Genomic DNA, 56458 nt, shown 5'->3' with positions numbered 1-56458 from the left:
AGATCGCAAGGACCAGAACGGCTTGCGCGAGGAAGCTGACAAAAAAGGCCAGTGTGCGGAAGACCGGCAGACCGGCGCCGTACACGATCGCATGGGCGAGCCGGGACCAGAAATAGACCGCACAGGCAAGCGCCGTGGTCCGGGTCGAGATGTCGAGGGTGTTCAGGATCAGCACCAGCGGGGCGAAGGTCACCAGGTTGTCGACCGCATTGGTGTGCGCGAAATACAGCCGGTGCGCCCAGGGCGATTGCGGCTTGTCCTTGGGCGAGGGATTGTCGAGCGTGCCCCAGAGGCCCCGGACCTTGATGCGGTCGAGCGTGTAGGGGATCCAGATGACCAGCGTCAGGATGCAGGTCATCGTCAGCCAGAACAATTCCTTCGAAAGCTGCCCCGTCATTTCGCCCAGCACGATCGCCTCCATTCGATTCCCGAAACGTCCCAGTTATATCGCGCGGCCGATGCGATGCGATAGCCCGCGCCCGCTTGCGGAAATCCGGGGGAGCAGGAGGGTAGGGTGACGGATGCTGGCCGGGATCTGCGACGTGGCAGACGGAGAGGTCGATCTCGGCGCTCGCGCGTGACGCCGACAGGACGACGTCAGGACTTCACTTTCACATAGCTTCCCGGCGCGTCCTCGATCGGGGCGAGCTTGCCGCCGCCCGGCTCGCGGGCAGGCACGGTCTCGTCCGAATGCGACTTGATCCAGGTCAGCCAGTCCGGCCACCACGATCCGGGATGCTCCTTGGCCTTTTTCATCCAGGCCTCGACGTCGGAGCCGGCCGGCTTCGGTCCGGTCCAGTACTGGTATTTGTTCTTGGAGACCGGATTGACCACGCCAGCGATATGGCCCGAACCCGACATGACGAACCGCACCGGCCCGCCGAAATATCTCGATCCGAGAAACACCGACTTGGCCGGCGCGATATGGTCCTCGCGCGTCGCAAGGTTATAGATCGGCGCTTTCACCTTCTTCAGGTCGAGCGCGACATTGGCCACGGTCATCTTGCCGGCCGTCAGCGCGTTGTTGAGATAGCAGTTGCGCAGATAGAAGGAATGATTGGCGGCCGGCATGCGGGTCGCGTCAGAATTCCAATACAGCAGGTCGAACGGGAAGGGCGTCTTGCCGCGCAGGTAATTGTTGACGATGTAGGGCCAGATCAGGTCGTTCGAACGCAGCATGTTGAAGGCGGTCGCCATTTTCGTGCCTTCGAGATAGCCCTGTTCGCGCATGCGCTGTTCGAGCGTTTCGAGTTGCTCCTCGTCGACGAACACCTTGAGATCGCCGGCATGGCGGAAATCGACCTGCGTCGCAAAGAAGGTCGCCGACTTGATGCGGGTATCCTGCTGAGCCGCCATATAGGCCAGTGTGACCGCCAGCAGCGTACCACCGACGCAATAGCCGGCCGCGTGCACTTCTTTTTCGCCGGTGACCTGCTCGATGACGTCCAGCGCCGTCAGCGGACCTTCGCGCATGTATTCGGCGAAGCCCTTCTGTGCGAGCCGTGCGTCAGGATTGACCCAGGAAATCACGAAGACGGTGAGGCCCTGATCGACGCACCATTTGATGTAGGACTTCTCCGGCGTGAGATCGAGAATGTAGAATTTGTTGATCCAGGGCGGCACGATGAGGAATGGCGTCTTCAAGACGCTTTCCGTTGACGGCGCGTACTGGATGAGCTGCATCAGCTCGTTCTGGAAAATCACCTTGCCAGGCGTCAGCGCGAGATTACGCCCGACTTCGAACATTCTCGGGTCGGACTGGCGGATCTTGAAATTGCCCCGCTCGTCGATGTCCTCGCTCAGCATGGTCATGCCGCGCACGAGATTCTCGGCATTGGACGACAACGTCTCGCGCAGCAATTCCGGATTGGTCAGAAGGAAATTGGACGGCGAGATCGCGTTCGCGATCTGACGGATATAGAACTCGGCTTTCTGCCGGGTGTGAGGGTCGAGCGATTGCGCCTCGGCGACCAGTTGCTCCGCCCAATGCGTCGACAGCAGATAGAGCTGCTTGAGGAAATCGAAGAACTGGTTGCTCGACCATTCCGGATCGGAGAACCGCTTGTCCTTGGGATCGGCGGCGGCCACCGGAGCGGCGTCCTGTCCGGCCATCCGTTTGACCGCGCTGCCCCAGAGTTCGAGATAGGCGCTGCCCAGCCGGCGTTGCAATTCGACGGCGCGCTGCGGGTCGGACAGCCAGTATTCCAGAACCTGCCCGAGGGTCTTGACCGCGTCCCTGACCTGATCGGGGAAGTCGATGGTGGCCGCGCCTTGTTCGCGCGGCTTCATGTAGGCTGCGAGCGCCTTGCCGCCCTGTTCGACCATGCGCGCAACGTTGAAAGCGAGGCGTTCGATATCGACGCTCCCCACTTCGGCGACCGCGACCGGCCGATCCGGCAGTTTGTTCATCGCCTCGCTCAAACGTTTCCCTCAGGGCCAGATGGCGCCCGCATTCTCCGCCTGCAAGGTGACCACCGTTGGACGGTGCCTGAGATGGCTTGGGCGTTAACCGCCGATTCTTTCATCCTTGCTTTCGTCATATTAGACCGATACTCGCGCAAATTCCCCTCGGAACAATGCCCGCAGATGCCAAATCGACGCACGCATGGCCGCAGGAATGGGCGGACGAATGCTTCTCCAATGCCCGCATATGCTGCGCTTGCACGACTTGTGCCGCGGCGCGGCGTCGGCCGACCCGGTTTGGGCCGGGCCGTGCTGTCGCTGGTGGCGTTGGCGGTGTTGGTATCGGGCTGCTCGACGGCCCAGATTGACAGCATCCCGCAGGCAATAGGGGGATTGCCGGCGGGCGCGCCCGCCCGTCCAGCCCAGGCACCCGACTTTCCGGCGGTCCATGACATGCCGCCGCCGCGGCCGGCGGTCCTTGATGCAGAGCAGCAAAAAAAACTCGAGGCCGACCTGATCGCCGTTCGCAACCGGCAGCCCAACCAGCAGAAGAACATCGCGCGGGAAAAGGCGAAGGCGGAAAAGGCTGCGAAAGCCAAGGCTGCGCAGGAAAACAAGGCCAAGTCCGGCCGGGGGAAGAAGAAGTCACCGAGCGGCGAGGTGGCCGGACAACCCGCATCCCAGGGCGTGGCGACCGGCCAGGCGCCTGCGGGTACGCCTCCCTGGCCATTGCCTTCCCAGACCACTGGCGGAAGCCCGCGCCCGTGATAAAAGCGTGGCATTCGCCGGCCAATTGAATCGACCGAAATCCCCTGACACCGGCTCGGGGAGGCCTGCGGGCCGCGAGAGAGCTTTGGCGCCAAGGACACGTTTCCATGGAAGAATTTTACCGAGTCCGCCGTCTGCCCCCGTATGTGTTCGAGCAGGTCAACCGCGCCAAGGCCGCCGCTCGTAACGCCGGGGCCGATATCGTCGATCTCGGGATGGGCAACCCGGACCTGCCGGCGCCCGCGCATGTCATCGACAAGCTGAAGGAAACGCTCGGCAAGCCGCGGACCGACCGCTATTCGGCCTCGAAGGGGATTGCGGGGCTGCGGCGCGCGCAGGCCGGCTATTACGCGCGCCGTTTCGGCGTGAAGCTCAATCCCGATACGCAGATCGTTGCCACGCTTGGCTCCAAGGAAGGCTTCGCCAACGTCGCGCAGGCGATCACGTCGCCCGGCGATGTGGTGCTGGTGCCCAATCCGAGCTACCCGATCCACGCCTTCGGCTTCCTGATGGCGGGTGGCGTCATCCGATCGGTGCCGGCGGAGCCCAATCCGGATTTCTTCGCGGCCCTGGAACGAGCGCTGCAGCATTCGATCCCAAAGCCGATTGCGGTGATCGCCTGTTATCCGGCCAATCCCACGGCTTGCGTGGCGAGCCTCGATTTCTATCGCGATCTCGTCGCCTTCGCGAAAAAGCACGAGATCATCATCCTGTCCGATCTGGCTTATGCCGAGGTCTATTTCGACAACAACCCGCCGCCGTCGGTGCTGCAGGTGCCGGGCGCGATGGACGTGACGGTCGAGTTCACTTCGATGTCGAAGACGTTTTCGATGCCAGGCTGGCGCATGGGCTTCGCGGTCGGCAACGAGCGCGTGATTGCGGCGCTCGGCCGCGTCAAGTCGTATCTGGATTATGGCGCCTTCACCCCGGTACAGGTGGCGGCGACAGCCGCACTCAACGGACCTGACGATTGCATTCGCGAGATGCGCGAGATCTATCGCAAGCGCCGTGACGTGCTGGTCGACAGTTTCGGACGCGCCGGCTGGTCGATTCCGTCGCCCACGGCGTCGATGTTCGCCTGGGCAAAGTTGCCGGAGCCGTTCCGGCAGATGGGTTCGATCGAATTCGCGAAACTCCTGGTCGAAAAGGCCGACGTCGCTGTCGCGCCCGGCATCGGCTTCGGCGAGCATGGCGATGATCATGTCCGCATCGCGCTGGTCGAGAACGAACAACGCATCCGTCAGGCGGCGCGCAACATCCGCCGCTTCCTCGAAACCGGAATCGACAAGCTGCACAACGTCGTTCCGCTGGCAACGCGGCGCTGACGCGCCGCTTCCTTCTCTCTCCCGGATCAGAAGAATGCTCGCGCCCCTGAAGGTGGGTCTTGCCGGCTTAGGCACCGTCGGCTCATCGGTCGTCCGGCTGATTGCCGAAGGTCAGCTTGCCGCGCGCTGCGGACGTTCTGTCGAGGTCGTCGCAGTGACCGCGCGCGACAAGGCGAAGGACCGCGGCGTCGACCTGTCGGGCGTTCGCTGGTTCGACGATCCGGTGGCACTTGCCTCCGATCCCGGGATCGACGTATTCATCGAACTGATCGGCGGCGAGGACGATCCGGCCAAGGCTGCGATCGAGACGGCGCTGGCGGCGGGCAAATCCGTCGTCACGGCGAACAAGGCCTTGCTCGCGAAACACGGACTTGCGCTGGCGCAGCTCGCGGAGGCGAACGGCGTCGCCCTGAATTTCGAGGCGGCGGTGGCCGGCGGCATCCCGATCATCAAGACCTTGCGGGAGGGCTTTGCCGGCAATTCCTTCGCCCGCATCTACGGCATCCTGAACGGCACCTGCAATTACATCCTGACCCGCATGGAGCAGGAGAAGCTCTCCTTTGCCGAATGCCTGAAGGATGCCCAGCGGCTGGGCTATGCGGAGGCTGATCCGACCTTCGACGTGGAAGGCTTCGATACCGCGCAGAAGCTCGCGATCCTTGCCTCGATCGCGTTCGGCACGAAGGTCGATTCCGAGTCCATCTATGTCGAGGGCATCTCCTCGATCGCGCCGGCCGATCTCCTGGCGGCGGACGAACTGGGTTATCGCATCAAGCTGCTTGGCGTTGCGGTGAAAACCGAGGCCGGAATTGAGCAGCGTGTCCATCCGACGATGGTGCCGAAGGATTCCGCGATCGCGCAGGTGATGGGTGTGCTGAATGCGGTCACCGTTGATGCCGAAGGCATCGCACCGATCACGCTGGTCGGGCCGGGGGCAGGCGGGCTTGCGACCGCGTCGGCGGTCGTTGCGGATATCGGCGACATTGCGCGTGGTGCGCGCGTTGCACCGTTCGGACGCACGACGGACAACCTGACCGTGGCTGGCAAGGCGCCGATGCAGAAACACGAGGGCGGCTATTACATCCGCCTGCTCGCCGTCGACAAACCGGGGACGGCGGCCACCATCGCGACCCGGCTGGCGGAACAGGACATTTCTCTCGAATCGATTGTGCAGCGCCACCTGGTCACGCCGAATTCCGGCCCCCAGGGCGGCAAGGACGCAAGGGCGGCCACGGGCCCGGTTCCCGTGATCCTGATCACCTACGCGACGACGGAAGATGCCGTCCGTCGCGCGCTTGCGGCCGTAAAGGCGGACAAGGTGATTTCCGAGGAGCCGCAATTGATCCGCATCGAGAAAAACCGATAGAACACGGCGGGCTATAGAAGTCGGCGGCTGTGCCGGCGGGAAAAGGGGCAGCGATATGGCGTCGACGATCACTGTGGCACCCAATCAGGTGCTGGAGCGCGTTCTCTCGCTTGAGATCGTGCGCGTGACCGAGCGCGCGGCGGTGTCGGCGGCGCGTCTGCGCGGGCATGGCCGGGACAAGGCCTCGGACCAGGCAGCGGTTGACGCCATGCGCCGGGAACTCAACAAGCTGCCGATCGACGGCACGGTGGTGATCGGCGAGGGCGAGATGGATGAAGCGCCGATGCTGTTCATCGGCGAGAAGGTCGGAAACAAGGGCGGGTTCAAGGTCGATATCGCCGTCGACCCGCTGGAAGGCACGGTCTTGTGCGCCAAGAACATGCCGGGCGCGATCGCGACGCTGGCGATGGCCGACGCCGGCACGCTGCTGCATGCGCCGGATTGCTACATGGACAAGATCGCGATCGGGCCAGGCTACCCGAAAGGCACCATCGACCTTGACGCGCCCCCGGAAGAAAACATCCTCAATCTCGCCAAGGCCAAGGGCGTAAAGCCGTCCGAGATCACAGCGATCCTGCTCGACCGGTCCCGGCATGCCGACATCATCGCCGCCGTGCGCAAGACCGGTGCGGCGGTCAGCCTGATAACCGATGGCGATGTCGCGGGCGTGATCCACTGCGCCGAGCCCAGGACCGGCATCGACATTTATCTCGGAACCGGCGGCGCGCCGGAGGGCGTGCTCGCGGCCGCGGCATTGCGCTGTATCGGCGGCCAGATGCAGACCCGGCTTGTGATCGATTCCGAGGCGTTGCGCGAGCGCACGCTGAAGATGGGCATCAAGGACCCGAAGAAGAAATACGAAATCGATGACATGGTGAAGGGCGACTGCCTGTTCGCCGCGACCGGTGTCACGTCGGGGGCGATGCTGTCGGGCGTGAAATTCGGCAAGGAGATCATCGAGACCGAAACGGTGGTGATGCGCTCCGTGACCGGCACTGTGCGTCGCATCTTCGGCGAGCACCGCCAGCTCGACAAGTTCCATCTGGACTGAGAACATCCGGCGCTGCGCATCGATCGGCAATATAGGCCGGGTTGGGGGGCCGGTCGCCGCAACCCGCTCCGCTGGCGGATCGTTGGCGTTTCCGCCACTATCGCCACGGCCCTCACTCTCGAATCGGTCCGATGTCCGCTGCCTTGCCAGCTCTTGCCGCAATGCCGGAAACGCCGCGTTTTTTTCTCGGCGTGGCGAAATCCGCACGTGGCCGCGCCTGGCGCGACCGGCTCGACGCGCGCGGGACGGCAGGGGCGCTGGCCATCACCCAACGCCATGGCGTGCCTGACATGCTGGCGCGCATTCTCGCCGGCCGTGGCGTTGGCGTCGCCGATGCGGAAAGCTATCTCGATCCGGCGGTGAAGCGGCTGATGCCCGATCCGGAGACGCTGACCGGGATGCGGGAGGCGGCGGCGCGCCTCGCCGATGCGATCCAGCGATTCGAGAACGTAGCGATCTTCGGCGACTACGACGTGGACGGCGCAACGTCATCGGCGTTGCTGGCGCGCTATCTGCGTCATTTCGGACTGAACCCCGCCATCCACATCCCGGACCGTTTGTTCGAAGGCTACGGTCCCAATGTCGATGCGATCCGGGCGCTGGCCGGGCGCGGCGCGACCTTGTTGGTCACGGTCGATTGCGGGACGACATCGATCGAGCCGCTGACCGAGGCGAAGAAGCTCGGTCTCGATACGGTCGTCATCGATCATCACCAATGCGACCCGGTGCTTCCGCCGGCTCTGGCGATCGTCAATCCGAACCGGCTCGACGATCTGTCGGGGCTCAACCATCTCGCCGCGGTTGGCCTCGTGTTCATGACGCTGGTTGCGGTGAACCGCGAATTGCGCCGCCGCGGCGTGTTCGACGGAACGCTGCGGGAGCCGGATCTGCTGTCGTCGCTCGATCTGGTCGCGCTCGGTACGGTGGCGGACGTGGTGCCGCTCAAGGGTCTCAACCGCGCCTTTGTCTCGAAGGGACTGATCTCGCTGCGGCGGCGGGAGAATGTGGGCCTGACCGCATTGATGGATGCGGCGCGCCTCGACGGACCGCCGGAGCCGTATCATCTCGGATTTCTGCTCGGGCCCCGCATCAACGCCGGGGGCCGCATCGGCCGCGCCGATCTCGGCGCCAATCTGCTGCTGGAGGAGGACGCCAGCGAAGCCGGGCGGATAGCGGCCGAATTGGACCGGCTGAACCAAGAACGGCGGGCGATGGAGCAGCACATGCTCGCGGAAGCTGAGGCGGAGGCTCTGGCCGCACTCGGACTGGAAGAGAAGGGAGCCGTGGTCGTGACGGCGTCGGAAGGCTGGCATCCCGGTATCGTCGGACTCGTTGCGGCGCGGCTAAAGGAGAAGTTCGGCCGCCCCGCTTTTGCGATTGCGCTTGGCGTGGGCGGCATCGGCACCGGGTCGGGCCGTTCGATTGCAGGTGTCGATCTCGGCCGCGCGGTGCGTCAGGCCGTGGCGGAAGGTCTGTTGGTCAAGGGTGGCGGACACGCCATGGCGGCGGGCGTCACCATCCGCCGCGAGCGGCTTGCCGAATTCCGCGCCTATCTGGAGGCGGCACTCACCGATGCGGTGGAGGCTGCGCGCCGTGACGACGCGCTGCTGATCGATGGCGCGCTTAGCGCGGCCGCTGCCAGTCTCGATTTCTGCGCGTCGATGATGCGCGCAGGGCCGTTCGGCGCCGGCAATCCCGATCCGGTATTTGCTTTGCCGGCGCACACCATCGCCTTCGCGGACATCGTCGGCGGCCAGCATATCCGCGCCCGGCTGCGCAGTCCGGATGGCGCGTTTGTTAACGCGGTGGCGTTTCGATCCGCCGACACCGATCTCGGCCGCGCGCTGATCGAGGGACGCGGGCAGGCAGTGCATGCCGCTGGGCAGTTGTCGATCGACCGCTGGCAGGGCGCTGAGCGCGTGCAGATGCGGTTGCTCGATGTGGCGCAGACGTCGTAGCAGTCGGGTTGCAACCCTCCGATGTCTTGCCCGCTCTTGTGCCGGGCATCCACGGCTTTATGAATAGCCGGGTGGCCGGGAGGGACCCGCCATGACAAGAACAGGCCACCAACCAAGGTGAGGAATGCCCAAACTCAATCTCTCCGTCGCCATCGGCGATTATGATCGAAACCGCCCGCTGATTGATGGGGCCGTGCAGATGGACGGCGTCGATCCGGTATTCATGACGTTGTCGCCGGAAGAGATCTTCTTTCGCGCTTTCAAGACCACCGATTTCGACATCTGCGAATTGTCGCTGTCGAGCTCGACGGTAAAGACGGCCGATGGCAATTTTCCTTATGTCGGCGTGCCCGCATTTCTGTCGCGCTGTTTCCGTCACACCTCAATTTATGTGCGCACCGATCGCATCAAGAAGCCGCAGGACCTGAAGGGCAAACGCATCGGCCTGCCGGAATATCAGCTCACCGCGGTGGTCTGGGCGCGGGCGCTGCTGGAGGATGAGTTCGGCGTGAAGCCGTCGGACGTCACCTGGGTGCGCGGCGGCATCGCGCATGCGGGCCGACCGGAAAAGATCAAGCTCAACCTGCCCGAGAATGTACGTTTGGAAAACGCACCGGAAGGCAAGACCATTTCCGGCATGCTCGCGTCCGGCGAGATCGACGCCTTCATGGCGCCGCGCGCACCGGCTCTGCCCGCGGATACGCCGAATGTCGGCTGGTTGTTTCCCGATCCGGAAGCGGCGGCGAAGGATTATTACGCGCGGACCAAGATCTTTCCGATCATGCATATCGTCGGGGTGCGAAAGACGCTGGCCGAGAAGCATCCGTGGCTGCCTGCGGCGGTGCTGAAGGCATTCGAACAGTCGAAGGCGATTGCGATGGAGAATCTCGCCGATGTATCGGCGGTCAAGGTGACGCTGCCCTTCATCGAGGAGCGCATCATGGAAGCGCGCGTGCTGATGGGCGACGATTACTGGTCCTATGGCGTGCCGGCCAATCGGCATGTGCTGGAGACGTTCTTCCGCCATCATCACGCGCAGGGCCTGTCGTCGCGGCTGGTCACGCCGGAGGATCTGTTCCATCCGGCGACGCTGGACAGCGTGAAGATCTGAGCCTGTGGTTGCGGGGCGCGCGCGGCGCGCTCCGCATTCTGCCCTAGAACCGCTTGATGCTGTTGAGCCCGCCGAGCCGTCCGACAATGGCGTTGGCGCCGATCGAGAGCACGAACAGCACGATCAGCATCGCGTACATCCGTGGCATGTCGAACAGGCTGTAAGCCTGGATGATCAGAAACCCAATGCCACGATTTGACAGCTTGGTCTCGGCGAGCAGCGTGCCGATCAGCGCCACGCCAAGTCCCAGCCGGACGCCGTTGATGATCGGGTGGCGCATCGCCGGCAGATAGACCTTGGTGGCCATCTGCCAGCTATTGGCGCGGAAGCTTTGTCCGACCCGGATCAGAACGGGTTCGATCTGCCGCATGCCGGCTGCGACCGACAACGCGATCGGGAAGAAGCACGACAAGGTGCCGAGCGCGATCTTGGAGGGCGGGCCGACCCCGAACCACATGATCATGATCGGGAAGAAGATGATCTTCGGCGTCGGGCCGAGATAGTAGAGATACGGCTCGTAGGCGCGGCTGAGGAACTTGTTTCCGCCAAGGACCAGGCCGACGATGATCGCGCTCAGGCCACCGATGAGGAGGGCGACGCCGACTTCATAAGCCGTCACGCCGAGATGCCAGTAATAATTGGGATCGACCAAAAGGCCGACGATCGCCTTGCCAATCGCAAACAGCGACGGCACCACGTCGCGATAAAGCAGGCCGGATTGCGCGAGCGCTTCCCAGCCGGCCAGGATCGCAACAATGATGACAATGCGAACCAGCGTCACCGGGCTGACCGCCGGCGAACGCATGTTGGTTGCCCGTGTCAGGTGGACCGCGTCAGCCATCGCTCAAACCACTCCACCACGACAAAGAAACAGACGCTCACCAGGATCACGAAGCAGATCGCGGCATAGGTCCCGGCGAGATCGTAGCGCTCGGCAAGATCGTTGATAAGCTGACCGAGCCCGCCGAAATTGATCAGGAATTCCACGCCGACGACATTGATCAGGGCGAAGATCAGACCGAGCTTGAAGCCGGTGAAAATCGTCGGCAGGGCCGAGGGAAACTGGATCTTCCAGAACATCTGCCACGGCGTGAGCTTGAATGTTCGCCCGACATTCATCAGCACGCGCTTGGTGCCGGACAGCCCCTCGATGGTCTTCAGAATGACCGCGGGCAGGCCGGCGACGAAGCCCATGATGATGATGGTGGTCGCGGAGCGGCCGAAGATGACCATGAACAGGGGGTACATCAGCACGGTCGGGGCCGATGCCGCGGCCGCAACCCAGGTTTCGGTCGCTTGCCGCAGGATGTTGACCTTGTAGAGCAGTGTTCCGATCGAAATCCCGAATACGGCCAGGAGGGCAGCCGCCGACACGCATTCCTGCATGGTGAGCAGGAATCGGTCGAGGATATGCTCCTCCACGATCACGCGCTCGAAGGCGAGAAACACATCGGACGGCGGGGGGACGATAAACCTGTTGAGGACGCCGAACTGTACCAGCGCCTGCATCAGGCCGATGGCTGCAACCAAAGTGCCGAAACCGACCAGAGCCGACGCGTAGCGCTGACGGGTGAAGTCCGTGAGCGTCATTTGCGGCGCGTCCCGGTGGCACGGGCTCGGGATTCGTCGTCGCTCATGCCGCGGCTTGCCTCCTCGCGCAGGTCAGCCCAGATTTGCGCCACATAATGGCCGAAGGCATCGCTGCCGACTACTTCGGAGGTGCGCGGGCGCGGCAGGTCGATATCGACCACGCGTTTGATCTTGCCGGGCCGGTAGGTCATCACCAGGATGCGGTCGGACAGCTGCACCGCTTCGGTGATGTTGTGGGTGATGAGCAGGGTGGTCTGTTTCAGTTCCTGCTGGATCTGCAGCACCTTGTCACCCAGCAGGAGCCGCGTCTGCTCGTCGAGCGCAGCGAAGGGCTCGTCCATCAATAGAATCTTCGGCTCGGACGCGAGTGTCCGCGCCAGGGAGACGCGCTGGCGCATGCCGCCCGACAATTCGTTCGGATAACGGTTCTCGAAGCCGTCGAGGCCAACCATCTTGATGAAGTGGCGCGCCTTGTCGTGCCGCTTTGCTTTCGGCATGCCCTCGATCTCGAGCGGGAACGAGACGTTTTCGATCACGGTGCGCCAGGGAAAGGTCGACTCCTCCTGGAACACCATGCCGACCGACGCGTGCGGACCGGTGATCCGTTCGCCGCCGACGGTGACCTCGCCCTCATAATCGCCGAGCAATCCGCCGACCACGTTGAATAACGTCGACTTGCCGCAGCCGGACGGACCGATCACGGCCAGGAATTCACCCTGCCTGACGCTGAGGGAGACTTTATCGACAGCCGTCACCACGCCATCGGGCGTGCGGAAATGCTTGGTCACGTCGTTGACGACAAGGATGCCGTCCGCGCCGGATGGCGCGGAGGCGGGGCGGATGGCGGTTACCGGTGCAGCAGACATTTCTTCCCCAAGGTGATCTCCGAGTTTTACTCGGCTTTTCTTGTCATCATCGCCGTCATCGACGGAGCATAGCCCGGTTCGACACGAACATCGACCACGGCGACTGCGCCGCCCTCGACCGCAGCAATGGCTGCGTCCAGCGCCGCAGATAGTTCGCTTCCGGTCCGCACAGGTCCGAAGCCGTCCGCGCCCTGCGCGCGCGCCATTGCCGCAAGATCGATATCGGGATCGGAGATGCGCTGCCCGATCCAGCGGTTCTCCACCGGCCGATGGCGCATGCGGGCGACGCGTTCCTGATGCAGTTCGTCGTTGAAGAACGATCGATTGTTGGCGATCAATACCAGCAGCGGAATGCGGTAATGCGCCGCTGTCCAGAGTGCGGTGACGCCCATGAGGTAGTCGCCGTCGCCGCAGATCGCGACCGGCAGCCGCCCCGAGCCTTTCAGCGCAAGGGCGGCACCCACCGAGATGCCGGGCCCGCCGCCGATGCCCCCGCCGCTATCCGAGCCGAGGAAGTCCAGTGGATGGCGGAACGGCCACCACGCGCCGTTCCAGGACAGCGGCAGATGGGTGAGGGACACATCGCGTGTTTCGACGGCGTGGCGCACGGCAAACGCAAGATCCTCGACCGTGAGCTTTTCGCCCGGAGCGGGCTTTGTCATCGCGCGTGGGGCGGCAGGAAGGGTTACGGGTTTTGCCGGCGCTCCGATTGCACGCGACAGCGCGATCGCCACCTCGTCGGGATCGGCGGCGATCAGCAGGTCGATCGGCGGCAGCGCCTGGTGATCCATGCTCCAGCCATTGTGGATGTTCTGGTCAAGCGAGGCCGAGATCACGACGGCATGGGATTTGGCCGCTTTCATTGCGCCGCCAAGATCGACCCAGTCGAGGCTCAGGATCACGTCGGCCTCGGCGAGCGCGGCAAGTCCGTCTGCATCGGGGAGCAGCATCCCTGGTGCTCCGAGATGCAGCGGATGATCGGTCGGGAATGACGCGCCGATCTTCAGATCGCTCAGGACGCGGGCATTCAACGACTCTGCGAGCGCGACGCGGGCGTCCCATGCGTCGCGCCGGCGTGAGGCTCGGCCGGCGAGGATGACGGGACGTTTCGCCTGACGCAGCCGATCCGCGGCTTCCTTCACCGTTTCCGGATCGGGTGCGGCTGCGATGCGCGGGCGGTAGCGCGCCACATCGATCGGCGGCAGCGGCTCGGGAAGCTTTGTTTCCTGCATCTCGGCGTCGAGATTCACATAAACCGGCCCCTGCGGCAGCGCATTGGCGATATTGGCGGCGCGGATCAGCGCCTCGCGCGCGGCGGCGGGGGAGGCGGGCTGGTCGTCCCATTTGACATAGCCGCGAACCAGCGCGCCCTGATCCCGCGCGGTATGGATCCAGTCGATCCAGGGGCGGCGCTTATCGGCATCGACCGGGCCGGTGGCGCCCAGCACCACGACCGGCATGCGGTCGCACCAGGCATTGAAGATCGCCATGGTGGCGTGCATCAGCCCGACATTGGAATGCACGATCGCACCCATCGCGCGTCCAGTCACCTTGGCATAGCCCTGTGCAATTGCGACGGCGCTTTCCTCATGCAGGCAGAGCAGCATCTGCGGCCGCTCGTTGCCGAGATAATTGACGAGCGAATCGTGCAGCCCGCGATAGCTGGCGCCCGGATTGAGCGCGACATAGGGAATGTCGAGGTCGCGTAGCGTCTCGGCAACAACATCGCTGCCGAATGCTGGCGCGTTAATTCCCGCGGGCACGGGTGTTTCCACCTGCGCAGCGCCTGTTTCCGGCGTCGCACGTTTGTTCATTGCAAAGTCCAGTCGAAGCGGCTCGCGCTCACGGTGTCCGTCCCTGTTAAGCCGAGCTTTCGCGCCCGTGTTGGGATCATCCTAGCACTTTGACATTCGCTCATAGAAGCCGATAAATGCGAACGTCATTGTTGCATGTGAGTGAACAATTACGATGGATCGCTTCCGCTGTATGGAAACGTTTGTGCGCGTGGCCCGATCCGGCAGCTTTACGACCGCTGCGAACCAGCTCGGGCTCTCTCGCGCATTGATCTCGCGCCATGTCGCCATGCTCGAGGATCGGCTCGGTGTCCATCTCCTGCATCGCACCACGCGCTCGCTCAGTCTGACCGACGAGGGCCGCTCCTATCTTGCGTTCTGCGAGCGGCTGTTTCGCGACATCGAAGGGCAGGAACGGGCGCTGATCGAGACACCGGCCGAGCCGTCCGGAACGTTGCGCATCGCGGCGCCGAAATCGTTCGGCGCGCTGCATCTCGCCGATGCGATCATTGCCTTCGCGCGCGTCCAGCCAAAGCTGCATGTGCAGGTCATTCTGGAGAATGTATCGTTTCAGCCGAGCGATTTCGGCAAGCGCGGGTTCGATCTGGTGCTGCAGTTTTCGCCGTCGCGGAATGCGTCGCTGGTCGAAGCGCCGGTCGCGCCCATGGATTGGCTGGTCTGTGCGGCGCCGTCGCTCCTGATCCGGGAGGGGCGGCCGACCGCGCCTACCGATCTGGCGCGGTTTCCCTGTCTGCTGCACGAGACTGCGCTGCCGAACGACCGGCTCTGGCGCTTTGAGGGGCCGCGCGGCGCTTCGACCGTTAAGGTGACGGGGGTCTTTTCATCGAACAGCGCTCTTGCCCTGCGTAAGGCGGTGATTGCCGGCCTCGGGGCGGCGTTGTTGCCGCGTTACGTCGTCGCCGACGATATCGCCTCCGGAAATCTGGTGCCGCTGTTTCCACGTCACCGTGTGGCAGCGCGTCCGCTAATCGCGGTCTATCCGCGGGTGCCGGAAACGCCGCTGAAGGTGAGGGCGTTCGTCGCATTCCTGACGGAGTGGATTACGTCGCGCGGCGTCAATCTCATCTCGTCGCGGATTCCGTCCTCCGCCAATATGCGTTGAATGTCGGCGTCGTTTCTCACTGCGCGCTAACCGGCCTGTCTTAACCGGGCGAGCAATTTTACGCCGGCATAACCGTCCGGTTGCATGTTGACCTTGCGCTGGAAATTCGCCACCGCGCGCATGGTCTGCAGTCCGACGCGCCCATCGGTGCCGCCGGTATCGAAGCCAAGCCGCGTGAGCCTCGTCTGAATTTCCTGCACCTCGGCAAGCGTCGGCGCCCGTTCGCTGTTCGGAAAGGCCTGCACGAAAGAAGGATCTGCACCCATCACGCAATCGCCGAGGTGGCAGATCGCGAGCGCGTAATTCATCGACGGATTGTAGCTCTTCACCGCATCGAAATTGGCGCCGATCAGGAATTTCGGGCCGCCAGCCACCGGCACCCAGCCACGTGCGCGTGCGCCAGGCACAGTAAAGGGCTTGCCGTCGGCGCGTGTGATTCCGGCCTTTTCCCATTCGGCATAGCTGCGCGACCCCGAGGGGGCGGGACCCTTTACCTCATAGCCCCAGGGTTCGCCGCGCCGGTAATTGCCGCGCTGGATCAGATAGCGGCAGGTCCCGGCGAGCGCGTCGTCCGGGCGGCCGAACGGATAGGGGCGGCCGTCGCCGTCATAATCGGCCCCGATATTGAGCCAAACTTCCGGCATCCATTGCGTATGCCCCATCGCGCCGGCCCAGGAGCCGCGCATTTCCGATGGCGTGCCCCAGCCGCGCTCGACAATGCGCAGAGCGTTGATCAGTTCGGTTTCCCAATAGGTCCGACGCCGCGGCTCGCCCCAGGCGAGTGCGGCAAGGCACGGGAAGATCGGGCGCATGTGATTTTGAAATACGACCGGATCGCCATAGGCGGTCTCCATGCCCCACAACCCAAGCAGCGTGACGCGCGACACGCCGAAATCCTTTTCCATTCTGTCGAACAACGGGGCATATTGCTTCGCGCGTTCGCGGCCGGTGACGATGCGCCACTCCGAAACCCGGCGGTTGAGATATTGCCAGAGTTGCTCCTTGAATTCCGGTTGCGAACGCTGCAGCGCGAATACGTCCATGTCTGGTTTGAGCCCGGCCATCACGCGGTCGTAAGTGGAGCCGGAAATTCCGCGCGCCAGCGCTTTGGCGCGGAACGCCGTGACCCATTGCTCGAAAGGTTGCGCGGCGCTTTGCGCCAACAGCTCCCCAGGTAGGACGACTGCAGCCGATGACATGATCGCGCCTTGCAGCAGGCGCCGGCGTGTGAACATCGAATCGCGCATCAGGGTCATGCCCGATTCTATCGGATGCGACCTTGTCCGCAATCCGGCGGGACAAGCGTGATGTGGCAGGGCGGGTGCGCCTTAACGTCGCTTGCGGGCGTCCAGCCGCTCGGGCCGGGTCTTGGACCTGCTCAACGCCTTGGTGCGCGGCTTCTTTCGCGCATCGCGGGACATTACTTGTGCCGGCAAAGCGGCGGTGGCCGAGACAGCGAGCGCAGCTTCGCTCGCCGCGATGCCGGCTTCGGCGCCGCCGGACGGGTGCGGATCGCTCACCTCGCTGCCGCGGGCGCCGATCAGATGCTCGTAAGCCGCAACAAGCGTCATATACGGGTTGACCCGCACGTATCCGTCGCGGGTCGGGACCTGGATTTCGAAATGCAGATGCGTCGTGGTCATGCCGGGCCGGCGGTTGAAATTGCCGATGGTGCCGAGCCGCTCGCCCTCCTTCACCAGCCGCCCGCTGGAGATGCCATCCTCGTCAAGCGTGCGCGGATGCATGTGCAGATGTCGGAAACGCAGCCGCTCGCCCGGCGCATTGGTGACGAGAAAGAATGAGTCGTTCCAGGATTCGCGCAGGATCATGCCCTCCCGCGCGGCGACCACCGCGTCGCGATTGGCGGGGCAATCGCGTTTGCGGGGCCCCGGCTCACAGGTCACGCCCAGAATGTCCTGGCCCTGATGGCCACGCCCGGACGGACATTGACCGACGGCGAAGTCGCGCCGCTCGCAGAAATTATCGCGCCAGACATAAGGCTTGTCCGGCTTGCCATCATCGCCGCTGACGGCGGCGGGGGCCCAGGCGACCACCAGACCATTGCGCCGGCGGAACGCCTGGGTGGTGACATAGGCGGGGGCCGCGGCGGCGGGGAAGCGAATGCGAGCGTAGACCGTGGTGTCGGTATTGCCGGCCGGCGCGCGCATCGCTGTCCCGGTGACCAGCTTGCCCACCGGCTGATAATGGAACCTGTCGGATCGCGTTGCCGGCCGCTCGGCCGCGGGCGGTGGCGTGGTGGTGAAGGCAATCACGGGATTGCCGCCGACCATGCGCAAGGCGCGCAGGAAGTGCAGCGCGATGCGATCGGCATTGCGGCAGGAGAGGCGGGTGCGGCGCTGCGGCCCGTCGAAACACTGGATCGACACCACATAGGGAATGCCGAACCGCTCGAAACTGTAGCGCAGGGTGTGTTCCAGGATCTGCCGGGCGATACCGGGAAAGTCCTTGGCGATGTCGCCCGGCGGCTGGATTGCAGCGCCCTTGGCGGCCGGCAATTCGTAAAGCAGATTGAATGCCGAAATCTGCACCACCACCGGGTCGCGATAGTCGATATCGGAAAACGCCGGGACGTCGCGGGTGCGCAGCGCGAAGGTCGCATCGTATCCGGTCGGTCCCGCCTGAAAAAATCGGGTCGGCTCGAAGCCCGACATATAGCTCTCGACCGGATTGATATCGTCGGCCGCGCGATCGTGGATGTCGTCGCCGATGGCAAAGGGCAAGAGAACCGGTACCGGACTGCCCGCGATTGCCGGAAACCGCTCGGCGGCAAACGACGTGACCGCGGTGAGGCGGTCGCTGGGCGGCTCCAAGCGTGGGATGACAGGCAACGTCGCGCGCGCCGCCGCCCAGTCGGCGGCGAATGACAACGTGCGCGGCAGCGGCCATGATTCGGCGGAGGCTGCCGCCAAACCGGCCAGGATCATCAGGATGGCGACGGCCGCACGGCGCACGGGCTTGCTCCACACTTGCAGAGCGATCTAACGGCTTCGCGCCGTGGACGAAACCGAAAACTGAGCGCAGCGCAGCAAATGGGCCGCGGTGATGTCAATCCGCGGCCCGCTGTTGCAAACTGGTACAGGTTATCTGGCGCCCTGTCAGGCTGTGTCCCGACTCTGCAGTCCGGATTCAACCTTGGGCGTGCGATCAACCCTTGGGCTTGGGCTGATCGGCATCCTGCGCACAATCGGTTCGGGCCTCGACCGCCTTTCCGTCGCGCTGCACAGTCGGCGCCGCCGATTGTTCGTGTCCCTCGGCTGACGGAAGGATTGCGCTCTTCTCGACCGCCTGAGCATCCTCCGATGCAGTACCGGTGGTCTGTCCGGCGCTTGCAGGCGGGCAATTGGTCAGGTCTTTGTTGCCGTTTCCGGGACCATCGAGTTTCTGCGCAAGCGCTGTACTTCCCGCGAAAGCGATGACCGCCGCGGCCAAGGCAATTCTTTTCATCCGTGTTCTCCTGTTGAAGCGTGGATGCAAATTGCGTGTCACACGAGACTTGCCAGCGCCGCCGCGATGACAACGCCGATGGTGACCGTAAGCATGACGGTTGGATCGGAGCGATCGGCTCGTCTCCAGTCGTGTTCGACAGACGTGCGCATGCCGCCTCGCGCCCAGTTGTTGAATGAACTGTCGTGGTTTAAATGACTGGCGCTACAACGCGCTGTTACCTCGGAAGTTCCAGCTGCCCCAAGACTGACAAGCTTGAGCCGCAAACGGGCAGGTTTTCGGAACTCCGGCATAGCAGCGGTGCACCTGAGATCGGAACCTTCCGAAGTATCCGTGGTTGACGCACCGAGCGTGCCGCCGGCACCGCGCAGCAAGGAGATCACCATGTCCGACTTCGATCCCACGCGGGTGGACCCGAAACGGCCGGCCGTGAACGAGGCTGGCTACGCCGCGGATCGCGGCTTCAACTGGAGCTGGATCATCGGCGGCATTGCGGCCATCGTTGTTTTGTTCGTCGCCTTGAGCTTCCTGGGTGGCGATGACCGCACGGCCGAAACGACCCCGCCGCCCGCCACCACGGGCCAGTCTTCACCGATGAGCCCGGCGCCGACAGCGACGCCAAACGCAACACCGGCACCGGCCAATCCGTCGCCCGCGGAGCGCACCGCACCGCCGCCGGCTACCAATCAGAACTGATCATCGAACGTGCGTTGAAAGCCCCGGCCTCGGCCGGGGCTTTTTTGTTGCGTCCGCGACTCGAAACGGCTCGCGTCGGCTTATCCGCGCAACAGCATGGCCTTTCTTCGCCGCAGCCGTTTGACAGAGGCAATTTCCAACTTCGCATTCAACTTCGGGAGAACATTTTGCGCGCGCGGTGCCATATATGGCGTCACGACAAGTGTCTGGCACGCAAGCGCGAATGGAGCCGCAATGCGTTTCCTCCCGTTGTTTTTCGATCTCGGCAAAGGTCCGGTCATCCTCGTCGGCACGGGCAAGGAGGCGCTCGCGAAACTGCGCATCCTCAAGGCGGCCGGCGCGCAAATTCGTTGGTATGTGCTGGCACGAGATGATGTCGACGACGGTGATGCGCAGGATGTCGACCTTCGGATCGGGCTGCCTGCCGAAGAGGATTTCCTCGGCGTCATTGCGTTGGTTGCTTCCGCCGGCACGGAGTTCGACGAGCAACTTGCAGCGCGTGCGCGCGCCATGAATGTGCCGGTCAATATCGTCGACCGGCCGGACCTCTCAACCTTCATCTTTCCGTCGATCGTCGACCGCGGCGATGTGGTCGTCGCGATCGGCACCGGCGGGACGTCGCCGGTGCTGGCAAGGCGGTTGCGGGAAAAGATCGAGCAGCTTCTGCCCGAGCGCATCGGTGAATTTGCCGGCCTGATGGGCAGATATCGCGAGCGGCTCCACGCCTTGCGCCATCGTGGCTTTTCCACCCGTCACTTCTGGGAGCGGGTGATCGACGGACCGATCGGCGCGCTGTTTCTGGCGGGGCGCACCGCCAAGGCGGAAGCGGCCCTCATCATCGAAATTGAACGCGCTGGGCAGGAAGCGCCGCGGCCAGGCCAGGTGCAGATCGTCGGTGCCGGCCCGGGCGATCCCGACCTGCTGACGCTGAAAGCGTTCCATGCTCTGCAATCGGCGGACATTGTTCTGACAGACGATCTGGTGTCGTCGGAGATCCTCGGCCGCGTCAGGCGCGATGCCGAGATCGTCCATGTCGGCAAGCGCAAGGGCCATATAGGCATCGGCCAGGACGCCATCAATCGCCGCCTGATCGCGGAAGCGAAAGCCGGGCGCTATGTGGTGCGCCTGAAGGGCGGCGATCCTTTCATCTTTGGACGCGGCGGCGAGGAGCGCGAAGCGCTGGAAGCCGAGGGCATCGCCGTGACCGTCGTTCCCGGCATCACCGCGGCGCTGGGCTGCGCGGCGGAAGCGGGCGTGCCGCTCACTTTCCGCAAGGAAGCCACACGCCTGTCGATCGTCACCGCCAACACTGCCGATGGCGCCGACAAGATCGACTGGACCGGGCTTGCCGACCGCACCACCACGGTCGCGATCTATATGGGACTGACCGCCGCGGCATCCGTTCGCAACGGATTGGTGTCAGCCGGACGCGATCCGCAAACACCGGTCGCGGTGCTGGCACGCGGCACGCGTCCGGACTCGCGCAGCCTCACAGGCACGCTGTCGCAATTGCCCGCGCTTGCGGCCGGGGCAGGCGAGGGGCCCGCGCTGATCGTGGTCGGCGATGTGGTCACGCATTCGCGCGCGTGGAAAGACGCGGTCGAACTTTTAGAGGCCGCCGAATGACCGCGCCGCAACAGCAGAAGCTTAAAGTCAAAGGCCCGGTGGTTATCACCGGCAACCGTCTCGGCGACGGCGCGGTGGTGTATCGCACCGCGACGCGCGGCTGGTCGACGTCTCTCAGCGAAGCAATCGTGACGACAACAGCCGATGAGGCGACGCGGCTCTTGAAGGACGCGAATGCCAGCGACATCGAGGCGGTCGGCGCCTATGTCGCGCCGGTGATCCTCGAGGGCGATGACATCAGGCCGGGCAACCTGCGCGAACGAATCCGCGTCGCTGGACCGACCTTTGCGCTTCCGGGCAGTGAGGCGGCCTGAGTCATGTATCTCTACGATGAATACGATCGCACTCTGGTTGCCGAACGGGTCGAAGAGTTTCGCGACCAGGTCGAACGGCGGCTGTCGGGTGCGCTGAGCGAGGACGAGTTCAAGCCGCTGCGGCTGATGAACGGCGTCTATCTGCAACTGCACGCCTACATGTTGCGGGTCGCAATCCCGTATGGCTCGCTCTCATCCGACCAGATGCGCACGCTGGCGCATGTCGCGCGGCGCTATGACCGCGGCTACGGCCATTTCACCACACGCCAGAATATCCAGTTCAACTGGATCAAGCTCGACGACATGCCCGAAGTGCTCGCGGTCCTGGCCGAGACCCATCTGCATGCGATGCAGACCAGCGGCAATTGCATTCGCAATGTCACCAGCGATCAATGGGCGGGCGTCGCGCCGGACGAGGTCGAGGACCCGCGCGTCTATGCCGAGATTCTGCGCCAGCACTCGACCATGCATCCGGAATTCTCGTTCCTGCCGCGCAAGTTCAAGATCGCGGTGACCGCGGCCGAGCACGACCGCGCCGCCATCCGCGTGCACGATATCGGACTGCGCCTGCACAGGAACGATGCTGGCGAGACCGGCTTCGAGGTCGTGGTCGGCGGCGGGCTGGGGCGGACGCCATTCATCGGCAAGACCATCAAGTCGTTCCTGCCCAAGCGCGACCTGCTCAGCTATATCGAGGCGGTGCTGCGCGTCTACAATCTCTATGGGCGCCGCGACAACATCTACAAGGCGCGGATCAAGATCCTGGTCCATGAACTCGGCGCGGAGAAGTTTGCCGCCGCGGTCGAGGAGGAATGGCGTGCGATCAGGGACTCTGCGCTTGCGCTCGACGACGCAATCATCGCCGACATCGCCTCGCGCTTCCGTTATCCGGCATACGACGCGTTGGCCGACACAACCGACATCCTGAAAACCGAGCGGGCAGCCGATCGCGCTTTCGATACCTGGTATGGCAATTCGGTCGCCGCGCACAAAGTGCCCGGCCATGCGATCGTCACGGTGTCGCTGAAACCGGTCGGCGCGCCGCCCGGAGACGCCACCGCCGACCAGATGGACGCGATTGCCGATCTCGCCGACCGCTATTCGGCTGGAGAGATCCGGGTGGGGCATGAGCAGAACCTGGTGCTGCCGCATGTGCGCCAGCGCGATCTGCCGGCGCTGTTCCGCGCACTCGACGCCGTCGGATTGGCGACCCCGAATGTCGGCCTCGTGTCCGACATTATCGCGTGCCCGGGCCTCGATTATTGCAGCCTCGCCAATACCCGTTCGATTCCGGTGGCGCAGGAGCTGACCCGCCGCTTCCGCAACATTGAGTCGGCGCACAATATCGGCCGTCTGCACATCAACATTTCCGGCTGCATCAATGCCTGCGGACACCACCATGTCGGCCATATCGGCATTCTGGGCGTGGAGAAGAACGGCGAGGAATTCTTCCAGGTCACGCTCGGCGGCCGTGCCGACGAAAATGCCGAGCTTGGCACGCTGCTCGGGCCTGCGGTGCCCTACGAGCAGGTCGCCGATGTGATCGAGGACGTGGTCGCAGCCTATATCGAATTGCGGGCGCGCCCGGATGAATTGTTCGTCGAGACCGTCAGGCGGCTCGGCGTCGAACCTTTCAGGGAACGCGTCTATGCCACTCATTGAAGACGGCGAAGTGGTCCAGGACCGCTATGTGCGGATCGCCGACGATAGTCCGGTGCCTGAGGAAGGTCCGGTCCTGCTGTCGGCGGCGCGCTTTCTCGCCGACGCCGAACGCATCGCTGGCCGTCCCGGGGCCACCGGCGTGCTCTGGCCGAACGATCGCGACATTGCCGAACTCGCGCCGTATCTCGGCCGGCTGTCGCTCATCGCGCTGGTGTTCCCGACCTTCAAGGACGGCCGCGCCTACAGCCAGGCGCGCACGTTGCGTGAACGCTACCGGTTCGCGGGCGAATTGCGGGCCACTGGCGATGTCCTGCGCGACCAGTTCCTGTTCCTGCATCGCGCGGGGTTCAATGCATACGAGTTGAAGAAGGCCGCCGACGCGCCAGCTTTCTGCGATGCGCTGCGGCGCTACATCGCCTTCTATCAACCGGCTGCTGACGGGGCAGTCAGCGTGTTGCGCCAGCGGCTGAAGGCTTCCTCGCAGCGGCAGCTTCCCGCGACCGAGCACGCCTGAATGAACGCAATGGAAACCCTCAGCGCCCGCACCAACCGGCTGAACAAGGCGCTCGCTGCCGCGTCGCCCGCGGCAGTGATCGAAAAGGCGGTCGAAACGATACCGGCCGGCCGGATTGCCATCGTGTCGTCGTTCGGAACGGAATCGGCCGTGCTCCTCAAATATGTGGCCGATGTCGATCCGGGCCTGCCGGTGCTGTTCCTCGATACCGGCATGCTGTTCGACGAGACGCTCGATTATCGCGACCGGCTGATCGACTTTTTCGGGCTGACCGACGTGCGCTCGCTCAAGCCGCAGATCGACCTGGTGGAGCGCCGCGATCCCGGCCGTGATCTTTGGATGAGCGACACCGACAGCTGCTGCCATATCCGCAAGGTCCGGCCATTGTCCGACGCGCTCGGCGCCTTCGACGGCTGGATCAACGGACGCAAGCGCTTCCATGGCGATGTCCGCGCCAACATCGTTCATGTCGAAACCGATGGCCGGTTGCTGAAGTTCAATCCACTGGCGGCGCTGTCGCGCAAGGAGGTTGCGCAGGTGTTCGAGGCCGAGGGCCTGCCGCGCCATCCGCTGGAAAGGCTTGGCTTCGCTTCGGTCGGTTGCATGCCTTGCACCAGCCGCACCCGCGAGGGCGAATCCCCGCGCGCCGGACGCTGGCGCAATCAGAACCGCAGCGAATGCGGCATCCACCGCGTCGGGCTGCCGGCCGGCGCCGGCTGCGGTTGTTAACGGAGCGGCAACCGCGTTTCGAAAAATGCGGCGCTGCCCGCCCGCGCCCGCGCCACACATAGACGTTGATTAAAGTTTTCTGCCTTAACCCGGTACCCGAGCGCAGCCTTGTCTTGCTGTGCGGCTTGCCCGTTGGTGAGGTGATGAAAACAATCGCTCTTGCAGGCCTGCTGGGTGCGGCCATTATCGGCGCCGGTGGCTATCTGTTTGCTTCGACAGACGACGCAACGATCAAGACCGGAAGCGTCAAGACCGCGGCTCCGGTTCTGGCGACCGATCCACGGACCGCGATGAATGTGGTCAAGGTGGACTGGCGCCGCGACGGCTTCGGTTATACGGCGGTGGCCGATGTGTCGGTCCGCAACAACAACAGCTATTCGGTTCGCGTCGATCGCATCAGTTGCCGCTTCCGGGGTCCCGACGGTGCCATGGAAGATCATGCGCAGGGCGTCTACGACATCGTCCAGCCGCGCACCGAACGCACGATCCGCAACGTCTCGCTCGGCTTCGTCAGCAGCGAAGCGAAGGGGATCGATTGCAGCGTTGCCGGCGCGCGGAAGGAATTCTGAGCGGCGGCTGACTGAGCCTACGGCGTTGCGGCCAGCACGCGGTCGATCTCGGCCAGGGCCTTTTCCTTCTCGTCCTCGCCCATCAGCGAAGCGTGGAAACCGTTGCGCACGATCGCCACGATCTCGTCGCGGCTGAGCGTCAGCGCCTCGGATACCGCGCGGTAATTCTGGTTCACATAGCCGCCGAAATAGGCGGGATCGTCGGAATTGACGGTGACCACCAGCCCCTTGTCCATCATCCGCCGCAACGGATGGTGCCGCAGGTCGTCGACCACCCGCAGCCGCAGGTTCGACAGCGGGCAGACCGTGAGCGCCATTTTCTCCCGCGCCAGCCGTCCGACCAGTGCGTCGTCGTCCATCGCGTGGTTGCCGTGATCGACCCGCATCACGCCGAGGATATCGAGCGCCTCCCAGACATAGCTCGCCGGCCCTTCCTCGCCGGCATGGGCGGTGAGAAAGAAACCGGCGTCGCGGGCGCGCGCATAGACGCGGGCGAATTTGCCGGGCGGGTTGCCGCGTTCGGCCGAGTCGAGCCCGATGCCCATGATGCGGTCGCGGAACGGCATGGCGGCATCGAGCGTCTTCTGCGCACTGGTCTCGTCGAGATCGCGCAGGAAGCACATGATCAGGCTCGCGGACACGCCGAGTGTTTGCCTCGCATCGGCGATCGCGCGCGACAATCCGTTGATCACGGTCTCGAAGGTAATGCCGCGATCGGTATGGCCCTGCGGATCGAAGAACATCTCGACATGCCGCACATTGTCGGCCTGCGCGCGCTGCAGATAGGCGAAGGCAAGATCGTAGAAATCCTGCTCGGTGATCAGGACCGACATCCCCAGATAATAGACGTTGAGGAAATCCTGCAGGTTGTTGAAGCGGTAGGCGGCGTGGATGTCCTCGACCGAGGCATAGGGCAGGGCGATGCCGTTCCGCCGCGCCAGCGCGAACATCATCTCCGGCTCGAGGCTGCCCTCGATATGGATGTGGAGTTCGCATTTTGGCAGGCTTTTGATCAGGGTGTCAGTCGTGGCGGCCATATCGTTGCACCTTGTGCCGGAGCTTCCGGTCGGCAATCGCGGATGCCGCGCCGATGTGCCGGATGCTTCGCCGTCCCGGCCTGAACGCGGCGTCGAGCTGGTTTTGTCGGCGACCGCCGACGGATGATCGAACGGCGCAAGAAGCTGGAAGATAACCCGATCGAGCGGGCCGGTCAGCTTCGAAGTCGCGACGGTTGATGATTGCTCGGCGCGCGCCATGTCGATGGCGGGTGCTTGTCTGAGATATCTGTGTCGACCGATCCTGCCGGAGATCGAGAGCCCCCAGCGCTGGGGGCGACATGGGCGCTGGGGGCTTCGCACTATTCGCGACAATGAGGGGGTCGCGATCTGCAAGCAGCAGATATTCCGTTTCTTGCATGTACATAGCCGGCACGCCAGCATCAATGCCTGTAAACCTTAAGAGTGCGTACGGCGTCCACGCAGCGAGCGCCCGGACAGGTGCGAAACAGACACCATCGATTGTGCCGCTGGCGTGCTGAACCAGTCGAACGACATTCTGACAGGGGGATGTGTGGGCGATGTCGCGCCGGTGATGGCGCGCCCAAGGGGAATCGAACCCCTGTTTTCGCCGTGAAAGGGCGACGTCCTGGACCGCTAGACGATGGGCGCTGACCGGCCGCTAAGGCCGGGGCGTTGTATAGTCAGGGATTGGCGGGGAGGCAAGGCACCGTATGCCCCGATCGGCAAAAACCGGCCGCGGCCGCCTTTACCAATGGCCGGTATTCGGCATCGAGGCCCAAGGCTCCTCCGGCGGCAGGGCATTGCCCTTCTGCAGGAGTTCGATCGACTGGCGGTCCGGCGAGCGGATGAAGGCCATCTGGCCGTCGCGCGGGGGCCGGTTGATGGTCACGCCGGCTTTCATCAGCCGCTCGCAGGTCTCGTAGATATTGTCGACCTCGAAGGCGAGGTGGCCGAAATGCCGCGCTTCGCTGTAATCCTCGGTGTCCCAATTGTGGGTGAGTTCCAGGAGTGGGCCCGGCCGGCCCTGCCGCTTCGATTGCTCGACAATGGTCTCGTCATCCGGCGCCATCAGGAACACGAGGGTGAAACGGCCCTTCGGATCCTCGCGGCGGAAGGATTCCTTCAGCCCGAGCTTGTTGCAGTAGAAATCCAGCGCGGCGTCGAGGTCGCGCACCCGCAGCATGGTGTGGAGATAGCGCATGGGCCCGGGTTCCCTCTCAAAGATGCCGTGAAGATGCCTGACGTAGTGGGCAGGCGCGGCGAGCGCAAGCCGTTGCGCATCGCGGCCGCCTCACGCCATATTCGGCCGCATCGATACGCCCGCACCGTGAGAGCCTGAAGGAATGATCGCGCCCGATCTTGAAACCGCGACCGCTTCGCTGCGCGAGATGATCGACGCGTCGGAACGCATAGTGCCGTTCACCGGCGCCGGCATCTCGACCGAAAGCGGTATTCCGGATTTTCGTTCGCCCGGCGGATTGTGGACCAAGACGCAACCGATTCCATTCGATCAGTTCCTCGCGAGCCGCGAGATGCGCGACGAAGCGTGGCGACGCCGCTTCGCGATGGAAGAGTATTTCGGCCGCGCAAAACCCACACGCGGACACCTCGCGCTGGCATCGCTGTATCGGATCGGCAAGTCGCCGGGCGTGATCACGCAGAATATCGACAATCTGCACCAGGCCGCGGGCGTGCCGCCGGAACATGTGATCGAGTTGCATGGCAACACCACATTCGCGACCTGCCTCGACTGCGCGAAGCGGTACGAATTGACACACATCAAGGAAAAATTCGATTCGGCGGGCGGTCGTGCGCCGGATTGCGATTGCGGCGGCTATATCAAGAGCGCAACAATCTCGTTCGGACAGGCGATGCCGGAACAGGCGATGCTGCGGGCGCAGGAGTGGGCGCAGGATTGCGACCTGTTCGTCGCGATCGGCTCGTCGCTCGTGGTATGGCCGGCGGCGGGCTTTCCGTTGCAGGCGAAAAAGAACGGTTCGCGTCTCGTGATTATCAACAGAGAGCCGACCGAGTTCGATTCGATCGCGGATCTGGTCATTCGCCACGATATTGGCGATACGCTGGCGCCTCTGATCGCTCACTGATTCGTGTCAAGATACTTTTGCACAGGGCCTCTGTAATCGTTTGCGGCCTTCATTTTCCCCTTTTACAAACACCGGTCAGTGTTACTCTTGAGACGAAGAGATTCGTCTCAAGCGTTCGGAAGAGACGCTAACAGAAGCGGCGGCGCGGCGGTCATGGCGTCCGGCGAGATGGGGACAAAGTTGTCCGGTGCAGGTTACGATCTGGGGCCAGATCGTCACACAGGGGTGGCGGATGAAACCGCTACAGACCTGGTTGAAATCTCAGGCACCATAAAATGGTTCGACGTGTCGAAGGGCTTCGGCTTCATCGTCCCTGACGATGGTTCCGCCGATGTCCTGCTGCACGTGACGTGCTTGCGCCGGGACGGTTTCCAGACCGCCTATGAAGGTGCACGCGTGGTCTGCGAAGTGCTGAACCGTCCCAAGGGGGCTCAGGCCTTTCGCATTCTCTCGATGGATGAGAGCACCGCGATCCATCCGGCGCAGATGCCGGCACCGCGCACGCATGTCACGGTGACACCGACGTCGGGACTCGAGCGCGTCATCGTCAAGTGGTTCAATCGCTTGCGAGGCTTCGGCTTCGTGACCCGCGGCGACGGAACTCCGGACATCTTCGTCCATATGGAAACGCTCCGCCGCTACGGCATGACCGAGCTGCGTCCCGGCCAGACCGTGCTGGTCCGCTTCGGCCCCGGCCCCAAGGGCCTGATGGCTGCGGAAGTGCATCCCGACGGTGGATCTCTCGGGCCGTCCTCACATTAGTCTGACGTCCTGAGTCAGTCTCCGAGAGCAGCGTCCCGTCAGCCGAAGCGTTGCGGCCCTCGCAGGATCGTGAATCCAGGCTCGATCAAAACGCCCACTTTGCCATTTGTCCTCAAAAGCGAGCGCTTGTAAAAGCGACCGCGGCAAGTGGATGAATGCGGTGGGCCGGATTGACCTGGAACATCGGGGAAACTCGGACCATCTGGACACCCGGAACGTGATCGCCGCTGACAGCATGTCTCGCGCGACCGATTCCACGGCAAGGCGGTTGGCGTAATGTCTTTGCAATCTGCATCATTGGCTTTCGTGCCGGCGCAGCGGTGCCTGCAGGCGGCGCTTGTGTTCGTGCTGGTGTTGCTCGCGGGCCAGCAGGCGGCGCGCGCCGCCGACGACACGACGCTCGAGATCGTCACCCAGAATGGCGTGCACGTGTTCACCGTGGAAATGGCCAGGACCGACGAGGAGCGGCAGAAGGGTCTGATGTTCCGCAAGGAAATGCCGGAAGGCACCGGCATGCTGTTCGACTTCAAGCCCGATCAGAACGTCTCGATGTGGATGCGCAACACCTACATCCCGCTCGACATGCTCTTCATCAATGGCGACGGCACGATCCGGCGCATCGCGGAAAACACCGAGCCCATGTCCGAGCGGACCATTCCGTCGGGGGGGCCGGTTCGCGGCGTGTTCGAGGTGATCGCCGGCACCGCGAAGAAGCTCGGCATCAAGGCTGGCGACAAGGTCGCCCATCCGCTGTTTTCCGACCGGTAACGCCGGACCGGCGGCACCGCCGCCGGGATTTCTTGCGGGCCCGGTCGTCCGCCATGCCGGTCTGCTTGCGGCGCCGCCGCAAAGTCCCTATTCATGCTCCGACGTCGGCCCGGATCGGGGCATAGCGCAGCCTGGTAGCGCATCTGCTTTGGGAGCAGAGGGTCGCAGGTTCGAATCCTGCTGCCCCGACCAACCGTTCCGCCGGCACGTGAGGGGATTTGCGAGCCACATGACCGCACGCATCTACAAGCCGGCCCGGACCGCGATGCAGTCCGGTACCGCCAAGACCAAGGCCTGGGTGCTGGATTTCGAGCCGGAAGCGCCGCGCGTAGTGGAGCCGCTGATGGGCTGGACCTCATCGACCGACATGAAGAGCCAGGTCCGGCTGCGGTTCGCAAGTCGCGAAGAGGCTGTGGCGTATTGCGAGCGGGAAGGGATCGCCTACCAGGTGTTCGAGCCGAAAGAGCCTGTCCGCCGCGCCATTGCCTATGCCGACAATTTCGCGTTCCAGCGGCGCGGTCTCTGGACGCACTGACGGACGCCTCCGGCGCGGCCGACTGATCCGCCGCAAACCGGACGGCGCTCCGGGTTCCGGATAACCGTCTCCCTCTCTCTCTCTCTGCCCGGGCCATTGCCTGTCACGGCGCGTGTGCGCGATAAGGGGACAGCCGATCTCCACAAAGCCGGGAGTGCGCTGTGGCAAAACCGCGTTTCCTCAATCCGCCGACGCTCTACAAGCCGCCGGGCTACAGCCATGTCGTCGAGGTCAGGGGCCCGGGGCGCGTCGTCTATATTGCGGGCCAGCTTGGATTCGATGCGCAGGGTAACCTGGTCGGCGCGCCCGGCGACTTTCGCGCGCAGGCAATGCAGGCCTTCGAAAACCTGAAGCTTGCTCTGGCCGCTGTCGGCGCCGGCTTCGGTGACGTGGTCAAGCTCAACAATTATCTGACCGACATGTCGCATTTGCCGGTGTTTCGCGAGGTGCGCGATCACTATCTCAATGTCTCGGCGCCGCCGGCTTCGACTACGATCGAAATTTCGAAATTCGCGCGCGACGGTGCGTTGATCGAAATCGAAGCGGTGGTGATGCTGGCGGACTAGACGATGGCCGCCGCAGCACGCGGGTTCGGTGTTCGGGCTGCAGCGGTCCTGCTGCTGATCGCAGTGTCGGTTGGCGCCGGCTCGTCGCAGAACCGGGATGCCCAGGCCGATGCGCCGGCCAAGGTCGATGTGGTGCGGGAACTGCAACGCGCGGTGCGCGAGAATGACCGGGCGTGGCTTGCGGCGCGCATTCGTTACCCGCTGCGCTATCACGGCCGGACCATCGCGGTGATCCGCAATCGCGACGACTTCCTGCGCGGCTATGACAGTTTCGTCTCCGACCGGCTGCGCCGCGCGATCCTTGGCCAGGACCCCGAGCGGGTGTTCGAGAACTGGCAGGGCATGATGGTCGGCGAGGGCGCCCACAATATGTGGTTGCGCGAAAGCGGGGAGGGCAACGCGGCCCGCTACGAGATCGTGACGATCAACGATTCACGATAGACTGGCCGGTGTTGCGGGCCGCGATCCGGCCGGTTCGGCGATGGCGACCCCGGGATGACTCGAACATCCAACCGCCGGATTAGAAATCCGATGCTCTATCCAGTTGAGCTACGGGGCCTTGGTCTGCCTTGCCCTGGCGTGGCAAATCTGCCGGACCCAGAGCAGGGCCCATATAGCTTCGTTCGGCCGGGCCTTCAAACGCCGCCCTGACGCTGCCCGCGCTTTTTTACCGGTTCGGCATGGTGCGCCGGACGCCGCGGGGCGCTAGGGTGATGTGGGGCAGAGTGGCGGCGGCTGGCTTCGGAGATCGCACGATGGCGATGATCGCTGAGACACGGATACCGGTCGACGCCGACGACCGGCTGCGCGGCATGATCCGAATCGAGGGTGGCACGTTCCACATGGGCTCGGACCGGCATTACCCGGAAGAGGCGCCGGTGCACCGCGTCAGCGTCGACGGTTTCTGGATCGACCGCACGCCTGTGACCAACCGGCAATTCAAGGACTTCGTCAAAGCCACCGGCCATGTGACCTTCGCGGAAATCCCCCCCGACCCGAAGGACTACCCGAACGCGCTGCCGCACATGCTCTATGCCGGATCGCTGGTGTTCACACCGCCGGCGGGGCCTGTCGATCTGCGCAACTGGGGCCAGTGGTGGACCTTTCTCAAAGGAGCGGACTGGCGTCATCCATACGGCCCGAAGAGCAACATCAACGGGCTCGACAATCATCCGGTCGTCCATGTCGCCTATTCCGACGCGCTCGCTTATGCGCGCTGGGCCGGCAAGGATCTGCCGACCGAAGCGGAGTGGGAATTCGCCGCGCGCGGCGGGTTGGACGGCGCCGAATACGCATGGGGCGACGAACTCACGCCGGGCGGCGAACATCGCGCCAATACCTGGCAGGGCAATTTTCCGCATGAGAATCTGGCGCGCGACGGGTTCACGCGCACGTCCCCGGTGACGGCGTTTCCGCCGAACGGCTACGGCGTCCACGACATGATCGGCAATACCTGGGAATGGACGTCGGACTGGTATGCGCCGAAACACGAAGCCGATGCCGCGAAGGCTTGCTGCGTGCCGGAAAATCCGCGCGGCGCGCGCGAGGATGCAAGCTACGATCCCTGCCAGCCGGAGATCAAAATCCCGCGCAAGGTCTTGAAGGGCGGCTCGCATCTGTGCGCGCCAAATTACTGCCGGCGTTATCGCCCCGCCGCGCGTCATCCCGAGCCGGTCGATACCTCGACCAGCCATGTCAGCTTCCGCTGCGTGGTGCGAAAGGCTGAGCCCGCCTGAAACGCAAGCTGGCCGGGCAATTCGATCTTGCCGGAACGATTAGTTCGCCGCGAGGCGATTGGCCTTTTGCAGGCTCGCCATCAGTGGCTCGACGATTTCGTCTATCGCCCCGTGCCGCCGCATAAAGTCTGCTGGATCTCGTCCCACCGGTTCGTCCCGGGCCAACCGTTCCAAGGCGCGCTGGGCGTCCTGCGGCTTTCCGAGCTCGGTGTTTGCGACCGCGAGCAACAGCTGGCTGAAGCCGGTATCACCGAGTGCAGCCCGCTCGGACACTTCCAGCATTCCGGCGTAATCGTGCTTGAGATACAGATCGACCGCGACCAGGTGATAGTACCAACTCGGCGGATTCACGGTGCGCTCGATCGCGCGCTTGAGGATCGGGATGCCTTCCTCGAACTTGCCGCGCACGGCGAGACGCCAGCCCAGCTGCGCCAGCACCTCCGGGTCGTTGGGATTGAGCGCGGCAGCCTGGCGGGCGATGCGCTCGCTGTCATCGTAGCGCCCGAGATAGTGAAACGTCGCGGCGAGTGCCTTGAGCGCCAGCGGGTTTTTGGGCTGCAGGGTTGCGGCGCGTGAGGTTGCCTGAAGCGCCTTCTCGTATTCCTTCGCTCGTTCGCTATCGCCGGTATAGCCAAGGCGTCCGGCGTCCACGTGAAGCCATCCAAGCATCGCCCAGGCATCGCTGTAATCCGGGTCGCGCCTCACGGCCTGTTCAAGACACTGCAATGCGGGACCGAACTCCGTCCTGTTGAAGCTACGCCGATAGCTGTAGGCGCGGAGCACACAGACATAGCTCTGCATGCTCGACACCATCGGCGTCGCCCGTTGGGTGCCAATATCGTTCCTGACCGCGCCATAAGGCTGGCCGATCGCGGTCGCGATTTCCGCGGCCATGTCGCTCTGGACCCCTATGATAGCCTGCGGATCGGATGGACGCCTGAACGCTCCGGTCCAGATCACCTGTCCGGTCTGAGCGCTCACCACCTGGGCTGCGACAAGGATCTCTTCGGGATCGGTGCGGACGCTGCCGTGAACGACATAGGTCACGCCGAGATTTCGGCCCAGCTCGGCAGGGTCGCCCTTCATCTGGGTTTCGGCGGCTGCCGGCAAAGAATAGACGCGAAATCCGGGAAACCGGAACAGGTTGTTGACCAACTCGATCCTGATGCCCTGGGCGAGGTAGGACGTGTTTTGCGTCGAGCCGAGCGCCTCGAAAGGCAGGATGACGAGGGCGGGTTCGCGTGCGGCGGCGGCCGAGGGGACCTGTGTTCGTCCAGCGAACAAGAACCAGCCAATGGGAACGACTGCAATCATCGTTGCGATCAGGGCGCCGGCGGCAAGGACATTCCGAAAATTCCGACCGCTTGCCGCAACGGCCTCCGGTTCGATGATGCTGTCCGCAACAGCGCTGACGTCCGCCGCGCGATCGCCATCGTCGGTCGAGCGCGCCTCCGGCTTGTGCTGCCATTCGATGCTGGGTGCGTAGGAGCCCTTGGGGATGGAGATGCGGACCGGATCGTTGACGCCGGCATGAACGTAATAGCTGTCGAGATCGCGTCGCAGCCGCCTTGCCTCCAGGCGCACCACGGGGTCCGCGTTGGGGTCGAAGGTATCGTCGCGGCCAAACACCGCCAGCGCGACGGAATACCCTTTCAGCCTGTCGGCTCTCCCGGCCAATGCCTCTTCAACGATGTATCGCAGGAATTCACGCCGCTTTTGACTCGCGGGAAAGTGCTGGCTTGACAGTATACGGTCGAGTTCGCGGCGCGCGTCGTCCGGCGGTACGCTCGTGAGCTCCTGCTCCGGCTTGGTGACGATAGGATGTTGCACTGCGGCACGTCCTGCTGAGGACAGACAGACTATTTCAAACGAAACAACCCGCGATAGTCACAACGCGGTGTTGGCCAACCGATTGACATTCATCCCACAATCTCGCGCTCCTTCCGAACGGATTGCCAGCGCCAGGTCATCGCTTCAACCCCGATCCCGGACGATCGCAGCGCCCCTCAAAATTCGTCGGGGTACCGAAATAGGGGGTGCGAACATGTTCGCACCTTCTGTGCACACGGCCATGACGCTATCAGCGGTCGGGATGAAAGACAGTCAACGCTTCTGACGCGATGTTTCTGACTCGGCGCGGCCGAAATCCGGACCTCTGCAATGGAGCAGATTTTAACAATCATCGATCGATTTCCGCGCCGCGAATTCGAGATTCGTCAACGCTGCGCCAACGATCAGCAATTTCGCTCCGTATGCGAGGACTATGAAGAAGCCTCGGCGGCGCTGCGTCATTGGGAGAAGGCGGCGCGAGAAGGAGATCGCCGGGTCGAGGAGTACCGTTTGTTTCTGACCGAACTGGAAGCCGAGGTCCTGGCGCAACTGGACAGGCCGCGCCGGAACGCGGGGTAACGATGCGGATCCCGGGAAGAGGGATCGGTCGAACACGAGATTGCACGTCCTTGAGGTCCGTCAGAATGACGTCCGATACTCCGTCTCGCCTGGCGTTGACGTTCACGTGGTTCGTTGTCGCGTTGTGCGTCGGTTTGCTCGCCATCGGCATCGTCTGGCACGGACTTTCGCTCGAGGTTCAGCAACGGTTCTGGACCAACATCTTCGACCGCTTCAGCGGGCCAATGACTTTCCGCGTCTTCCTGCAGCCGACGATGGCGTTCATCGCCGCCCTGCATGACGGGCTCAAGGATGCCCGCGGGGTGCACAAGTCTTTCTTCTGGTCGGCGTGGTTCGATCGCTCGCTCCCGACCGGGCGCCTGCGCGAGGGACTGATCTCGGTTGCACGGGTCCTGTTTCTCGGAATGAGCATGGATTTCATCTACCAGCTCAGGGAGCTGGATGCGTTCTACCCAGCGGAAGCCGCCGTGATCGCGATCCTGCTGGCCGTGATCCCGTATTTCATCTTCCGCTGGATCGTCGAAGTCGTCGCGCGCCGGTGGTTCGCGCGCCATCCGAAGTCGCAATCGCAGGAATAACGGAATGGACCCGGTCCATATCAAGTCGCCGACGGACGACCCTTCGGTCGAATTGGCCTCGCGCCGAACCGGCATGTCGTTCCAGCGCACCCGCATGAGCGCGGACCGTACGTTGATGTCGGTCATCCGCACGTCGCTGTCGCTGATCGGCTTCGGATTCACGATCTTCCAGTTTTTCGAGAAGTTGAAAGAAGCGGGAACGCTCGCTCATGCGGGTGCGCCGCGCAATTTCGGCATCGCGCTGGTTGCGCTGGGCATCGTCATGCTTGTCGGAGGGATCATCTACCACGTGCAGTTCATGCTGCATCTGCGTCATCAGCGTGAAGCGATGATTGCCGAGGGGCTGGTGCATGGCGAGAGCAAGTTTCCGGTCTCGCTGACGCTCCTGACTGCCGTCATCCTGCTGCTGATCGGCGTCACCGCGATAACCAGCATGCTGTTCAATATCGGGCCGTTCGGATGAGGCGAATGGAGAAAAACAAAGGAGACGAAGTCTAGGAGGCCGGCGCGAACGCGCCCATCAAAGTGCGGCAAGTTGGCTTTTCAATTCAAGAACACTCAAACGTCACTGGGAAAGGGATAACGCTATGGCGAAGAAACCTAATTTTCTAATTCTATGGGGCGACGATATCGGCCAGTCGAACCTGAGTATCTACACCCGCGGCCTGATGGGCTACCGGACGCCCAATATCGACAAGATCGGGGAGCAGGGCGCGCTGTTCACCGACTATTACGGCGAGCAAAGCTGCACGGCCGGCCGCGCCTCGTTCATCACCGGTCAATCAGGGTTGCGTACCGGTCTGACCAAGGTCGGGTTGCCGGGCGCAGACCTCGGCATGCGTGCGGAGGATCCGAACATCCCCGAACTGCTGAAGCCGCTCGGCTATGCCACCGGCCAGTTCGGCAAGAACCATTTCGGCGACAAGGACGAGCACTTGCCGACGATGCACGGGTTCGACGAGTTCTTCGGCAACCTCTACCACCTCAATGCCGAGGAAGAACCTGAGCTTCCTGACTATCCAAACGAGAAGGACTTCCCGGATTTCAAGAAGAAGTTCGGTCCGCGCGGCGTGCTGCACTCCTGGGCGGATGGCAAGGGTGGCCAGAAGATAGAGAATACCGGCCCGCTCACCAAGAAGCGCATGGAAACCTGCGACATCGAATTCCTCGAAGCCGCGCAGAAATTCATCAGGCAGGCGGTCAAGGACGACAAGCCGTTCTTCGTCTGGTTCAACACCACGCACATGCATTTCCGCACCCATATCGAGGATCGCATCCGCGGTCAGTCGGGGCGCTGGCAGTCGGAATACCATGACTGCATGATCGAGCATGACAGGCATATCGGCATGATGCTCGACCTGCTTGACGAGCTCGGCGTGACCGACAACACCATGGTCATGTATTCGACCGACAACGGGCCGCACATGAATTCGTGGCCGGATGCCGGCATGACGCCGTTCCGCAACGAAAAGAACTCGAACTGGGAGGGCGCCTACCGTGTACCGTGTCTGGTGCGCTGGCCGGGCGTGATCAAGCCCGGCACGGTCGTCAACGACATCGTCGCCCATCTCGACTGGCTGCCGACCATCGTCGACGCCGCCGGCGATCCCAATATCAAGGAGAAGTTGAAGAAAGGCGGCGTCGAGGCGAACGGCAAGAAGTTCAAGGTCCATCTCGATGGCTTCAGCCTGATGCCGTTCTTTACCGGCAAGGCGAAGAAACCAGACCGAAAGGGCTTTTTCTACTTCACCGACGACGGCGATCTTGCCTGTCTGCGCTACGACAACTGGAAGGTCGTTTTCATGGAGCAGCGCGTCCGCGGCACATTGCAGATCTGGGCGGAGCCCTTCATAACGCTGCGCGTTCCGAAGATGTTCAATCTGCGAACCGATCCGTACGAGCGCGCGGACGTGACATCCAACACTTACTATGACTGGCTGCTCGACCACGTCTTCCTTCTTGTTCCCGCTCAGGTGGGCGTGGCTGAATTCCTGGGCACGTTCAAGGAATTCCCGCCACGGCAGAAGGCGGCAAGCTTCGGCATCGATCAGGTGATGGAGAAGATGACGGAAGCCGCCGCAGGCGGGCATCGCTAGCCTTTCCAAAAGCGCGAGACTTGGGCGGCGGGAGCCATCCCGCCGCCCGTCATGACAGCCGGGGATATCGCGCATGCTGAAGGAATGGCTGGTCGTCATCACCGAGCAGGCCGTGGTCGTCATCGACTTCATGGCGCTGATCGTGATCCTGATCGGCACCTTCGAGGCTTTCATCCGCGGTGGCTGGGTCCTTGTGTCCTCGCGGTCCGGGCATGAGCGGCGCGATGTGTGGCTCCGATACGCGCGCTGGCTGGTGGCGGGGCTGACGTTCCAGCTCGCCGCCGATATCATCGAGACATCGATCACGCCCTCCTGGGAGGAGCTTGCCAAGGTTGGCGCGATCGCGGTGATCCGGACGTTCCTGAATTTCTTTCTCGAACGCGATCTGAACGAAGTAAGAGAACGCGAACGCGAAGCAGCGGAAGCGCGATAGGAGAATTGAATGGCGTGGCGAAATGCGCTGAGATCGCTGACGCTGGCGGGCGCGATCCTGCTCGCCACGCTGGCAGCGGTATCGGCCCAGACCGATCCGCTGCCCTCATGGAACGAGGGCGCGGTGAAAAAGGCGATCACCGATTTCGTCACCCGGGTGACGACGCCGGGTTCACCTGATTTCGTGCCGGAGCCCGAACGGATCGCGACTTTCGACAATGACGGCACGCTGTGGTGCGAAATGCCGTTCTATTTCCAGATGGCGTTTGCGTTCGACCGCCTCAGGGCGATGGCGCCCCAGCATCCGGAATGGAAAACCAAAGAGCCGTTCCGTTCGCTGCTGAAGGGCGATGTCGCCACCGCGGCGAAAGCCGGCGAGAAGGGGCTGCTGGCCGTGGTGGCGGCCACGCATTCCGGCATGACGGTGCCGCAGTTCGAAGTGCTGGTTAGCGACTGGATCAAGACCGCGCGGCATCCGCGGTTCAAGCGGCCCTATAACGAACTGGTCTACCAGCCAATGCTGGAGGTGCTCGCCTATCTGCGCGCCAACGGCTTCAGGACCTTCATCGTCTCCGGTGGCGGCATGGACTTCATGCGCCCTTGGGCGCCGGCGGCCTACGGCATCCCGCCGCAGCAGATCGTCGGATCGTCCGGCGTCACGCAATTCCGGCTCAACAAGAACGGCAAGGGCGAATTGGTCAAGACCGCGAAGGTGGATTTCATCGACGACGGTCCGGGCAAGCCGGTTGGCATCAACCGCAATATCGGGCGTCAGCCGATCATCGCATTCGGCAATTCCGACGGCGACCTGCAGATGCTGCAATACACGACGTCGGGCACCGGCGCGCGGCTTGGTGTCTATGTGCACCACGACGATGCGGTGCGGGAATATGCCTATGACCGCAAGTCGCAAATCGGCAAGCTCGACAAGGGACTGGACCAAGCGCCGAAATGGGGCTGGCCGGTGATCTCGATGAAGAACGACTGGAAAGTCATTTTCCCATTCGAGATGAAGTAGGCGGGGGATCGCCCTGGCCTGGCCCCGGCACGATCCTTGGATGCAGCGATGTGGATACGAGTGGCGTGACGGCCGGTCCGAAGCGGATGGGCATTTTCCAGCGCAACGGAAGTTGCAATAGTTCATGAGTTGAGGTCGTGCGAGTCGGGGGGCGTCCGTGACCGGGATAAAGTTACGTGCGGGTTTACGCGGTTACATGGTGGCGGCTGTCGTGGCGGGAGCCATGGCGCCATGCCAGGCGCTCGCCGATCAGGGCGGCGTCAGCTTCTATGTCCCGGGATTGTTCGGCAGCTTCGCCGCATCACCGCTGGTGCCGGGCTGGAGCCTCGCGACCATCTACTACCACACCTCGGTGGAGGCCAGCGGCGCGCTCGCGGCGGCCAAGCAGGTGGAAATCGGCCGGCTAAACCCGCGCAACGTGCCGGTCAATCTCAGTCTCGATCTCAATCTCACCGGTCGCGCCGATATTGTCTTCGCCTCGCCGCAATATGTCTTCGAGCAGAAGATCCTGGGTGGCCAGTTCGCGCTCAGCATGCTGGCCGCCTATGGCCGCAATGCCGCGACGCTCGACGGCACGCTTACCGCATCCGCCGGTCCGTTGACCGTCACGCGGCAAGGATCGATCTCGGATTCGGTCACGGCTTTCACCGACGTGTTTCCGCAGGCCAGCCTGCGCTGGAATGCCGGCGTGCATAATCTTATGGTCTACACCACGACCAATGTCCGGGTCGGCAGCTACGAACGGACACGGCTCGCCAACACCGGGCTCGGCTTCAATGGCTGGGACAGCGGCCTGGGCTATACCTATCTCGATCCCGCCAAGGGCCACGAATTCTCGGCGACCTTCGGGGTGACCTACAACAACGTCAATCACGACACCGGCTACCAGAACGGGGTCGATTATCATCTCGATGTCGCTGCGGCGCAGTTCCTGAACAAGCAGTTCTATGTTGGCGCGGTGGGTTATGCCTACAACCAGTTCACCGACGACAAGGGCGCGCCTGCCTTCGTGCAAGACCCGAAGTCGCGCGTCTTCGGCATTGGGCCGCAGCTGGGTTACCTGTTCGAGGCGGCGCCTGGTGTCGCCGGACTGTTGGCGGTGAAGGGCTATTACGAGTTCGAGAGCCATTACCGTGCTGAAGGCTGGAACGTCTGGCTGACGCTCAATCTCTCGCCGGCGGCGCCGACCGAGCAGAAGTCGGCGCCGGCGCGCCGTCCGCAATGGAAGTAAGCCGCGCGAAGCCAACCGGATTCTACGGACAATGGACGCTGATTTCGCGCTTGTGATCGGCGGCGATATTGACGCGGTATAAAAGGTCACGAACTCGACACCTTTTGTCGATGACCTGAAGCAGTCCCGCCGGAATCGTTCGCCGCCGGGGAGGAGGATCCCGCCCATGTTCGCGTCCATCCGCGCTGGCCTGTTTGCCGCGCTGCTCGCCTGCGCCTTCTCCGTGTCCGCCATTCCGCCCGCCGCAGCCCAGACGCCAGATGCGGAAAAGCCATTCTCGCGCAGCGATCTCGATGACGCCGCGGTGCGGCTCGAAGCGCAGATCAAGACCGATTCCGGACAGGTCACCAAGCCGGCGGGCCAGCTCCGCCGCGAGATGGACGAGGCCTTCAAGAAGAACGATTTCCGCGCCGGCCTGCAATTGCTTGGGCAGATCGTTTCGGTGGAGCCGGACGATGCCACCAGCTGGCTGCGCCTGGCACGCAGCGTGGCGCAGATCCGCCCGGCCAATGCGAAGGAGCGCACCCTGCTGCTGGAGCGCTCGGCGACTGCGGGCTACATCGCCTATGAGCGGTCCGACGACCCGGCGGAGCAGGCCGAGGCGCTGCGGATCATCGGCAATTCCTTTGCCGAGCGCCGCGTATGGCGACCGGCGCTCGACGCGCTGCGCTACTCGCTCGAGCTGCGCGAGGTGGCCGACATCCGCGCGCAGTTCGAACGGCTGCGAGAAGAACACGGCTTCCGGCTGCTCGACTACACCGTCGATGCCGATGCGTCCTCGCCGCGCGCCTGCTTCCAGTTCTCCGAGACCCTGCCGGGCAAGCGCACCGACTTCCTGCCGTTTATCTCGGTGCCGGGCATCGACCGCCCGGCGGTCACCGCCGACGAGAAGCAGCTTTGCGTCGAGGGCCTGAAGCACGGCGAGCGTTACACCATCACGCTGCGCGCCGGCTTGCCGTCGACCGCCGAGCCGCTGGCGCGTGCCGCCGACTTCACCATCTATGTCCGCGACCGCCGGCCGCAGATCCGCTTTACGGGAAAGTCCTATGTGCTGCCGCGCACCGGTCAGCAGGGCATTCCGCTGGTTGCCGTGAACAGTAAGGTGGCCAAGGTCGACATCTATCGCGTCGGCGACCGCAACCTGATCGACACCGTGCTCGGCAGCGATTTCCAGCGCGCACTCTCCCGCTACGATGCCGAACAGCTACGCGACGAGCGCGGCCAGCAGGTCTGGACCGGCGAACTCGCGCTTGAGTATTCGCTCAATAACGAAGTCACCACCGCGTTTCCGATTGACCAGGCGCTGGGCGAACTGAAGCCCGGCGTGTATGCGATGGTTGCGGCCCCCAAGGATGCCGATCCGGGCGACGATTTTTCCACGCTGGCCACGCAATGGTTCATCGTCTCCGATCTCGGCCTGGCGGCGTTCTCCGGCAATGACGGGATCCATGCCACGGTCAATTCGCTGGCCACGACCGCACCGGTCAGCGGCATGGAGGTGCGGCTGTTGTCGCGCAGCAACGAGGTGCTGGCAATCCGGCGCACCGATGCCAATGGACAGGTGCAGTTCGAGTCCAATCTGACCCGCGGCGAGGGCGGTCTGTCGCCGGCGCTGATCGTCGCCAGTGCCGCCGCGGACTACGCCTTCCTCAGTCTGAAAACGCCGGCCTTCGATCTGTCGGATCGCGGGGTGGCCGGGCGCAAGGCGCCGGATGGCCTCGATGCGTTTGTCGTGACCGAGCGCGGCGTCTATCGCACCGGCGAGACGGTGCACATCACGGCATTGCTGCGCGACGCAGCGTCGATCGCAGCACCGGGCGGTGTGCCGCTCACGCTCGTGGTCGAGCGGCCGGATGGCGTCGAATACCGGCGCATGGTGCTGAAGGACGAAGGGCAGGGCGGCCGTTCGCTGTCGATGCCGATCGCCCAGACCGCCTCGACCGGCACCTGGCGTGTGAAAGCCTTCACCGATCCGAAGCGCCCCGCAATCGGCGAAGCCACCTTCATGGTGGAAGATTATGTGCCGGATCGCCTCGAATTCGAACTGGCGTCGCCCACCGGCAAGATCGCGCCGGATGCGCCGGCCGAGGTCACGCTGAACGGCCGCTTCCTCTACGGCGCGCCCGCGGCCAATCTCGAGATCGAAGGCGAGTTGCTCGTCAGCGCCGCAAAGGAACGGCCCGGCTTCCCCGGCTATCAGTTCGGCACCGGCGAACGGGTGGATGCCGAACAGCAGCCGCTGAACGACCTGTCCGCCACCGATGAAAACGGCAAGGCCACCTTCGAGGTTTCGCTCGACAAGCTGCCGACCACCGAGCGTCTGCTCGAAGCGCGCATTACGATCCGGCTGGCCGAGTCCGGCGGACGCGCGGTGGAACGCAAGCTGACGCTGCCGGTCACGCCGGCGGGCGACATGATCGGCGTGCGGCCGCTGTTCAACGGCCGTTCGCTTGGCGAGAGCGACAACGCCAGCTTCGACGTGATCATGGTCGATCCGGACGGCAAGCGGATCGTGAAATCCGGGCTGCGCTACGAATTGCTGCGGATCGAGAGCCGCTACCAATGGTACCGGCAGAACGGCTACTGGAATTACGAGCCGGTGAAGTCGTCGCGGCGGATCGCCGATGGCAGCATCGATGCCACGGACGGTCAGCCGGCGCGTATTTCGCTGCCGGTGACCTGGGGGCGCTACCGCCTCGATGTGTCCGATGACAGCGGCGCGCTGACCCAGGTGTCGTTCGACGCCGGCTTCTATGCCGAGGCTGGCTCCGATACGCCCGACCTGCTCGAAATCGCGCTGGACAAGCCCGAATACCGGGCCGGCGACACCATGAATGTTGCAGTCACCGCCCGCAGCAACGGTCGCGTGACCCTCAACGTGGTCGGCGACCGCATGCTCTCGACAGTCACCGCCGATGTGAAGACCGGTATCAACCAGCTTTCGGTACCGGTCGGCAAGGACTGGGGCAACGGCGCGTATGTGGTCGCGACGCTGCGCCGCCCGCTGGATGCGGCGGCGAAGCGGATGCCGGGCCGCGCCATCGGTGTGCAATGGTTCTTCGTCGACAAGGCGACCCGCACGCTCGGCATGGACATGACCTTGCCGCAGGTGATCCGGCCCAACACCACGCTGCGGGTGCCGGTGAAACTGACCGGGCTCACGCCCGGCGAAGATGCGCGCATTGTCGTTGCCGCGGTCGATGTCGGCATCCTCAATCTCACCAATTACAAGCCGCCGGCTCCGGATGAGTATTTCCTCGGCCAGCGCCGCCTGAGTGCGGAGGTGCGTGACCTTTACGGACAACTGATCGACGGCATGCAGGGCACCCGCGGCGCGATCCGCACCGGTGGCGACGATGGCGGCGGCGCGATGGAAGGCTCGCCCCCGGCGCAGAAGCCGCTCGCGCTCTATTCCGGTATCGTGCAGGTGAAGCCGGACGGCACCGCGGAGGTCGCGTTCGAGATTCCGGCGTTTGCCGGCACCGCGCGCGTCATGGGCATGGCATGGAGCCGCGGGCGCGTCGGCAAGGCCGTGGGCGACGTTATCATCCGCGATCCGGTGGTGGTGACGGCGACGTTGCCGCGCTTCCTCAATACTGGCGACAGGTCGACGCTCCATCTCGACCTCGACAATGTCGAAGGGCAGGCGGGCGACTACGCGGTCACGATCGCCGCGCAGGGTGCCTCCGGCGCCGCGGCCAAAATCGAAGACAAGATCACGCTGCGCCAAAAGCAGCGTCAGGCCGTGTCGTTTCCGCTGGAGGTCTCGACCGCCGGCGCCGCCAAAATCACCGTCAAGGTGAGTGGACCCGGCGGCTTCGCACTCGAACGCGACTATGCGCTGACCGTGCGGCCGGCCAACCAGTTGCTCACCCGACGGACGGTGCGCCAGATCGCCAAGGGCGAAAGCATCACGCTGTCGAACGATCTGTTCGCCGATCTTGTCCCGGGCACCGGCAGCGTCGCGCTGTCGGTCGGGCCGTCGACCGCGCTGGATGCGGCGGCAATTCTCAAGTCGCTCGACCGCTATCCGTTCGGCTGCTCCGAACAGATCGCGAGCCGCGCCATGCCGCTTCTGTACGTGAATGACCTTGCGGCGTCGGCCCAGCTCGCGCTGGATACCGATGCCGACCAGCGCATCCGCGACTCGATCGACCGGCTTCTGGCGCGGCAGGGAAGCAACGGCTCGTTCGGCCTGTGGTCGACCGGTGGCGACGATCCCTGGCTCGATGCCTATGTCACCGACTTCCTGACCCGGGCGCGCGAGCGTGGCTTCGCGGTCCCGGATGCGGGCTTCCGGCTCGCGATCGACCGGCTGCGCAACAACATTTCGGTGGCGCCCGAACCCTCCAAGGATGGCGGCCGTCAGCTTGCCTATGCGCTCTATGTTCTGGCGCGCAACGGCTCGGCGCCGGTCGGCGATCTGCGCTATCTCGCCGATACCAAGCTTGCGGCGCTCGCCACCCCGATCGCGAAGGCGCAACTCGCGGCCGCGCTCGGACTGCTGGGCGACAAGTTGCGTGCCGATCGCGTGTTCCAGGCGGCGCTGGACCAGCTTTCGCCGCAGCCGAAACTGGAATTCGGCCGCGAGGATTATGGCTCGGCGTTGCGGGATTCGGCGGCGCTGGTGACGCTTGCCTCCGAGAGCAATGCGCCACGGCCGACGGTTGCGGCCGGTATCTCCCGGATCGAGGCGGCGCGGCAGTTGTCGGTCGTAACCTCGACGCAGGAGAATGCATGGCTGGTGCTGGCGGCACGGGCGATCGCCAAGGACGCAACGGGCGTGGCGCTGTCCGTGAACGGAGCCAGGCGGCAGGGCGCGCTATATCGCAGCATCAACGCCGCTGCCTTGCAGACCGCGCCGCTCATCGTCGCCAATAACGGCGAGGAGACGGTGCAGGCGGTGGTGTCGGTGACCGGCGCGCCGATTGTGCCGGAACCTGCCGCGGAGAGTGGCTTCAAGATCGAGCGCAACTATTTCACGCTCGATGGCGAGGCGGTCGATATCGCGACGGCGAAACAGAATGACCGCTATGCGGTGGTGCTGAAGATCACCGAAGCGCAGCCGCAATTCGGCCGGATCATCGTCGCCGATTATCTGCCGGCCGGTTTCGAGATCGACAATCCGCGTCTGGTCTCGTCCGGCGATACCGGCACGCTCGGCTGGATCCAGCTCGCCAAGGCGCCGGAGCATGCCGAGTTCCGCGACGATCGTTTCACTGCGGCGTTCAATCGCGACGCCAAGGACCCGGCGATCTTCACGGTGGCCTATGTGGTGCGGGCGGTGGCGCCCGGCAGCTATGTCCATCCGCAGGCTTTCGTCGAGGACATGTACCGGCCCGACCGTTTCGGCCGCACCGCGACCGGCAAGATCGAGGTGACGAAAGGCAAATGAGGCGGGCGCTCGCCATTGCCCTGTCCGGCACGACGCTGCTCGCAGGCGGCGCCCTTGCGGCAGGATTGTGGGTGCGGGCGTTGCCGCCTTTGCCGCAGCCGGCCGCCTTGTCTTACTCGGTCGAAGTGGTGGACCGGGACGGCCGGTTGCTGCGGCCCTATGCGACGGAGCAGGGCCGCTGGCGGCTGAAAGCGGATGTCGAGGACGTCGACCCGCGTTATCTGGCGATGCTGATCGCCTACGAGGACAAGCGTTTCAGATCCCATGGCGGGGTTGACCCAGTCGCCATCACCAGGGCCGCCTGGCAATGGGCGCTCCATCGCGAGATCGTATCTGGGGCATCCACCATCACCATGCAGGTCGCGCGCCTGCTCGAACCGCGCAACGAACGCACGCTCGGCGCCAAGCTGCGGCAGATGGTGCGCGCGATCCAGCTCGAACGCGCGATGAGCAAGGAGGAGATCCTGTCGCTCTATCTGTCGCTTGCGCCCTATGGCGGCAATCTCGAGGGCGTGCGTGCGGCGTCGCTTGCCTATTTCGGCAAGGAGCCGAAACGGCTGTCGCGCGCCGAAGCCGCACTCCTCGTGGCGCTGCCGCAATCGCCGGAAGCGCGGCGTCCCGACCGCTCGCCAGAGCGCGCCAGACAGGCGCGCGCGCGTGTGCTCGATCGGGTCGCAGATGCGAGCGGCGTTCCTGCCGACGAGGTTGCGGCCGCCAAAACCGGTCCGATGCCGTTGCAGCGCCAAGCGATGCCGGCGCTCGCACCCCATGCCGCCGATCAGGCGGTCGTCGCAACGCCGGACAGCCGGCGGATCGAACTCACGCTCGATGGGCGTTTGCAGCAGGCGCTTGAGATGCTGGCGCGCGAGCGCGCGGATGCGCTGGGGACCGAAATTTCAGTCGCGATCGTTGCAGTGGATCACGCCAGCGGTGAAATCCTGGCCCGCGTCGCCTCGCCGGATTTTTTCGACAAGGGGCGGGCCGGGCAGGTCGACCTGACACGTGCCTTGCGTTCTCCGGGTTCGGCGCTCAAGCCCTTTATCTATGGTCTCGCCTTCGAGGACGGACTGGCGCATCCGGAAACCCTGATCGACGATCGTCCGGCCCGCTACGGCAGCTACGCGCCGGAGAATTTCGATCTGACCTTCCAGGGCACGGTGCCGGTGCGCAAGGCGCTGCAATTGTCGCTGAACGTGCCGGCGGTGGCGCTACTTGATCGGGTCGGCGCCGCGCGCCTGACCGCGCGGCTGTCGCAGGCCGGTGGCGACATGGTGTTCCCCAAGGGCGAAGTGCCCGGCCTCGCCATGGGACTGGGCGGCGTCGGCGTGACGCTCACCGACCTCACCATGCTGTATGCCGGGCTGGCGCGGCAGGGCATGACCATTCCGCTGGTCGAGCGGCGCAGCGAGACCGCGCTGGCGCGTCCGCCGCGGCGGCTGCTCGACCCGGTCGCGGCCTGGTATGTCGGCAATGTGCTGATCGGCAGCCCGCCGCCGGAGAACGCGGCCCGCAACCGCATCGCCTTCAAGACCGGCACGTCGTATGGCTATCGCGATGCCTGGGCGGTTGGATTCGACGGCCGGCGCACCATCGGCGTCTGGGTCGGACGGCCGGACGGCGCGCCGGTGCCGGGCATCCTCGGGCGCACGGCGGCGGCCCCGATCCTGTTCGACGCCTTTGCGCGCTCCGGCGAGCTTCCCGCGCCGCTCCCGCCGGCGCCGAAAGGAGCGATCCTGGCTGTCAACGGCAAGCTGCCGCTCCCGCTCCAGCGCTTCGATTCCGACGGCCCGGCGACCCGTCAGGGCGAGCGCGTCCGCATCATGTTCCCGCCGCATGGCGCCCGGCTCGAACTCGCCTCGGTCGATGGCAAGCCGGAGCCGGTGGCGCTGAAGATTGCCGGCGGTGTTGCGCCGCTGACGGTGCTGGTTAACGGCGTGCCGCAGGAGCGCGGCTCCGGGCGCACCATTTTCTTCGATCCGAAGGGCCCGGGCTTCGTCCGGCTGACCGTTGTTGACGGAAAAGGCACAGCCGACAGCGTCATGGTGCGGTTGCAGTAACCGGTTCTTCCCGGCCCCTGCCTTTTTCCCTATGGTCCGCCCGCATGGCGACCGGTTGGAATGAGAACAGCTTCACCAAACGCAGTCCGCGCGACACCTGGCAACGGGGGCTCGGCGGTCTGCTCGACTTTGCGTCCGCGACCGATACCCGCGCGATCGTCGTCGTCCTGATCTTTTCGCTGCTGGCGTTTCTGCCGGGGCAGTCCAAAATCCCGCCGATCGATCGCGATGAGGCGCGTTTCGCACAGGCCACCAAGCAGATGGTCGCCACCGGCGACTATATCGACATCCGTTTCCAGAACGACGTCCGCTACAAGAAGCCGGTCGGGATCTACTGGCTGCAGGCGGCCGCTTTGCAGGCAGCGGAATTCGTCGCCCGGCGCGACATGGACACGCGGATCTACGTCTATCGCATTCCATCGGTGATCGGCGCGATCGGCGCGGTGCTCGCGACCCTGTGGGTTGCCGGCATGTTCGTGAGCCGGCGCGCGGCCGTGCTGGCGGCGCTGATGATGGCGGCGTCGATCATGCTCGGGGTCGAGGCGCGTCTCGCCAAGACCGATGCAATGCTGCTCTTCGCGGTCGTCTTGTGCATGGGCGTACTCGCGCGCGCGTACCTGCCGCGTCCCGACGGCGAGCGCGAGAACCCGGCCTTGCCGTTCGTGTTCTGGATCTCGCTTGCGGCGGGCGTGCTGCTGAAGGGCCCGCTGATCCTGATGTTCATCGGGTTGCCGGTGGTGACGCTGATCGCAATCGACCGGTCGGCGTCCTGGCTGAAGGCGCTGCGCCCGCTGATCGGCATACCGATCTTTCTGCTGGCGGTGGCGCCGTGGTTCGTCGCAATCCTGATGCGCACGGGCTCGACATTCTTCTCCGACTCCATGGGCGAAGACATGCTGAGCAAGGTCTATAGCGGGCAGGAGGGACATGGCGCCGCGCCTGGCTACTACGTCGTACTCTTCTTCCTGACCTTCTGGCCGGCCTCATTGCTGGCCGGCATGGCGGTACCCGGCGTGTGGCGGGAGAAATGGGAGACGCCGGTCAAGTTCCTGCTGGCCTGGCTGGTGCCGGCGTGGCTCGTGTTCGAAATCGTCATCACCAAGTTGCCGCATTACGTGCTGCCGCTCTATCCCGCGATAGCCATCCTGCTCGCGCGTGCGATCGAGACCGGGCAGATGTCGCCCACGAAATGGATGGAGTGGGGGACGTTCTGGTGGTTCGCGGTTCCGGTGGTGATCTTTGTCGGATCGCTGGTCCTGCTGGTGCATTATGAGGGCGACCTCGGCTGGCGCGCATGGCCATTCCTCGCGGCGGCGATCGTGTTCGGCTTTCGCGCGTGGTGGCTCTACGACATCGACGGAATCGAGCGCTCGCTGTTGCGCGCGTCGGTCACCACCCTGTTGCTGTCGATTGCGGTCTATTGGTCCGTCATTCCGGCGCTTGCCGCGGTGTTTCCGAGCGTTGCAATTCAGCGCACGATCCATGCCACCGGTTGTGCAAATCCGAGGATCGCGGCCGCCGGCTATCACGAGCCGAGCATGGTGTTTCTATCCGGAACCGACACCGCATTGACGAACGCCGCCCGGTCTGCGGATTTTCTGAAGGGCGGCGATGAATGTCGCTTTGCTGTCATCGAGACCTCGCTCGAGCGAACTTTTGCACGGCGGGCGGAGGCCATTGGCTTGCGTTACGGGCAGGTGGGACGTTTTGACGGCTACAGCCTCGGAAGCGGCGGGCGGGTTTCGCTGAAAATCTATCGCTCGCGCGGAGATCAGTGAGCGCTGCGGCGGTCTTGGGCAGCGGTGTAGAAATCGTCACGGCGGTGTCACCTAAAGCTGCTGTTCCAGTCGGGGGACTGGGAGCACAGCGTGTCGAAAAACCGGACCATCGTCGCAACTGCTGTCGCGTCAGCGTTTCAGAGGCCGCGGCGTTTGTCCGGGACCGGACCGTTCTGGCCGGCTGTCAACGTTACCGTCACCGCAGCGCTTGCCTTCGTGGCGTTATTTCTTGCCGCCAAGCTTCTGCTGGATGTGTGGAGCATCACCGAGGCGCGGCATCTCCCACGCTCCATCATCGATGTGTCGGGACGGATTTCGGCCTACGGCAAGTCGGGCTGGCTGCTCTGGTCGATGGCGGGGCTTCTTGTGCTCAGCATTGTTGCCGGTCTTCGGGCAGCAAGACGGCCTGATCGTCTGGTCTTCGCCAGCGTGTCGCTTCGGCTCGCATTCCTGATTTCGGCGATCGGGTTGCCCGGATTGCTGTCGGCGATCCTGAAACCGCTGATCGGGCGCGCGCGCCCTTATTTGACCGGCGAGCCCGACGCGTTCTTCTATGCGCCATTCGCGTATTTTCGCGAAGTGTTCGTGGGGACCATTCCGTTTCCCGAATACGCCTTCGGCAGCATGCCGTCCGGCCATGCCACCACGGCAGTTGCGCTTGCGGTGGCGTTCAGCGCGCTTTGGCCGCGACTTTGGCCGCTGGTGTGGGGCTTCGCCGTCATCATATGCATGACCCGACTCACTATCGCCGTACATCATCCGACCGACGTCATGGTAGGCGCCGCAATCGGTGGTCTCGGCGCACTCGCGATCCGAAATTATTTCGCCGCACGCCGCTGGGTCTTCGCCGTCGACGCACAGGGCAGGGTCGAGGCGATGCCCGGGCCGACACCTCGGCGGCTGGTCCGCGCTTGCATGCGGTTGTGGAGTCGCTCATGACCGGCCGCAGATTTGCCTCGCCGATGCATGGCATCGACATTTCGTTGGTGGTGCCGGTTCACAATGAAGCCGGCAATGTCGCCGAACTCGCGGCCGAAATCGTCACGGCGCTGCGAGGGCGGGCGTCTTTCGAAATGGTGTTTGTCGACGATGGTTCGACCGATGGGACGGGCGCCGAACTGGCCCGGCTCGCAGCGCTCTATCCCGAGATGCGGCCGATCGCCCATGATAGAAAAAGCGGGCAGTCCATCGCCGTGGTGAGCGGCGCGCGGGCGGCGCGCGGTTCGACGGTCGTGACCATCGACGGTGACGGCCAGAACGATCCGAAATTCATCCTCGATCTGGCGGAGACTCTGTTGGCAGGCTGGCCGGACATCGGCCTGGTCGCCGGACGGCGAACCGGCCGCAAGGCGACCCGCTTCAAGAAGCTGCAATCGCGGATCGCGAATACCGTACGCGGCGCGATTTTGCGTGACGGCACGACCGATACCGGTTGCGGGCTGAAGGCGATTCCGCGCGATCTGCTTTTGCGGCTGCCCGTATTCGACGGCCTGCATCGCTTCCTGCCCGCGCTGGTTCGCCGCGAAGGCTATGCGGTGGTTCAGGTCGACGTGGTCGATCGCGACCGACGGCAGGGCATTTCCAAATACGGCATGTGGGACCGGCTGTGGGTTGGCCTGTTCGATCTGATGGGAGTGTGGTGGCTGATCCGCCGCCGCAAAACGGTTCCGAAGGTGAGGGAGTTGGGATGCGATGCTGATCGATCTGTCGCGGATGGTCGGGAGCTATTTGCAGGACGTGTTCGTTACTAACCTGGACTGGTGGGTGCTGGCCGGGTTCGTCGCGCAAGCCTTCTTCACCGCGCGTTTTGTCGTGCAATGGATCGCGTCGGAGCGCGCCGGCCGCAGCGTGATCCCAGTCGCATTCTGGTTTCTCTCGCTGGTCGGCGGCGTGATGCTTCTGGTCTATGCCTTGTATCGCAAGGACCCGGTTTTCATCGCCGGCCAATCGTTCGGCGTATTCGTCTATATGCGCAACCTCACCTTCGTGATCCGCGAGCAGAAAGCGGAGGTTGCGCCGGCTCAGGCGCGCGCCGCCTCGTGAAGCGCGGCGAAGCCGCCTTCGAGATCGGCAATCAGGTCCCGGGTATCCTCAAGCCCGATATGGAAGCGCAGGCAGGGGCCGCCCGGCTCCCACGGGGTGGCGGTGCGATAGTCCTTGCAGTCGAACAGGATCACCAGGCTCTCATAGCCGCCCCAGGAAAAGCCCATGCCGAACAGCGACAGCGCATCGCAAAAGGCATAGAGCGCCGTTTCCGAGACCGGCTTCAGTACGATGCTGAACAGCCCCGACGCGCCGGTGAAGTCGCGCTTCCAGATCGCATGCCCGGGATGCGACGACAGGGCCGGGTGAAGGACGTTCAGCACCTCCGGCCGCTGCTCGAACCAGCGTGCGATCTCGAGCGCTGAACGCTGGTGGCGCTCCAGCCGCACCGACAAAGTGCGAAGTCCGCGCTGCGCGAGATAGATGTCGTCGGGGCCAGCACAAAGCCCGAAATTTCCGACCATCTCGTTGAGCATCGGCCAGGTCGCCTCATTGGCCGAGACCGTGCCGAACATGATGTCGGAATGACCGCCGATATATTTGGTACCGGCCTGGATCGAGAGGTCGACGCCATGCGCGAACGCTGAATAGTAGAGTGGGGTCGCCCAGGTATTGTCCATCAGCACGAGCGCGCCGTTGTCATGGGCGACGCGCGCGATTGCCGGCACATCCTGCATTTCGAAGGTTTGTGATCCGGGCGCTTCGACGAACACGGCGCGGGTATTGGGCTTAAACAAGGCTGCGATGCCGGCGCCGATCAGCGGGTCGTAGTAGCTCGTCTCCACCCCGTACCGGTTCAGGATCGTGTCAGCAAAAGTACGGGTCGGGCGATAGACGCTGTCCGTGATCAGCAGATGGTCGCCCGCCGACAATACCGACATCAGCGCGGTGGAAACGGCGGCCGCCCCGGACGGCAGCAGCGCAACTCCCGCGCATTGCGGACCTTCGATCTCGCGCAGTGCGTTTTCCAGTGCTTCCGAGGTGGGGGTACCACGCCGGCCGTAGCGGTAGCGCGCCCGGTGCGCCACCATGTCGGCGGCGGTCGGATAGAGCATGGTCGAGGCGTGATAGACCGGCGGGTTGACGAATCCGTGATACTCCCGCGGCGTGCGCCCGCCGGTGACGAGCCGGGTGTCGGGCTTCAGGTCGCGGGGCTCGTTCGGTTTGCTCATGGGGCTTTCCTCGAGAGGTCTTGAAGGTACCGGCGGATGATTCCGGGCCGGTTTGAAGGGCGGGAGTGGCTGCGCGGGTATCGCCTGACCGAATTGCAGGCAAACCGGCGACCGCCAGTCAAGCCCTTGACCTGTCTGTGCAATCGTTCTCAGATGGCGTCAATCGCGGGATGGTCATGGTGATCCGGGCTTGAAGTCTTGTGCGGCTTTTGGCGCGAGCGGGCAGGCTTGCGCCGGAAGGGTCAAGTGCCGTACGGCTTTTAGTGCGATGCACCTTGGTTCGGGTCGGATATCCTGTCATCACCGCCGGTGGAGTATTGGGGACATATCATGAAGCGCAGCATTTTCACCTTCGCCCTTGCAACCCTGGTTGGTCTCGCGGCCGCGGAGGCGCAGACGCTGAAGCAGGTCCAAAGCCGCGGCGTCCTCAATTGCGGCGCCAACGGAAATCTCGCCGGCTTCGGCCTACCTGATGCGCAGGGCAACTGGACCGGCTTCGACGTGGATTATTGCCGCGCCATCGCAGCCGCCATCTTCAACGATCCGACCAAGGTCAAGTTCGTCCCGCTCACCGCCAAGGACCGCTTCACCGCCCTGCAATCGGGCGAGGTCGATGTGCTGATCCGCAACACCACCTGGACCTCGTCGCGCGATACCACCAACGGTCTGAACTTCACCGGCATCAACTATTATGACGGGCAGGGCTTCCTGGTGCGCAAGGCGCTGAAGGTCAATTCCGCGCTTGAACTGAACGACGCCGCGGTCTGCGTGCAGCAGGGCACCACCACCGAACTGAACCTCGCCGACTTCTTCCGCACCAACAACATGAAACTGAAGACCGTGACCTTCGCCACCTCCGACGAGGCGGTGAAGGCCTACGACGCCGGACGCTGCGATGCCTACACCACCGACGCATCCGCGCTCTACGCCGAGCGCCTGCGTACCGCCGCGCCCGACGACCACGTCGTGTTGCCGGATATCATCTCCAAGGAGCCGCTCGGACCGTCGGTCCGCCATGGTGACGATCAATGGTTCGACATCGTGCGCTGGGTGAATTTCTGGCTGATCAATGCCGAAGAGCTCGGCGTCACCAAGGCCAACGTCGACGCGCAGATGAAATCGGACAACCCCGAAATCAAGCGTCTGCTCGGCTCGGAAGGCAAGTTCGGCGAGGCCTTCGGACTGGCCAACGACTTCGGCGCGAACATGATCAAGCATGTCGGCAATTACGGCGAGATTTTCGAAAAGAATCTTGGCCAGGGTTCGCGGTTGAAGATTTCGCGCGGCCTGAATGCGCTGTGGACGAAAGGCGGCTTGCAATACGCACCTCCGGTGCGCTGATCATTGCGGCGGCGCGTGATGGCGCAGGCCGCACCGCCAAAGGTCTCTCCTCTCTACGATCCGCGCTGGCGCAGCATCGCGTTCCAGTTGCTGCTCTGCGCGGCGATCGTCTGGCTTGCCTATAGCGCGGTCAACAACGCGGCGGAGAACCTGGCGCGTGCGCGCATCGCGACCGGCTTCGGCTTCTGGAACTCGACCGCCGGCTTCGACATCAGCCAGCACCTGATCCCGTATACGACCCAATCGACCTATGGGCGCGCCTTCTGGGTCGGGCTCCTGAACACGCTACTGGTTTCGATACTCGGAATCATCCTTGCAACGATCATCGGCTTCACAATCGGCGTCCTGCAATTGTCGAAGAACGTGCTGGTGGCGAAACTGGCGCGCGGTTATGTCGAAGTGATCCGCAACCTGCCGCTGCTGCTGCAATTGCTGTTCTGGTACAATGCGGTGCTGAAGGCGCTGCCGGTCCTGCGCGACAGCATTTCGATTCCCGGCGGCATGTTCCTGAACAATCGCGGACTGTTCCTGCCAAAGCCGATCTTCGCGCCGGGTTTCGAGGCGGTGCCGGTGGCGTTGCTGCTCGGCATTGCCGCGGCGATTGCGTTCCGAATATGGGCCAAGCGGCGGCAGGCCATCACCGGACAACAGGCGCCGGTGTTTACGATCGGGTCGCTGCTGATCCTGGCCCCACCGCTGCTGGCTCTGGCGCTCACCGGTTTTCCGGTGTCCTTCGACTTTCCCGAAATGGGCCGGTTTAACATCCGCGGCGGCATCGAGATCCTGCCGGAATTTGCAGCGCTCCTGTTCGGCTTGTCGATCTACACCGCCGCATTCATCGCCGAGGTCGTTCGTGCGGGCATCCAGGCGGTGTCGCACGGCCAGACCGAAGCGGCGTATTCGCTGGGATTGCGGCCGGGTCCGACGCTGCGGCTGATTGTGATCCCGCAGGCCATGCGCGTGATCGTGCCGCCGTTGACCAACCAGTATCTGAACCTCACCAAGAACTCATCGCTCGCGGTGGCGATCGGCTATCCGGATCTGGTGCAGATCTTCACCGGCACGGTGCTCAACCAGACCGGTCAGGCTGTCGAGGTCGTAACCATCACCATGGCGGTCTATCTGACCATCAGCCTCGTCACGTCCGGGCTGATGAATCTTTATAACCGTCGTATCGCGCTGGTGGAGCGATGACCGTTCGCGCGCCAGCCTTCGTTCGCACTGAAGCGGTGCCGGCAATGCCGCCGCCATTGCGCGATCGTGGGATCGTTGGATGGCTGCGCGAGCATCTGTTGACCGGCCCGCTCAACGTCGTGCTGACGTTGCTGTCCATCCTGTTCCTGTGGTGGCTGGTTCCCTCGCTGCTGAATTTCCTGGTCTTCGATGCGACCTGGGTGGGCGACGACCGCCTCGCCTGTGTTGCTTCACCCGAGCGGCCACGGGTCGGGGCCTGCTGGCCATTCGTGAGCGAGCGCATCAATTTCTTCATCTACGGCTTCTATCCGATCCAGGAGCGCTGGCGGGTCGACGTCTTTTTCGCTCTGCTTGCGATCGGCATCGTCTGGCTGCTCGCGTCCTTCGCACCGAACAAGCGGCTCGCCGCAATCTACTTCTTCATCGTTCTGCCGGTCGTGTCGGTGATGCTGCTGCTCGGCTTTCCGCCGCTCGGGCTGTCCTACGTGTCGACGTCATTGTGGGGCGGGGCTCTGGTGACGGTGGTGGTGTCGGCCGTGGGCATCGTGTTCTCGCTGCCGCTTGGTGTGATCCTTGCTCTCGGCCGCCGCTCGACCATGCCGGCGGTGCGACTGTTTTCGGTCGTTTTCATCGAATTCGTACGCGGGGTGCCACTCATCACCGTGCTGTTCATGGCGAGCGTGATGCTGCCGCTGTTCGTTCCGGAATCATGGTCGCCCGACAAGCTGTTGCGGGCGTTGATCGGTGTTGCGCTGTTCGCCGCGGCTTACATGGCCGAGGTGGTGAGGGCGGGCTTGCAGGCGGTCCCGCGCGGACAATACGAGGGCGCGCAGGCGCTGGGGCTTAGCTACTGGAAGATGATGGGGCTGATCATCCTGCCGCAGGCGCTGCGGATCACGATCCCGAATATCGTCAACAGCAATATCGCGCTGTTCAAGGATACCACGCTGGTCTTCATTGTCGGCATATTTGATTTTCTGCGCACCATCGAGGTCGCCCGCATCGATCCGAAATGGGCGACGCCGGTGACATCGACCACGGGCTATGCCTTTGCCGCCATTTTCTATTTCGTATGCTGCTGGATGATGTCGCGCTACGCGCAGGGCGTCGAGCGGCGCCTCGCGACCGGGTACAAGCGATGAATGACGCATCCGACGAGCGCCCCGCAGTCGACGATATTCCGGCGGTCGACATTTCCGGCATGCACAAATGGTTTGGCGATTTTCATGTTTTGCGCGACATCAACCTCACGGTGGCGCGTGGCGAGCGCATCGTGGTCTGCGGCCCGTCCGGC

Annotated in this window: 51 protein-coding genes and 3 tRNA genes (2 of these 54 cut by a window edge); 39 read left to right on the top strand and 15 right to left on the bottom strand. The window is 63.9% G+C overall.

Translation table 11 applies throughout. From position 1 onward, the window contains the following. Both AC5I5I_RS17430 and AC5I5I_RS17425 read right to left on the bottom strand, forming a co-directional pair. On the bottom strand, positions 1 to 397 hold the 5' portion of the coding sequence (locus tag AC5I5I_RS17430) for an MAPEG family protein (RefSeq protein ID WP_495975330.1). Its footprint begins 14 nt before the window's first position; only the first 397 of its 411 coding nucleotides appear in the window; its start codon is at positions 395 to 397; its stop codon lies beyond the left edge, outside the window. 200 nt (positions 398 to 597) lie between these two features. Then, a complete protein-coding gene (locus AC5I5I_RS17425; RefSeq protein ID WP_495975183.1) occupies positions 598 to 2409 on the bottom strand; it encodes a PHA/PHB synthase family protein in 1812 nt (603 codons plus the stop codon). A 303-nt stretch (positions 2410 to 2712) separates the two neighbouring features. Here AC5I5I_RS17425 and AC5I5I_RS17420 point away from each other — a divergent pair, with 303 nt between their 5' ends. The 6 genes from AC5I5I_RS17420 to AC5I5I_RS17395 all read left to right on the top strand — a co-directional run bounded on the left by AC5I5I_RS17420 (position 2713) and on the right by AC5I5I_RS17395 (position 9982). Continuing rightward, positions 2713 to 3171, top strand: a complete 459-nt coding sequence (locus AC5I5I_RS17420) for a hypothetical protein (RefSeq protein WP_495975182.1) — start codon at positions 2713 to 2715, stop codon at positions 3169 to 3171. Between the two features lie 107 nt (positions 3172 to 3278). Beyond that, positions 3279 to 4496: an LL-diaminopimelate aminotransferase gene (locus tag AC5I5I_RS17415; protein ID WP_495975181.1), complete on the top strand. Its 1218-nt coding sequence runs from the start codon at positions 3279 to 3281 to the stop codon at positions 4494 to 4496. A 34-nt stretch (positions 4497 to 4530) separates the two neighbouring features. Further along, positions 4531 to 5862 (top strand): homoserine dehydrogenase, encoded by a 1332-nt coding sequence (locus AC5I5I_RS17410; protein WP_495975180.1) that lies wholly within the window; start codon positions 4531 to 4533, stop codon positions 5860 to 5862. A gap of 55 nt (positions 5863 to 5917) precedes the next feature. Then, complete coding sequence (gene glpX / locus AC5I5I_RS17405; protein ID WP_495975179.1) at positions 5918 to 6913, top strand: class II fructose-bisphosphatase; 996 nt, start codon at positions 5918 to 5920, stop codon at positions 6911 to 6913. A 131-nt stretch (positions 6914 to 7044) separates the two neighbouring features. Beyond that, positions 7045 to 8871, top strand: coding sequence for a single-stranded-DNA-specific exonuclease RecJ (gene recJ, locus AC5I5I_RS17400; protein ID WP_495975178.1), 1827 nt, complete (start codon positions 7045 to 7047; stop codon positions 8869 to 8871). 124 nt (positions 8872 to 8995) lie between these two features. Further along, positions 8996 to 9982 carry an ABC transporter substrate-binding protein gene (locus tag AC5I5I_RS17395; RefSeq protein WP_495975177.1) on the top strand — a complete coding sequence of 329 codons (987 nt, stop codon included), beginning with the start codon at positions 8996 to 8998 and terminating at the stop codon, positions 9980 to 9982. A 43-nt stretch (positions 9983 to 10025) separates the two neighbouring features. Here the strand turns inward: AC5I5I_RS17395 and AC5I5I_RS17390 are convergent, their stop codons facing one another. From AC5I5I_RS17390 to AC5I5I_RS17375, 4 genes are read right to left on the bottom strand one after another with little or no spacing between them, the layout of a single operon-like run. Continuing rightward, positions 10026 to 10823 carry an ABC transporter permease gene (locus AC5I5I_RS17390; protein WP_495975176.1) on the bottom strand — a complete coding sequence of 266 codons (798 nt, stop codon included), beginning with the start codon at positions 10821 to 10823 and terminating at the stop codon, positions 10026 to 10028. Continuing rightward, entirely contained in the window at positions 10802 to 11572 is a 771-nt protein-coding gene (locus tag AC5I5I_RS17385; protein WP_495975175.1) for an ABC transporter permease, read from the bottom strand. Before AC5I5I_RS17385 ends, AC5I5I_RS17390 begins: the two co-directional genes overlap by 22 nt. After that, complete coding sequence (locus AC5I5I_RS17380) at positions 11569 to 12438, bottom strand: ABC transporter ATP-binding protein (protein ID WP_495975174.1); 870 nt, start codon at positions 12436 to 12438, stop codon at positions 11569 to 11571. The genes AC5I5I_RS17385 and AC5I5I_RS17380 overlap by 4 nt, the downstream gene beginning before the upstream one ends. 26 nt (positions 12439 to 12464) lie before the next feature. After that, on the bottom strand, positions 12465 to 14252 hold the full coding sequence (locus tag AC5I5I_RS17375) for a thiamine pyrophosphate-binding protein (RefSeq protein WP_495975173.1): 1788 nt from the start codon (positions 14250 to 14252) through the stop codon (positions 12465 to 12467). Between the two features lie 154 nt (positions 14253 to 14406). Here AC5I5I_RS17375 and AC5I5I_RS17370 point away from each other — a divergent pair, with 154 nt between their 5' ends. Then, positions 14407 to 15354, top strand: a complete 948-nt coding sequence (locus AC5I5I_RS17370; RefSeq protein WP_495975172.1) for a LysR family transcriptional regulator — start codon at positions 14407 to 14409, stop codon at positions 15352 to 15354. Between the two features lie 26 nt (positions 15355 to 15380). On the opposite strand, the gene AC5I5I_RS17365 is transcribed toward AC5I5I_RS17370, so the two are convergent. The 3 genes from AC5I5I_RS17365 to AC5I5I_RS17355 form a co-directional block, all read right to left on the bottom strand. Beyond that, positions 15381 to 16610, bottom strand: a complete 1230-nt coding sequence (locus tag AC5I5I_RS17365; RefSeq protein ID WP_495975171.1) for a lytic murein transglycosylase — start codon at positions 16608 to 16610, stop codon at positions 15381 to 15383. Between the two features lie 72 nt (positions 16611 to 16682). Continuing rightward, positions 16683 to 18326: a M23 family metallopeptidase gene (locus tag AC5I5I_RS17360; RefSeq protein WP_495975170.1), complete on the bottom strand. Its 1644-nt coding sequence runs from the start codon at positions 18324 to 18326 to the stop codon at positions 16683 to 16685. Between the two features lie 193 nt (positions 18327 to 18519). Beyond that, positions 18520 to 18819 (bottom strand): hypothetical protein, encoded by a 300-nt coding sequence (locus AC5I5I_RS17355; RefSeq protein WP_495975169.1) that lies wholly within the window; start codon positions 18817 to 18819, stop codon positions 18520 to 18522. A 333-nt stretch (positions 18820 to 19152) separates the two neighbouring features. Between AC5I5I_RS17355 and AC5I5I_RS17350 the strand changes: the two genes are divergently transcribed. The 7 genes from AC5I5I_RS17350 (at position 19153) to AC5I5I_RS17320 (ending at position 24929) form a co-directional block, all read left to right on the top strand. Next, on the top strand, positions 19153 to 19515 hold the full coding sequence (locus AC5I5I_RS17350) for a hypothetical protein (protein WP_495975168.1): 363 nt from the start codon (positions 19153 to 19155) through the stop codon (positions 19513 to 19515). Positions 19516 to 19749: 234 nt separating this feature from the next. After that, complete coding sequence (cysG, locus tag AC5I5I_RS17345; protein WP_495975167.1) at positions 19750 to 21141, top strand: siroheme synthase CysG; 1392 nt, start codon at positions 19750 to 19752, stop codon at positions 21139 to 21141. After that, complete coding sequence (locus tag AC5I5I_RS17340) at positions 21138 to 21455, top strand: DUF2849 domain-containing protein (protein WP_495975166.1); 318 nt, start codon at positions 21138 to 21140, stop codon at positions 21453 to 21455. The genes cysG and AC5I5I_RS17340 overlap by 4 nt, the downstream gene beginning before the upstream one ends. 3 nt (positions 21456 to 21458) lie before the next feature. Further along, positions 21459 to 23117: a nitrite/sulfite reductase gene (locus AC5I5I_RS17335; RefSeq protein ID WP_495975165.1), complete on the top strand. Its 1659-nt coding sequence runs from the start codon at positions 21459 to 21461 to the stop codon at positions 23115 to 23117. Next, a complete protein-coding gene (locus AC5I5I_RS17330) occupies positions 23104 to 23631 on the top strand; it encodes a DUF934 domain-containing protein (protein WP_495975164.1) in 528 nt (175 codons plus the stop codon). Before AC5I5I_RS17335 ends, AC5I5I_RS17330 begins: the two co-directional genes overlap by 14 nt. Before the next feature lie 9 nt (positions 23632 to 23640). Further along, positions 23641 to 24360, top strand: coding sequence for a phosphoadenylyl-sulfate reductase (locus AC5I5I_RS17325; protein WP_495975163.1), 720 nt, complete (start codon positions 23641 to 23643; stop codon positions 24358 to 24360). Positions 24361 to 24503: 143 nt separating this feature from the next. Continuing rightward, a complete protein-coding gene (locus AC5I5I_RS17320; protein ID WP_495975162.1) occupies positions 24504 to 24929 on the top strand; it encodes a hypothetical protein in 426 nt (141 codons plus the stop codon). 17 nt (positions 24930 to 24946) lie between these two features. On the opposite strand, the gene AC5I5I_RS17315 is transcribed toward AC5I5I_RS17320, so the two are convergent. The 3 genes from AC5I5I_RS17315 to AC5I5I_RS17305 all read right to left on the bottom strand — a co-directional run bounded on the left by AC5I5I_RS17315 (position 24947) and on the right by AC5I5I_RS17305 (position 27149). Next, positions 24947 to 25966 (bottom strand): adenosine deaminase, encoded by a 1020-nt coding sequence (locus AC5I5I_RS17315; RefSeq protein WP_495975161.1) that lies wholly within the window; start codon positions 25964 to 25966, stop codon positions 24947 to 24949. Between the two features lie 554 nt (positions 25967 to 26520). Then, a tRNA-Glu gene (locus tag AC5I5I_RS17310) sits at positions 26521 to 26596 on the bottom strand. Between the two features lie 97 nt (positions 26597 to 26693). Continuing rightward, positions 26694 to 27149: a lactoylglutathione lyase gene (locus AC5I5I_RS17305; RefSeq protein ID WP_495975160.1), complete on the bottom strand. Its 456-nt coding sequence runs from the start codon at positions 27147 to 27149 to the stop codon at positions 26694 to 26696. A gap of 142 nt (positions 27150 to 27291) precedes the next feature. On the opposite strand from AC5I5I_RS17305, the gene AC5I5I_RS17300 reads away from it, so the two are divergent. From AC5I5I_RS17300 to AC5I5I_RS17270, 7 genes are all read left to right on the top strand, one after another. Then, on the top strand, positions 27292 to 28053 hold the full coding sequence (locus AC5I5I_RS17300) for an SIR2 family NAD-dependent protein deacylase (protein ID WP_495975159.1): 762 nt from the start codon (positions 27292 to 27294) through the stop codon (positions 28051 to 28053). Positions 28054 to 28206: 153 nt separating this feature from the next. Beyond that, complete coding sequence (locus AC5I5I_RS17295) at positions 28207 to 28815, top strand: cold-shock protein (protein WP_495975158.1); 609 nt, start codon at positions 28207 to 28209, stop codon at positions 28813 to 28815. A 276-nt stretch (positions 28816 to 29091) separates the two neighbouring features. Next, on the top strand, positions 29092 to 29583 hold the full coding sequence (locus tag AC5I5I_RS17290; protein ID WP_495975157.1) for a DUF192 domain-containing protein: 492 nt from the start codon (positions 29092 to 29094) through the stop codon (positions 29581 to 29583). A 115-nt stretch (positions 29584 to 29698) separates the two neighbouring features. Next, positions 29699 to 29775: transfer RNA gene (locus tag AC5I5I_RS17285), tRNA-Pro, on the top strand. A gap of 37 nt (positions 29776 to 29812) precedes the next feature. Continuing rightward, positions 29813 to 30118, top strand: a complete 306-nt coding sequence (locus AC5I5I_RS17280; RefSeq protein WP_495975156.1) for an ETC complex I subunit — start codon at positions 29813 to 29815, stop codon at positions 30116 to 30118. Between the two features lie 161 nt (positions 30119 to 30279). Continuing rightward, positions 30280 to 30684 (top strand): RidA family protein, encoded by a 405-nt coding sequence (locus AC5I5I_RS17275; protein ID WP_495975155.1) that lies wholly within the window; start codon positions 30280 to 30282, stop codon positions 30682 to 30684. Between the two features lie 3 nt (positions 30685 to 30687). Beyond that, positions 30688 to 31125, top strand: a complete 438-nt coding sequence (locus AC5I5I_RS17270) for a hypothetical protein (RefSeq protein WP_495975154.1) — start codon at positions 30688 to 30690, stop codon at positions 31123 to 31125. Positions 31126 to 31166: 41 nt separating this feature from the next. Here AC5I5I_RS17270 and AC5I5I_RS17265 read toward each other — a convergent pair. Further along, positions 31167 to 31243, bottom strand: a tRNA-Arg gene (locus AC5I5I_RS17265). Between the two features lie 202 nt (positions 31244 to 31445). Here AC5I5I_RS17265 and AC5I5I_RS17260 point away from each other — a divergent pair. Next, the gene (locus AC5I5I_RS17260; RefSeq protein WP_495975329.1) at positions 31446 to 32420 is read left to right on the top strand and encodes a formylglycine-generating enzyme family protein; all 975 of its coding nucleotides are present in this window, start codon (positions 31446 to 31448) and stop codon (positions 32418 to 32420) included. 39 nt (positions 32421 to 32459) lie between these two features. Here AC5I5I_RS17260 and AC5I5I_RS17255 read toward each other — a convergent pair whose 3' ends face one another. Beyond that, complete coding sequence (locus AC5I5I_RS17255; RefSeq protein ID WP_495975153.1) at positions 32460 to 34250, bottom strand: tetratricopeptide repeat protein; 1791 nt, start codon at positions 34248 to 34250, stop codon at positions 32460 to 32462. Positions 34251 to 34580: 330 nt separating this feature from the next. On the opposite strand from AC5I5I_RS17255, the gene AC5I5I_RS17250 reads away from it, so the two are divergent. The 13 genes from AC5I5I_RS17250 (at position 34581) to AC5I5I_RS17190 (ending at position 51457) form a co-directional block, all read left to right on the top strand. Then, positions 34581 to 34829, top strand: coding sequence for a hypothetical protein (locus AC5I5I_RS17250; RefSeq protein ID WP_495975152.1), 249 nt, complete (start codon positions 34581 to 34583; stop codon positions 34827 to 34829). Positions 34830 to 34894: 65 nt separating this feature from the next. Then, positions 34895 to 35407: a hypothetical protein gene (locus AC5I5I_RS17245; RefSeq protein WP_495975151.1), complete on the top strand. Its 513-nt coding sequence runs from the start codon at positions 34895 to 34897 to the stop codon at positions 35405 to 35407. Positions 35408 to 35411: 4 nt separating this feature from the next. Continuing rightward, a complete protein-coding gene (locus AC5I5I_RS17240; RefSeq protein ID WP_495975150.1) occupies positions 35412 to 35870 on the top strand; it encodes a YidH family protein in 459 nt (152 codons plus the stop codon). 124 nt (positions 35871 to 35994) lie between these two features. Beyond that, the gene (locus AC5I5I_RS17235; protein WP_495975149.1) at positions 35995 to 37503 is read left to right on the top strand and encodes an arylsulfatase; all 1509 of its coding nucleotides are present in this window, start codon (positions 35995 to 35997) and stop codon (positions 37501 to 37503) included. Positions 37504 to 37576: 73 nt separating this feature from the next. After that, the gene (locus AC5I5I_RS17230; RefSeq protein ID WP_495975148.1) at positions 37577 to 37936 is read left to right on the top strand and encodes a DUF1622 domain-containing protein; all 360 of its coding nucleotides are present in this window, start codon (positions 37577 to 37579) and stop codon (positions 37934 to 37936) included. Positions 37937 to 37945: 9 nt separating this feature from the next. Continuing rightward, a complete protein-coding gene (locus AC5I5I_RS17225; RefSeq protein WP_495975147.1) occupies positions 37946 to 38953 on the top strand; it encodes an HAD family hydrolase in 1008 nt (335 codons plus the stop codon). 223 nt (positions 38954 to 39176) lie between these two features. Then, positions 39177 to 40184, top strand: coding sequence for a SphA family protein (locus AC5I5I_RS17220; protein WP_495975146.1), 1008 nt, complete (start codon positions 39177 to 39179; stop codon positions 40182 to 40184). Positions 40185 to 40350: 166 nt separating this feature from the next. Next, entirely contained in the window at positions 40351 to 45579 is a 5229-nt protein-coding gene (locus AC5I5I_RS17215; protein ID WP_495975145.1) for an alpha-2-macroglobulin family protein, read from the top strand. Then, on the top strand, positions 45576 to 47636 hold the full coding sequence (gene pbpC / locus AC5I5I_RS17210; protein WP_495975144.1) for a penicillin-binding protein 1C: 2061 nt from the start codon (positions 45576 to 45578) through the stop codon (positions 47634 to 47636). Before AC5I5I_RS17215 ends, pbpC begins: the two co-directional genes overlap by 4 nt. A 44-nt stretch (positions 47637 to 47680) precedes the next feature. Further along, positions 47681 to 49414 (top strand): ArnT family glycosyltransferase, encoded by a 1734-nt coding sequence (locus AC5I5I_RS17205; protein WP_495975143.1) that lies wholly within the window; start codon positions 47681 to 47683, stop codon positions 49412 to 49414. A 90-nt stretch (positions 49415 to 49504) separates the two neighbouring features. After that, positions 49505 to 50353, top strand: coding sequence for a phosphatase PAP2 family protein (locus tag AC5I5I_RS17200; protein WP_495975142.1), 849 nt, complete (start codon positions 49505 to 49507; stop codon positions 50351 to 50353). Beyond that, on the top strand, positions 50350 to 51165 hold the full coding sequence (locus AC5I5I_RS17195) for a glycosyltransferase family 2 protein (protein WP_495975141.1): 816 nt from the start codon (positions 50350 to 50352) through the stop codon (positions 51163 to 51165). The genes AC5I5I_RS17200 and AC5I5I_RS17195 overlap by 4 nt, the downstream gene beginning before the upstream one ends. Beyond that, positions 51107 to 51457 carry a lipid-A-disaccharide synthase N-terminal domain-containing protein gene (locus AC5I5I_RS17190; RefSeq protein WP_495975140.1) on the top strand — a complete coding sequence of 117 codons (351 nt, stop codon included), beginning with the start codon at positions 51107 to 51109 and terminating at the stop codon, positions 51455 to 51457. The genes AC5I5I_RS17195 and AC5I5I_RS17190 overlap by 59 nt, the downstream gene beginning before the upstream one ends. Here AC5I5I_RS17190 and metC read toward each other — a convergent pair. Then, entirely contained in the window at positions 51436 to 52629 is a 1194-nt protein-coding gene (metC, locus tag AC5I5I_RS17185) for a cystathionine beta-lyase (protein ID WP_495975139.1), read from the bottom strand. The two genes, AC5I5I_RS17190 and metC, sit on opposite strands and share 22 nt — an antisense overlap. Positions 52630 to 52959: 330 nt before the next feature. Between metC and AC5I5I_RS17180 the strand changes: the two genes are divergently transcribed. The 4 genes in view from AC5I5I_RS17180 to AC5I5I_RS17165 are tightly spaced (at most 18 nt apart) and all read left to right on the top strand, a layout consistent with a single transcriptional unit that may run on beyond the window. Beyond that, positions 52960 to 53970, top strand: a complete 1011-nt coding sequence (locus tag AC5I5I_RS17180) for an amino acid ABC transporter substrate-binding protein (protein ID WP_495975138.1) — start codon at positions 52960 to 52962, stop codon at positions 53968 to 53970. Between the two features lie 18 nt (positions 53971 to 53988). Beyond that, positions 53989 to 55164: an amino acid ABC transporter permease gene (locus tag AC5I5I_RS17175; protein ID WP_495975137.1), complete on the top strand. Its 1176-nt coding sequence runs from the start codon at positions 53989 to 53991 to the stop codon at positions 55162 to 55164. Beyond that, positions 55161 to 56306, top strand: a complete 1146-nt coding sequence (locus AC5I5I_RS17170) for an amino acid ABC transporter permease (RefSeq protein WP_495975136.1) — start codon at positions 55161 to 55163, stop codon at positions 56304 to 56306. The genes AC5I5I_RS17175 and AC5I5I_RS17170 overlap by 4 nt, the downstream gene beginning before the upstream one ends. After that, positions 56303 to 56458: the 5' portion of an amino acid ABC transporter ATP-binding protein gene (locus AC5I5I_RS17165; protein WP_495975135.1), read on the top strand. Its footprint extends 615 nt past the window's final position; the window shows 156 of its 771 coding nt (coding positions 1-156); the start codon lies at positions 56303 to 56305; its stop codon lies off the right edge, out of view. The genes AC5I5I_RS17170 and AC5I5I_RS17165 overlap by 4 nt, the downstream gene beginning before the upstream one ends.

It is taken from the genome of Pseudorhodoplanes sp. (assembly GCF_059499825.1).
The sequence above is the reverse complement of the archived record's forward strand: the minus strand, read 5'-3'. Positions and strand labels throughout refer to the sequence as shown.

What these genes read in the sequence shown, in the direction of transcription:
- AC5I5I_RS17425 (WP_495975183.1), bottom strand. Translation starts at nt 2,409, where the DNA reads ATGAACAAACTGCCGGATCGGCCGGTCGCGGTCGCCGAAGTGGGGAGC.
- AC5I5I_RS17415 (WP_495975181.1), top strand. Translation starts at nt 3,279, where the DNA reads ATGGAAGAATTTTACCGAGTCCGCCGTCTGCCCCCGTATGTGTTCGAG.
- AC5I5I_RS17410 (WP_495975180.1), top strand. Translation starts at nt 4,531, where the DNA reads ATGCTCGCGCCCCTGAAGGTGGGTCTTGCCGGCTTAGGCACCGTCGGC.
- glpX (WP_495975179.1), top strand. Translation starts at nt 5,918, where the DNA reads ATGGCGTCGACGATCACTGTGGCACCCAATCAGGTGCTGGAGCGCGTT.
- recJ (WP_495975178.1), top strand. Translation starts at nt 7,045, where the DNA reads ATGTCCGCTGCCTTGCCAGCTCTTGCCGCAATGCCGGAAACGCCGCGT.
- AC5I5I_RS17395 (WP_495975177.1), top strand. Translation starts at nt 8,996, where the DNA reads ATGCCCAAACTCAATCTCTCCGTCGCCATCGGCGATTATGATCGAAAC.
- AC5I5I_RS17390 (WP_495975176.1), bottom strand. Translation starts at nt 10,823, where the DNA reads ATGGCTGACGCGGTCCACCTGACACGGGCAACCAACATGCGTTCGCCG.
- AC5I5I_RS17385 (WP_495975175.1), bottom strand. Translation starts at nt 11,572, where the DNA reads ATGACGCTCACGGACTTCACCCGTCAGCGCTACGCGTCGGCTCTGGTC.
- AC5I5I_RS17380 (WP_495975174.1), bottom strand. Translation starts at nt 12,438, where the DNA reads ATGTCTGCTGCACCGGTAACCGCCATCCGCCCCGCCTCCGCGCCATCC.
- AC5I5I_RS17375 (WP_495975173.1), bottom strand. Translation starts at nt 14,252, where the DNA reads ATGAACAAACGTGCGACGCCGGAAACAGGCGCTGCGCAGGTGGAAACA.
- AC5I5I_RS17370 (WP_495975172.1), top strand. Translation starts at nt 14,407, where the DNA reads ATGGATCGCTTCCGCTGTATGGAAACGTTTGTGCGCGTGGCCCGATCC.
- AC5I5I_RS17365 (WP_495975171.1), bottom strand. Translation starts at nt 16,610, where the DNA reads ATGACCCTGATGCGCGATTCGATGTTCACACGCCGGCGCCTGCTGCAA.
- AC5I5I_RS17355 (WP_495975169.1), bottom strand. Translation starts at nt 18,819, where the DNA reads ATGAAAAGAATTGCCTTGGCCGCGGCGGTCATCGCTTTCGCGGGAAGT.
- cysG (WP_495975167.1), top strand. Translation starts at nt 19,750, where the DNA reads ATGCGTTTCCTCCCGTTGTTTTTCGATCTCGGCAAAGGTCCGGTCATC.
- AC5I5I_RS17340 (WP_495975166.1), top strand. Translation starts at nt 21,138, where the DNA reads ATGACCGCGCCGCAACAGCAGAAGCTTAAAGTCAAAGGCCCGGTGGTT.
- AC5I5I_RS17335 (WP_495975165.1), top strand. Translation starts at nt 21,459, where the DNA reads ATGTATCTCTACGATGAATACGATCGCACTCTGGTTGCCGAACGGGTC.
- AC5I5I_RS17330 (WP_495975164.1), top strand. Translation starts at nt 23,104, where the DNA reads ATGCCACTCATTGAAGACGGCGAAGTGGTCCAGGACCGCTATGTGCGG.
- AC5I5I_RS17325 (WP_495975163.1), top strand. Translation starts at nt 23,641, where the DNA reads ATGGAAACCCTCAGCGCCCGCACCAACCGGCTGAACAAGGCGCTCGCT.
- AC5I5I_RS17320 (WP_495975162.1), top strand. Translation starts at nt 24,504, where the DNA reads ATGAAAACAATCGCTCTTGCAGGCCTGCTGGGTGCGGCCATTATCGGC.
- AC5I5I_RS17315 (WP_495975161.1), bottom strand. Translation starts at nt 25,966, where the DNA reads ATGGCCGCCACGACTGACACCCTGATCAAAAGCCTGCCAAAATGCGAA.
- AC5I5I_RS17305 (WP_495975160.1), bottom strand. Translation starts at nt 27,149, where the DNA reads ATGCGCTATCTCCACACCATGCTGCGGGTGCGCGACCTCGACGCCGCG.
- AC5I5I_RS17300 (WP_495975159.1), top strand. Translation starts at nt 27,292, where the DNA reads ATGATCGCGCCCGATCTTGAAACCGCGACCGCTTCGCTGCGCGAGATG.
- AC5I5I_RS17295 (WP_495975158.1), top strand. Translation starts at nt 28,207, where the DNA reads ATGGCGTCCGGCGAGATGGGGACAAAGTTGTCCGGTGCAGGTTACGAT.
- AC5I5I_RS17290 (WP_495975157.1), top strand. Translation starts at nt 29,092, where the DNA reads ATGTCTTTGCAATCTGCATCATTGGCTTTCGTGCCGGCGCAGCGGTGC.
- AC5I5I_RS17280 (WP_495975156.1), top strand. Translation starts at nt 29,813, where the DNA reads ATGACCGCACGCATCTACAAGCCGGCCCGGACCGCGATGCAGTCCGGT.
- AC5I5I_RS17270 (WP_495975154.1), top strand. Translation starts at nt 30,688, where the DNA reads ATGGCCGCCGCAGCACGCGGGTTCGGTGTTCGGGCTGCAGCGGTCCTG.
- AC5I5I_RS17260 (WP_495975329.1), top strand. Translation starts at nt 31,446, where the DNA reads ATGATCGCTGAGACACGGATACCGGTCGACGCCGACGACCGGCTGCGC.
- AC5I5I_RS17250 (WP_495975152.1), top strand. Translation starts at nt 34,581, where the DNA reads ATGGAGCAGATTTTAACAATCATCGATCGATTTCCGCGCCGCGAATTC.
- AC5I5I_RS17245 (WP_495975151.1), top strand. Translation starts at nt 34,895, where the DNA reads ATGACGTCCGATACTCCGTCTCGCCTGGCGTTGACGTTCACGTGGTTC.
- AC5I5I_RS17240 (WP_495975150.1), top strand. Translation starts at nt 35,412, where the DNA reads ATGGACCCGGTCCATATCAAGTCGCCGACGGACGACCCTTCGGTCGAA.
- AC5I5I_RS17235 (WP_495975149.1), top strand. Translation starts at nt 35,995, where the DNA reads ATGGCGAAGAAACCTAATTTTCTAATTCTATGGGGCGACGATATCGGC.
- AC5I5I_RS17230 (WP_495975148.1), top strand. Translation starts at nt 37,577, where the DNA reads ATGCTGAAGGAATGGCTGGTCGTCATCACCGAGCAGGCCGTGGTCGTC.
- AC5I5I_RS17225 (WP_495975147.1), top strand. Translation starts at nt 37,946, where the DNA reads ATGGCGTGGCGAAATGCGCTGAGATCGCTGACGCTGGCGGGCGCGATC.
- AC5I5I_RS17220 (WP_495975146.1), top strand. Translation starts at nt 39,177, where the DNA reads ATGGCGCCATGCCAGGCGCTCGCCGATCAGGGCGGCGTCAGCTTCTAT.
- AC5I5I_RS17215 (WP_495975145.1), top strand. Translation starts at nt 40,351, where the DNA reads ATGTTCGCGTCCATCCGCGCTGGCCTGTTTGCCGCGCTGCTCGCCTGC.
- pbpC (WP_495975144.1), top strand. Translation starts at nt 45,576, where the DNA reads ATGAGGCGGGCGCTCGCCATTGCCCTGTCCGGCACGACGCTGCTCGCA.
- AC5I5I_RS17205 (WP_495975143.1), top strand. Translation starts at nt 47,681, where the DNA reads ATGGCGACCGGTTGGAATGAGAACAGCTTCACCAAACGCAGTCCGCGC.
- AC5I5I_RS17195 (WP_495975141.1), top strand. Translation starts at nt 50,350, where the DNA reads ATGACCGGCCGCAGATTTGCCTCGCCGATGCATGGCATCGACATTTCG.
- AC5I5I_RS17190 (WP_495975140.1), top strand. Translation starts at nt 51,107, where the DNA reads ATGCTGATCGATCTGTCGCGGATGGTCGGGAGCTATTTGCAGGACGTG.
- metC (WP_495975139.1), bottom strand. Translation starts at nt 52,629, where the DNA reads ATGAGCAAACCGAACGAGCCCCGCGACCTGAAGCCCGACACCCGGCTC.
- AC5I5I_RS17180 (WP_495975138.1), top strand. Translation starts at nt 52,960, where the DNA reads ATGAAGCGCAGCATTTTCACCTTCGCCCTTGCAACCCTGGTTGGTCTC.
- AC5I5I_RS17175 (WP_495975137.1), top strand. Translation starts at nt 53,989, where the DNA reads ATGGCGCAGGCCGCACCGCCAAAGGTCTCTCCTCTCTACGATCCGCGC.
- AC5I5I_RS17170 (WP_495975136.1), top strand. Translation starts at nt 55,161, where the DNA reads ATGACCGTTCGCGCGCCAGCCTTCGTTCGCACTGAAGCGGTGCCGGCA.